Source organism: Nitrobacter sp., from assembly GCF_051535215.1.
In the GTDB taxonomy this organism is placed as follows: domain Bacteria; phylum Pseudomonadota; class Alphaproteobacteria; order Rhizobiales; family Xanthobacteraceae; genus Nitrobacter.
On sequence record NZ_JBPPLY010000016.1, the window covers coordinates 1 to 57,671 of the forward strand.

Consider the following 57,671-nt stretch of genomic DNA (forward strand, 5'->3'; position numbering starts at 1 on the left):
GGGAGGTGCTATTCCTCCCGTCGTTTGTCGCGCGCAGAATTAATCGCGGCGAGTCTGCCCGCTGATTTGCAGGCAAACAGCAATCTACCAACCTGGGTTCGGGTAAACGCTCCCACCGCGATCAGTATCGCGGTAGGAGTCATCAGCCTTGCGGCGGTTTGGGGGACTCTATCCCAGATGATTTTCTAACATAGACTGGCGTTTTTGGTTTTTGCAACGACGCAATCTATGCGCAGCGCGACGACCACCTCTGTCGTAATCGCGATGGTCGCTCGCAATGCAACATCATCAAAGCGCAGTCAGTGATGCCGATACCGACTTCGTAGAGCAAAGGCACTGCGTCGTCTGCGCAATTTTTCCGTCGTACTCTTCGAGCATAAAACGCCCGTTATTGGCTGACTTCTCGCAATGCGCAAAACTTGAAACAGGTGAATGGAGACTTCCTTAACCGTCTGCCGATCGATGACTCCGGACGTTGCGCGACTATGCTCGCACGGCCGATTGAGAGGACGGGGCACAAGATCGGCATCACGCTCTCTCACCGGGGTAAGAGACGGCAACGGTGCAAGCCGAAGCGTAAGACCGTGCGACGCGGCGCTCGCCGCACGGATCGGCAACGACGTGTGTATCGCAACATCGCAAGGGTCTAGGTGCATGTTGCGCGATAGGCCACAAGAAATGGACCATAAGCGAGACCATCGACACGAGCCGCCGCAACGTTTGACCGATCATGCCCACTACCGACGAAATACACACGTCGCACTTTTATTAAGAGATGAATTTCACGGTTGATATGCCGTGATTTCATCATGACCAGACGCGACGCCATGAGTCGTTCCTTCCCTCAACTCCGAACACGATTCCGGACGCGCGGGATTCCGTATCGATATTCGTGGGAATGACGCCGGCGTATTGCATGCGCCTCCGGGCAAGACTCGCGATCGGAGCTTATTGATCGCGCCGCCGTTTCACGCCATCTGAGGGGCAGGGGTACCCGTTCCATGACCGAAACCTTCCTGACATCCCTGCTCGTTCTCACCATTCTTGCCGCATCGGCGGCATTGGCCCGGCGGCTGGTGACGGCGCCCGCCATCGTGTTTCTGGTGGTCGGCATCGTGCTGGCTTTCGTGCCGGGCTTTCCGCCTGTTGAAATGGCGCCCGAAAGCGTGCTGCTGATGGTGCTGCCGCCGCTGATCTATTCCGCCGGTGTCTCCATGAGCTGGCGCGAATTCAGATCCAATCTGAGGCCGATCGCCCTGCTTGCCATCGGCTGCGTCATCTTCACGACCTGCGCGGTCGCAGCCGCCACGCACTGGCTGCTCGGCCTGCCCTGGGGCGTGGGCTTCGTGCTCGGCGCAATCGTCTCGCCGCCCGACGTGGTGGCGCCGCTCGCCATCGCCAAGCGTCTGCATCTGCCGCACCGGATCCTGGTCATCCTCGAGGGCGAAGGCCTCGCCAACGATGCCACCGCGCTGATCCTTTATCGCTTCGCCGTGCTCGCGGTGTCGACCGGCACCTTTTCGCTGCCGACCGCCGCCGGATCGTTCGTTCTCATCCTGCTCGGCGAGATCGCATTCGGCATCATTGTCGGCTGGCTCAGCTTGCGGCTGCGCCAGTGGGCCCATGACGCGCGGGTGGAAATCCTGCTGTCGCTGCTGACGCCCTATCTCGCCTATTGGGTTCCCGAACATCTCGGCGGCTCCGGCGTGATCGCCACCGTCGTCGCCGGACTTTACGTGAGTTGGAACGGCCCGCTGCTGATCTCGGCGGCGACGCGCCTTCAGGGCATCTTCTTCTGGGACCTCGCGATCTGGCTGATCGAGGGCGTGCTGTTCCTGCTGATGGGTTTCGAGGTCCGGGTGCTGATGGAGAAGGCCAAGGCAGTCCCGGTCGACCAGGTGCTGGTGGCGATCGCGTTGACGTCGGCCATCGTGATCGCCGCGCGCTTCATCTGGGTGTTCCCCGGCAGCTACCTGACCCGCATCCTGAGCGCGCGGGTCCGGCGGCGCGATCCGACGCCACCATGGCGCTATATCGTGGTGATCGGCTTCACCGGCATTCGCGGTGTGGTGTCGCTCGCGGTGGCGCTGGCCCTGCCGCTGACGCTGCCGGGCGGTGAGGCGTTTCCCTATCGCGACCTCATCCAGTTGACGAGCTTCGGCGTGATCTTCGTGACGCTGTTCGGCATCGGCATGACGCTGCCGCTCGTCGTCAAGCTGCTCGGCATTTCGAAGCACGGCCACCGCGAGGCGCTGAACGAGCGTGAGGCGGAAATAGCGGCGCGACGAACCATCATCGAGGCTGCGCGCGAAGCGCTCACGACCATTATCGCCGAGCGCAAGCTACCCGAGGGACTCGCCAAATTTCTCGAAGCGCGGCACGAAACCCGGATGCGGGCACTGCCCGATCCGCCGCGGGACGGCGACGAACATTCGCCGGCGACGAGGGGAGCATCCATGGTGCGCGAAATCATCGGCATCGAGCGCACGCATCTGCACCGGCTCTTGCGCGAAGGCAAGATCACCGACGAAACCCGCCGACGAATAGAACGTGATCTCGACCTCGAGGAAGCGGTGGTCGACAACCGGGAAAAGCACACGCCGCTGTAATATTCTGCATGACTAATACTAACGTGAGGTCAAAGGCGCAGCCATTATTTGCCGGCGCGCATTAAAATAACGTCATCCATCATGCACGATGATGCGCTTGTTCGTTACGTCGGAGTGCGGATGCAAATCAAACCAGCGACACGCGGATTTTCTTTATTTGTTATTTTTGTATGCATCCTCGTCATCTGTGGATGCTTGTCCATACTGCTCGTCTTGTTCACGCCCGATCGTCCGACAGACTATGCGACAGTTGCGATTTTCTGTATTCTGGTTGTCGTGACTGGATGGATGGTCAACTGCATTCACATCTGTATACAGATGTACGTGCAATATCCCCATTTTAAGATCGACGTTGAATCGGGCAGGCTGTCGATCACGAATCAAAACGAGATAATCAACATCAAGGCATCGGATGTCGAAGCCTACTATCTGTATAACAACAAGATCAGGCTTGTTCTGCGCGAGAAAGCCGAATTCCGGGACATGCTTCCTTTTGTCAAGCTAAGGAAGGGACGCCTTGAGATTTCGCTCAACAAGCTTGGCGGGCGCATTCCCGCCGCAACCTGGCTTCAGAGATTTGACAGCGACTTCAATGTCAAAAGCAAAATCAATCTTGGAATGATCGCCCAAGTATTCGGCTACGGACTATCTTGAAAGAAACATTAGTCATGGCCGGACCCAAGCCAAGCCATGACGTCAATCCGAGGTTTTCAATACAGTCGCCGTCTCACTCCGCAGCCGTCACCGCTTCGGCCCGCGCCTTGGCGCCGGAGCCATAACGCTGTTCGATGTAATCGATCACCAGCGCCTTGAAGTCCTGCGCGATGGCCGGCCCGCGCAGCGTCTTGAACTTCTTGCCGTCGACGAAGACCGGCGCCGCAGGCGCCTCGCCGGTGCCGGGCAGCGAGATGCCGATATCGGCGTGCTTGGATTCGCCGGGGCCGTTGACGATGCAGCCCATGACCGCGACGTTGAGCTGCTCGACGCCGGGATATTGCGCCTTCCAGTTCGGCATCTCGTCGCGGATGAAGTCTTGAATCGATCGCGCCAACTCCTGGAACGTGGTCGACGTCGTGCGTCCGCAGCCGGGACATGCCGCGACCAGCGGCACGAAGGTGCGGAAGCCCATGGTCTGCAGCAGTTCCTGCGCGACCTGCACTTCCAGCGTGCGGTCGCCGCCGGGCTCCGGCGTCAGCGAAATGCGGATGGTGTCGCCGATGCCCTGCTGCAAGAGGATTCCGAGCGCGGCGCTTGAGGCGACGATGCCCTTCGAGCCCATGCCGGCCTCGGTGAGACCGAGATGGATGGCGTAGTCCGAACGCGACGCCAGCGTCTGGTAGACGGCGATCAGATCCTGCACCGCAGAGACCTTGGCCGACAGGATCATCTTGTTTTTCGGCAAGCCGATCTCCTCGGCGCGCCTGGCCGACAAGAGCGCCGACTGCACCATCGCCTCGCGCGTCACCGCACGGGCATCCAGCGGCGCGGCCGATTTGGCGTTCTCTTCCATCAGGTGCGTCAGCAGTTCCTGATCGAGCGAGCCCCAGTTGGCGCCGATCCGCACCGCCTTGCCGTATTTGATCGCGGTCTCGACGATATCGGTGAACTGCTTGTCGCGCTTGTCCTTGAAGCCGACATTGCCCGGATTGATCCGGTACTTGTCGAGCGCTTCGGCGCAGGCCGGATGATCGGCCAGGAGCTTGTGGCCGATGTAATGGAAATCGCCGATCAGCGGCGTGGTGATGCCACGCTTGCGCAAACCGTCGCGGATACGCGGCACGGCGGCGGCGGCCTCGTCGCGATCCACCGTCATGCGGACCATTTCCGAACCGGCGCGCGACAGTGCCGCGACCTGCGCGATGGTGCCCTCGATGTCGGCGGTGTCGGTATTGGTCATCGACTGCACCACGATCGGCGCGCCGCCGCCGACGGCGACGCTGCCGACCATGACTTGCGTGGTTTCGTGCCGCGGACTCGGGCCTGCGACGTCGATTTGCGACGGGTTTTCAAGCTTGTTCATGGGTCTCAAATATCAGGTTTTCGTCGGATTCAGCAACGGATCAATGGCTGGCGGGCGGTATCCCGAATTCGAAGTTCGCTCAACCTTACAGCTACCCCTTTTGCGAACTTCGAATTCAAAGGGATACCGCTAAATTTCTAATTCTAGTGCGGTTTAGGTTCAGGAGTTTCCTCCAAAACATGCGGCGAAGGGAGAGGAAACTCCTGAACCACCGCACTAAGCCGGTTCACGAGGTAAAGACCGGCAGCCACCAACAGCGCCGCAAATCCGAAAGCCGGCGTCAGCGGGTCATGCATGATCACATAGCCAGCCGCGACGCCAAACAAAGGGGTGATGAAGGTAAAAGCCGACAATTTGCTGGCCGAATAAGTCTTAACCATTGAAAACCATATCAAAAATGTCAAGCCCACCACCCAGACGGCCTGATAGGCCATCAGCGACAGCGCCAGCGGCCCCGGAATCCGCTCCAGCGTCTCACCGGCGGCCAAGGCCGCGACGCCGAGAATCGGAATCGATACTGCGACCTGATAGATCAAGGTTTTTTCCGGCGGCGCCGAGATCAGTGAACTCGCCTTCACCAGGAGCGTGGTGGCGGCCCACAGCGCGCCACCGCCGACGATCATGACGTCGCCGAGCAGCACGCGGCTATCGACATCCGGCTGCGGCACACCGATCGCGCAGGCGACGCCGGCGAAGCAGAGCGCGAGGCCGCTCCATTGTGACGCCCGCAGTCTTTCCCCGAGAATACGGGAGGAGCCGAGCGCGACAAAGAACGGCGCGGTATAGAGAAACACCACCGCGCGCGACGCCGTGGTCAGCAGCAGCCCGTGGTAGATCAGTACGAATTCGAATCCGAACAGCACGCCGGCGGCCAGACCAGGGCCAAGCGTGCCGTCGCGCTCGAACAACGCCACGCCCCGCAGTCGCGCAATCACCAGCAGCACGACGAGGGCGCCGCAGGAGCGGATGAAAGCTTGCAGAAACGGCGGAATGTCGGGCAGGACAAGTTTCACCGCGACCTGATTGAAGCCCCAGCTCAGGCAGAGCATCAGCATCAGGGCGATCGCACCGGCGCTCAGCGGGCGGCTCGCGGATGTCAGGGCTGGATCGCTTGTTGACATAATCCCCGGTGAGCCAAATCGCTGCCGTATCATAATAGATGGAGCACCGGATGGTTGGCGCTAGGCCGCGTTCTGGCAATGCGCGCAGGTGCCGGTGATTTCGACCACCGACAGCTTCGGCGTGAAGCCGGTGGAGCGCACCGCGTCGCTGAGACTCTGCGCCACGCGGCTTGCCGGAATCTCGCCGACAGACCCGCAACGCTCGCAAATGAGAAAAGCCACCAGCGCACTCGCATCATGGTCGTGCCCGCAAGCCAGAAACGCGTTACGGCTTTCGATGCGGTGAACGAGGCCGTTCTCCATCAGAAAGTCGAGCGCGCGATAGACCGTGATCGGAGCCGGACGCGGCATCGATTTGGCCAGTTCCTCGATCACTTCATAGGCGCCAAGCGGACGATGGCTCGACAGCAGTGCCTGCAGCACCTGGCGGCGGATCGGCGTGAACTTCTGCGCACGCTGGGCACAGACCTTCTCCGCATGGCTGATCGCCTCCGAGGCGCAGCGGTCGTGATCGTGCCCGGGCACGGGAAATGTCGGTCTGGTCGCTGTCATCTGATGTTTATTTAAACCGTTTGAGCGGATTTCGCCGCTCCGATTTCAGTTCAGCAGCCATATTCGCTGAATACCTGCATATTGCATTGCAGCATAGCCGTCCACCCGAAGGTATTATGTGCAGGCAAGAAATTCGGACGGGAACGGGGTTCCCAGCCAAAAAGTCAGCCATGACCTGCACGCAGGTCAGCTTTTCCATAGCGGAGGTAATGCTTTTCATAAGCTTGCTTATTATAACGAGTGTTAGGAGTTCCATATGCCGGACCGTTCAATCGAAAGCGACTTTTTGTTTACCCTGTTCGAGGTGCAGCGCCTGCTTCGGCTCTTCGCCGACAAACAGGCATCGCGCTACGGTCTGAACCGGGCGCAGTGGGCCGTGCTCGCCAAACTGGAACGCACCGAGGGCCTGAAGCAGGCAGATGTCGCCGAGATGATGGAAATGCAGCCGATCACGCTGACACGGCTGATCGACAAACTCTGCAAGGCCGGCCTGATCGAGCGCCGCGGCGACGAAACAGATCGCCGCATCAATCGTCTTTACCTGACCAAGGCCGCGCGGCCCCTGCTGGCCCAGCTCGCCGTGTTGCGCGGCGAAATCACGCGAGCGGCGCTCGCCGATATCAGCCTCTCCGACGCGCACCGTCTGATCGCGCAGCTCGAAACCGTCAAGGACAACGTTCGTAACGCGCTGCAAGGCAACGCGCCCACAAACAGCGAGAAAACGAAAGAGCGGCACTATGGCTGAGCCCGCCCTCAAATTTCCGCCCGACCAGAAGGGCACGCCGCCGGAGCCACCTCTACCGACGGCCACCGATGCAAAGCCCCGCCGGCAGTTGCTGGCTTCGCTGCGCCGCTACCGCCGGCCGCTGCTCCTGGTCGTGCTGCCCCTGATCGCGCTGATCGCCGGGCTGACGTTCTATCTGTCGGGCGGCCGCTACGTGACCACCGACGACGCCTATGTCGGCGCGCAGAAGGTTCTGATCACGCCCGAGGTCTCCGGCAAGATCGACAGCGTGACCGTGAAGGAGGGACAACACGTCAAGGCGGGCGATTTGCTGTTCGAAATCGATCCCGTGCCGTTCCGCCTGGCTGTCCAGCAGGCGGAAGCGAAGCTGAACGAAGCGACGATCGAGTACAATACGCTGAAATCGAACCTCGCCAATTACGCCCAGTCCGAGGCGCTTGCTCAGGAAAGCATCGACGTCAAGCAACGCGACGTCGATCGCAAGACAACGCTTGTGAAAAGCAACTCCGGATCGCGCCTCGATCTCGACAACGCGCTCAGCGCGCTGGTGCAGGCGCAGGGCGTGAACCAGATTCTGGAGCAGCAGATTTCGAACACCCGCAACAAACTGCTCGGCAATCCAGAACTGCCGCTGGAGAAATTTCCGGCCTACGCGCAGGCCAAGGCCGCGCTGGCCGACGCGCAGCGTAACCTTGCGAATACGGAGCTGCGCGCGCCGATCGAGGGCGTCGCGACGCAGGTCGACAACATCCAGCTCGGCCGCTTCGTGACAGCGGGAACGCCGGTGTTCAGCGTCGTCGATCTCGATCACCCGTGGGTCGACGCGAATCCCAAGGAATCCGATTTCACCTACGTGGCCGTCGGACAGCCCGTCAATCTCTCCATCGATTCGTTCCCCGATCATGTCTTCAAGGGCACGGTCGGGTCGCTCAGCCCCGGCACCGGCGCAACATTCGCGATCCTGCCGCCGCAGAACGCCACCGGCAACTTCGTCAAGATCGTGCAGCGCATTCCTGTGCGGATCTATTTCGACAAAAACGATGCACAGGTCAGCAAACTGAAATCAGGCATGAGCGTCTACGTCTCGATCGACACCAATCACCGCCGCTCGCTCGCAGGCCTGTTCGGCCTGTCCCGCGCGAAGCAGGATTAGAGCGATGCCGGCGGCCGCAGTACAATCGGTCGCGGTTCCGGGACTGCGCCGGAACATGGTGACGATCTGCGCCATGACCGCGACCATCATGCAGGCGCTCGACGCCACGATCGCCAACGTTGCACTTCCCTATATGCAGGGGTCGCTGTCGGCGTCACAGGACCAGATCAACTGGGTGCTGACGTCCTACATCGTCGCGGCGGCCATCATGACCGCGCCGGTCGGCTGGATCGCCAACCGCTTCGGCCGCAAACGTATTTTCATCCTCTGCTCGGCCGGCTTCACGCTCGCATCCGTCTTGTGCGGGCTGGCGCAGGATATCACCCAGATGGTGCTGTGCCGCTTGCTGCAGGGCATGTTCGGCGCAGCGCTGGTGCCGCTGTCGCAGGCGGTGATGCTCGACAGCTACGCGCTGCACGAACGCGCCAAGGCGATGGCGATCTGGGGCATGGGGGTGATGCTGGGGCCGATCATGGGACCCTCGCTCGGCGCCTGGCTCACCGAAACCTATAGCTGGCACTGGGTGTTCTTCGTCAACCTGCCGTTCGGCCTGATCACGGTCATCGGCCTCATGATCTTCATGGACGAGACCCGATTAAACACCGAGCTGCAATTCGACTGGTTCGGCTTCGGCGCGCTCGCCGTGGGCATCGGCGCGCTGCAGCTTGCGCTTGATCGCGGCGAGCAGCTCGACTGGCTGGAGTCCTGGGAGATCACGCTGGAGTTCATCGTCTCGGCCGTCGGCTTCTATTATTTCTTCGTGCACTCGCTGACCACCAGGCGTCCGTTCGTCCAGTTCGCGATCTTCAAGGACCGCAATTTCGCGACCGCCCTCATCTTCATGGCGGTGATCGGCGTGGTGCTGTTCTCGACCATGGCGCTGGCCTCGCCGCTATTCCAGAACGCCTACGGCTATCCGATCCTGACCGCCGGGCTTCTGCTCGCGACGCGCGGTGGCGGAACGTTCGTGGCCATGATGATGGTCAGCCGTCTCATGACGTACTTCGAAGCCCGGACCCTGATCGCCGTCGGCCTTTCGCTGATCGCGATCACGCTCTACGACATGACCGGCTGGACCGCCGATGTTTCGGTGCAAACCATCGTCATCAACAGCGTCCTCCAGGGTTACGGTATTGGCCTTGTCTTCGTGCCGATGACGACCGCGGCCTTCATGACGCTGCCCAACCATCTGCGCACCGACGGCACGTCGATGCTGACGCTGGTGCGCAACGTCGCGAGTTCGATCGGCATTTCCATCGTCATCGCGCAACTGACGAGCGGCACCACGCGCGCCCATGCGGTGCTGGCGGAGCACATCACCCCCTTCAATAACGCACTGCAAATGCCGAACGTGACCGGTACCATCAACCTGAATACGGATATCGGCCGTGCGATGATGGATCTGATCGTCAGCGCGCAGGCGCAGATCATCGCGTTCTCGCGGGATTTCGAGCTTGTCGCGCTGGTGACGGTCTGCGCGATTCCGCTGGCGCTGATCCTGAAATCGACCAAGGCGGCGATGCGCGCGCCCTCCGCGGACCATGCTGCAGTGATCGAATGACGAACGGCAGGGCTCCCGCCCCCGGCGCAATGAATGCCGATGACGTGGAAAACGGGCAGGACCGCGGCAATGCCATAGGAAGCGGCGCCGAAACTTTGTAGTTTCGCCGCCATGACGATCCAGCGCGCCATCCTGACATCGCCGAGCCCTGCCGCCACTGCCGAGGCGTCGCGGGTTACGCCGATGATGGAACAGTACCTTGAAATCAAGGCGGCCAATCCCGGCCTGCTGCTGTTCTATAGGATGGGTGATTTCTACGAACTGTTCTTCGAGGATGCCGAAATCGCCTCCCGCGCGCTCGGCATCACGCTCACCAAACGCGGCAAGCATCAGGGCGCGGACATTCCGATGTGCGGCGTCCCCGTGGAACGCTCGGACGACTACTTGCATCGGCTGATCGCGCTCGGCCACCGCGTCGCGGTTTGCGAGCAGACCGAGGATCCGGCCGCAGCGCGCAAGCGCGGCAACAAGAGCGTGGTTCGCCGCGATGTGGCCCGCCTCGTCACCCCGGGAACGCTGACCGAAGACACGCTGCTCGACGCCAGGGCCAACAATTATCTGCTGGCGCTGGCGCGGGCGCGCGCCTCTTCCGGAAGCGACCGCATCGCGCTGGCCTGGATCGACATCTCCACGGCGGAGTTCATGGTTACCGAATGCGGCACCGGCGAACTGGCCGCCACGCTCGCGCGCATCAACCCCAATGAAGTGATCGTGTCCGATGCGCTCCATGGCGATCCGGACATGGCAGCGCTGTTGCGGGAGTTGCCGTCGGTGACGCCGCTGACCCGCGACGTGTTCGACAGCGCGACCGCAGAGCGGCGGCTGTGCGATTATTTCGCGGTCGCCACCATGGACGGTCTCAGCGCGATGTCGAGGCTCGAGGCGACCGCGGCCGCGGCCGCCGTCACCTATGTCGACCGCACCCAGATCGGCAAGCGACCGCCGCTGTCGCCGCCATCGCGTGAAGCTTCGGGCAGCACCATGGCGATCGATCCCGCCACCCGCGCCAATCTCGAACTGACGCGCACGCTTGCGGGCGAACGGCGCGGCTCGCTGCTCGACGCCATTGACCGCACGGTGACGGCGGCAGGGTCGCGGCTTCTGGCGCAGCGGCTAGCGGCGCCGCTGACGGACAACGCCGCCATCGCGCGGCGGCTTGATGCCATCGCCGCATTCGTATCCGACAACCCGGCATGCGAGGACATCCGCACCGTGTTGCGTGCGGCACCCGATATGTCGCGCGCGCTGGCGCGGCTCTCGGTCGGACGCGGCGGTCCGCGTGATCTCGCAGGCCTGCGCGACGGCGTCGTTGCCGCCGATCAGGCTTTGGCGCGGCTATCCGCGCTTTCCGATCCGCCGAAAGATATCACCGCAGCGATGCAGGCGCTGCAGCGTCCCTCCCGCGATCTCGCGCGTGAACTCGGCCGGGCGCTTGCAGACGACCTGCCGCTGACGAAGCGCGACGGCGGTTTCGTCCGCGAGGGCTACGAGGGCGCGCTCGACGAGGCGCGAAAACTGCGCGACGATTCCCGCCTCGTGGTAGCGGCGATGCAGGCGCGCTACGCCGAGGAGACCGGCATCAAGACGCTCAAGATCCGCCACAACAACGTCCTCGGCTATTTCGTCGAAGTGACCGCGCAGCATGGCGACAGGCTCATGAGCGCGCCGCTCAACGCCACCTTCATCCATCGCCAGACGCTGGCCGGCCAGGTGCGTTTCACCACATCGGAGCTCGGCGAGATCGAGGCCAGAATCGCCAATGCCGGCGACCGCGCGCTCGGCCTCGAGCTGGAGATTTTCGACCGGCTTGCCGCGATGGTGGTCGAGGCCGACGACGACCTGCGCAACGCGGCGCACGCCTTCGCGCAACTGGACGTCGAGGCGTCGCTCGCAAAACTTGCGACCGACGAGAATTATATCCGGCCGGAGGTCGATGCCTCGCTCGACTTCGCCATCGAGGGCGGCCGGCATCCGGTGGTCGAGCAGGCGCTGAAGCGCGCCGGACAGCCGTTCATCGCCAACGCCTGCGATCTGTCGCCAGGCCCGGGCCAGACGTCGGGACAAATCTGGCTGCTCACCGGCCCCAACATGGCAGGCAAATCGACGTTCCTGCGTCAGAACGCGCTGATCGCGCTGATGGCCCAGATCGGCAGCTTCGTGCCGGCGACGCGCGCGCGTATCGGCATGATCGACCGGCTGTTCTCGCGGGTCGGCGCTGCCGACGACCTGGCGCGGGGCCGTTCGACCTTCATGGTCGAGATGGTGGAAACCGCCGTCATCCTCAATCAGGCATCGGAGCGTGCGCTGGTCATCCTCGACGAGATCGGACGCGGCACCGCGACCTTCGACGGCCTGTCAATCGCATGGGCCGCGATCGAGCACCTCCATGAAACCATCCGCTGCCGCGCGCTGTTCGCCACCCACTATCACGAGCTCACCGCGCTGTCGTCAAAGCTGCCGCGGCTGTTCAACGCCACCGTGCGCGTCAAGGAATGGCACGGCGAGGTGGTGTTCCTGCACGAGGTCCTGCCCGGCGCGGCCGACCGCTCCTATGGCATCCAGGTGGCGAAGCTCGCGGGCCTGCCGCCGCCGGTCGTCGCGCGCGCCAAATCGGTGCTGGCGAAACTGGAGGCTCAGGACCGCGGATCGACCGTGCGCGCGCTGGTCGATGATCTGCCGCTGTTCGCGGTACCGTCGCGCACAGTCGACGAATCCGCATCGCCGAGTGAAACCGCTCAACTGATCGAGGCGTTGAAAGCCCTGCATCCCGACGAGATGTCGCCGCGCGAGGCGCTGGATGCGCTCTATGCGCTCAAGGCAAAACTGCCGAAACAGTAATCAGCGTGTCGCGATGTCGCGAAATCTTCCCTCCACTGTCGATGTCGCCATCATCGGCGCCGGCGCCGCCGGACTCGGCGCAGCCGACGCGCTAAAGGATTCCGGCCTCTCCATCATCGTGCTGGAAGCCCGTGGCCGCGTCGGCGGACGCGCCCATACCATCGTCCCCGCCCCCGGCATCGTCTTCGATCTCGGCTGCGGCTGGCTGCATTCGGCCGACAAAAATTCCTTTGTTGCCATCGCGGACCGGCTCGGCTTCGAGATCGACAGGACGCGGCCGCCGTGGCGCGATCAGAGCTTTGACGCCGGATTCCCGGCGACCGAGCGCCAGGACTTTTTTGCCGCGCTCGATGCATTCCATGAGCGTATCGAGAAAGCGGCGGAGAACGATGTCGACACCCCTGCCGCCCGCTATCTCGAACAGGGCAATCGCTGGAATCCGATGATCGATGCGATCTCCGGCTATGTGAACGGCTGCGAACTCGATTCCGTTTCTGTCCATGATCTCGACGCCTATGAAGACACCGGCATCAACTGGCGCGTGCGGCGCGGTTACGGCGCGCTGATCGAAGCCTATGGCCGGCCCTGCCCGGTCGCGCTGAACACGCGCGTCTGGCGCATCGATCATTCGGGGCGCAGCCTGCGCATCGAAACATCGAAAGGCACGCTGTCGGCGGCTCAGGCGATCGTGACGGTGCCGACCAGTCTGATCGCGAACGAAACGATTCGCTTCCACCCCGGCCTGCCGGAGAAAGTAAGCGCTGCAGCAGGTCTTCCCCTTGGCATCGACGACAAGGTGATACTGGCGCTCGACGATCCCGACAACACGCTGCCAAACGACGGCAACCTGCGCGGCGCCACCATGCAGACAAAAATGGGCACCTTTCACCTGCGCCCGTTCGGCCAGCCTTGCATCGAGGGATTTTTCGGCGGCAGCTTCGCGCGCGAACTCGAGGACGCCGGCGAGGGCGCATTCGCGGCGCAGGCGATCGACGAGATCGTGGCGTTGCTCGGCTCGGATTTTCGACGCAAGCTCAAGCCACTCGCCGAATCGCGCTGGGCCCGCGATCCCTTCGCGCAAGGCGCCTATTCCCACGCCCTGCCCGGCCATGCCGCTGATCGTGCGGTGCTCGCCGCGCCGGTGGATAACCGGCTGTTCTTTGCGGGCGAGGCCACCTCACCGAACTTCTTCTCCACGGCTCACGGCGCGCGCGACAGCGGCGAACGGGCGGCGCGGGAGGTGATGGCGGCAAGCCAGTGTTGATCGCTCCCCAGCGCATGATGCCGAAGGCCGCGCGAGGCAAAGTGGAGAACGGTTTCGGACAAGAACATACTCGATCAAAACAAAAAGAAGGAGACGGTTGCAGCCGGCGCGCGACGCAGAAAGATCTGCTGTTCACCCGGCCATCTTTGACAGCACTTTGCAGCGATCCGTTTCTACGATGATGCGTATTGCAATTCGTGGGAGACAATCGATGCAAGCATCTCGACGGGACATTATCGCCGGCGCGGCCGGCATTGCCGCAGTTTCCGCGCTCGGCGCGAGCGCGGCGCAGGCGGCGACCGGCGACGAACTGAAGGCGATTCCCGAACTCGCTCCGCACTGGAAGAAGCTGGACCTCGCGGCGATCCTGCGCAAGCCGGCGGCGTTCGCATCGGTAAGCCAGAACAATTCACTGTATCAGCCATGGGGCGCGCAGGCCGGCGAGAAGCACTGGGAGCGCGGCAGTCTCGCGGCCACGATCAAGGTGGTGAACGCGGCGCGCAAGGCCTCCAATTTCAAATCGTTCAACTGGATCGGCTATGAGGTCTTCCGCGAAAACTATCCGCAGTCCGAATTCGACAAGGTGCAGTATGAAAGCTGGACCGGCGCGCTAAATTTCTCGCCGGAGAAAAAGAAGGCCGACAACGAACTCGTTCCCGAACTGCGCGCGCTGGTGCGGCCCGGCGATCTCGAGTTCAATGAACTGGCTTTGCAGACGGCGTTCGCCGGCACGCAACTGCCGCTCGAATTGTCGCGCAAGCGGATCGAGGTGCTGGTCCTGACCGGAATCCATACCGATTGGTGCATCGAGGGCAACGCCCGCGCCGCGCGCGACAACGGATACCTTCCCATTGTGATCGGAGACGCGACCGGGACGCAGAAGCCGGAGCAGCTTGCGGGTGCGCTGCAGCGCATCAACAACTTCTTCGCGCCGGTGATTTCCTCCGATACCTTCGTGCGGCTGCTGGGGCAGTCGAGCTAAACCGTCCTTCCCTAAGGACATCGCGACGCCGCGGGCCGGCTTGGCAATGCCGGCCCCCGAGCGTCGCCCCGAACTGTCCCCTTTCGGTACAAAATGTCGCATTGGTGGTGCCGGGAATCCACATTTTAACCTTTAATTAACGATGGACCTTGAAGACGGCGCGCCGACTTGCTTTGATCGGGACATGAGCACGACCCTGATCGAACTCCGGCCGGCCAAGGTCGCGGATGCATCCGCGGTCGCCGCCACCCATGACGAAGCCTGGCGTTCGGCCTATCAGGGCATCATTCCCGGCGCGGAACTGGAAAAGCTGATCAACCGCCGTGGCCCGCACTGGTGGGACAGCGCGATCCGCAAGGGTAGCCGCATCAGCGTGCTGGTCTTCGGCGACAAGGTTGCCGGCTACGCCAACTACGGTCACAACCGCGCCCGCAGCCTGCAATATGAGGGCGAAATCTACGAGCTTTACCTGCGCCCGGAATTCCAGGGCCTGGGGTTCGGCCGACGGCTGTTCACCGCTGCCCGGCGCGACCTGCTGCAGAGCGGGCTGAAAAGCATGGTGACCTGGGCGCTGTCCGACAACGAACCGGCGACGGAGTTCTACCGTGCGCTCGGCGGCCGCATGGTCGCCCGCTCCTCCGAGAGGTTCGGGCCGAAGTCGCTCGACAAGGTGGCCTTCGCCTGGACCGGTTATTGAAGGGGACTTGAAAGTCGCTTTCATCGTCATTCCGAACGCCGCAAAAGCGGCGATCCGGAATCCGGAAATGCGAGAGCCCGTTTCAACTGCGTTGAACCAGACTCGTCGCTTATCTTTTTTTGAGCATGATCTGTTCCGAAAACCGGTTTCCGCTTTTCGGGATCATGCTCTAAAGACAACCGGCCAGTTTAGATTCCGGGTTCGCGCTTCCGGTGTTTCCCGGATGACTATAAGTTTTTCAGCGCCCAGGTTGCCATTGAAGCCGGGCCGCCGCCCGGCCATAGTCGTTTTTCAGATTCACATCCCAGACCTAATGCGAGGCGGCCGATGCGTATCGATGCGATCTCGACCGGATCAAATCCGCCACACGAGGTGAATGTCATCATCGAAGTGCCGGTCGGCGGCGAGCCGATCAAGTACGAGATGGACAAGAACGCCGGCACGCTGGTGGTCGACCGTTTTCTCTACACGGCAATGCGCTATCCCGGAAATTACGGCTTCATCCCGCATACGCTGTCGCAGGACGGCGACCCCTGCGATGTGCTGGTCGCCAACACGCGCGGCATCGTCCCCGGCGCGGTGATAAGCGTCCGGCCGGTCGGCGTGCTGTTGATGGAGGACGAGGCGGGCGGCGACGAGAAAATCATCGCAGTCCCGACCTCGAAACTGACCCAGCGCTACGACAAGGTGAAAAATTACAGCGACCTGCCTGACATCACGCTGCAGCAGATCCAGCACTTCTTCGAGCACTACAAGGATCTGGAACCCGGCAAATGGGTCAAGGTGTTGCGCTGGGGCGGCGCGGAGGACGCGCACAGGCTGATACTGGAAGCCATCGCACGGGCGAAGGGGAAGTAGCTGCGCTACACCCCCGGCGCAGCCAATCCTTCGATCGCGCAGGCAGCGCGCAGGGTGTTGACCAGAAGGCACGCCACCGTCATCTGGCCGACGCCGCCGGGCACCGGCGTCACCGCGCCCGCGACCTTCATGGCCTCGTCGAACGCAACGTCGCCGACGAGGCGGGTCCTGCCTTCGGCCGCAGGCAGGCGGGTGATGCCGACATCGATCACGGTCGCGCCTGGCTTGAGCCAGTCGCCGCGCACCATCTCGGCCTTGCCGACCGCCGCATAGACCAGATCGGCTCGGCGGCAGAGTTCGGGCAGGTTGCGGGAACGTGAATGCGCGATGGTCACCGTTGCGTTTTCGTTGAGCAGCAACTGCACCAGCGGCCGTCCCACCAGGTTGGAGCGGCCGATCACGATGGCATCCATGCCTTCGAGCGAGGAATGCACGCTTTTGGTCAGGATGATGCAGCCGAGCGGCGTGCACGGCGACAATGCGGGCAAACCGCCGGCGAGACGACCGGCGTTATGCGGATGCAGGCCGTCGACATCCTTCGCCGGATCGATGGCTGCCACGATCGCTCCGGTATCGAGCCCCTTCGGCAGCGGCAGTTGGACCAGAATGCCATGCACGGCGGGATCGGCGTTCAGTCTCGCGACCAGCGCCAGCAGGTCCGCCTGCGCCACATCGGCCGGCAGGACGTGCTCGAACGAGGCCATGCCGGCGGCCTGGGTCTGCTTGTGCTTGTTGCGGACATAGACTTCGCTCGCGGGATCGTTGCCGACCAGCACGACGGCGAGGCCGGGCGTCAGCCCGTGATCGCGCTTCACCCGCGCCACCTCATCGGCAACCTTCGCGCGCAAGTCTGCCGCGATGCGTTTTCCATCGATGATTTCGGCCGTCATGCTGATCCCTGGCTTGCTATAGCGTTTCGAGCAAAGTGGATCCCGGTTCGCGTGAAGACAACGCGTCGAATCAAAATCTTGGAGTTCGCTTCTGATTCCAGCAGAGGCGAAAGGCTCTAGTCCGGTTGAGCCGCGGTCAAGGCGCGAAGGGCATTGCCGAGCCTGACGGGATCGCCGCCAACGACGACCTGCTTCAGCCGCGACGTCGCTCCCGCACGTATCAGGACATCGGTTTTGCGCACCCCAAGCGCCTTCGCCAGCACCTCGACGACGGCGCGATTGGCCTCGCCGCCTTCGGCGACGGCGCGCACGCGAACCTTCACCACCGGGCGTCCGTCGGCCAACGTCTCAATGCCATCGATCCCGTCGCGGCCGCCGCGCGGCGTCACCCGGAGCGCGATGCTGAGACCCTCCGGAGAATACCGCCACGGCTCCATCAAACCGCCGGTCAGAACACGGCGGGATAGATGTAATAGGTGATGACCCGCTGCATGAACAGGATGATCAGGATCAGGATGATCGGAGAGATGTCGAGACCGCCGAGATTGGGCAGCATCCGGCGGATCGGCGCCAGCAGCGGCTCGGTGATCCGTTCCAGAAACTCGGCCACCGCGGCCACGAACTGATTGCGGGTATTCACCACATTGAAGGCAATCAGCCATGACAGGATCGCCGAGGCAATCAGCAGCCAGACATAGAGGTCGAGGATGATGAGAACGATATCCAGTATGGCTCGCATGAGGAATTGGCTCGCGGGTTTGGTCGTGGATTCGACCGGTGGAGAGAATTTGACATTCGCGACCCCACCTGGCCGCGCGTCCCGGACGCGAATATTAGAATCGGACCACTCGTGCAGGGTTCAGCCGTTCTCTTCACCTTTGGCCAAAGGGCCGTCAAGAGAACTTCTGAACCGAACTACACCAGGGCTATCGTTCACTCGCCTCTCCCGGAATTCGAAGTTCGCCGTGGTGTGACAACGCGAGGGCGGCGAACGTCGCATCCGGTCGATGCGAGCCCGCTAAAATATCGTTTCGGTTCCCGCCAAACAAGGGAAGTCCGGGAAAATGAAGCCTGAAATGCCGGTTTCAGCCGTTCTTGACTTGCCATTGGCGAGGATTGTAAATGGCGGCGTTTCCGGTCGCTGCACGATCGCCGACCGTGGACGGGGCCATAGCTCAGCTGGGAGAGCGCGTCGTTCGCAATGACGAGGTCGGCGGTTCGATCCCGCCTGGCTCCACCAGTGATTCCCGAGAGGCGGTCGTCGGTGTCCGCTGCCGTCGATCACAATGCGCTCGCTTGAACTAACGCGCTCGCTTGAACTCCTGAACCGCTCGATCGTCGAAGTGAAGCTCGACAGCGACCAGGCACGACCCAGGTCCGAATTCGTCCTGAAGCATACTCCCGTCCTGAAGCATCCTGTGGTCCCACCCGCCCCTCGGCTATCCGGCGACGGTCGGACAATGGTCCGCAACTCAGCGTTGTGCTCGGAGTATGCAAGGCGTCGGCGGCATAGCTGGGAGTGCTGCATCGCAGGGCACTGCCAAATGCGTTCCAACTGCAACACCGCGGCCGAATCAAAACCTGCTGGCAAGAGTGGCGGCATGTCCGATCAGATGGCAGGTAAGATAATATTAGCCATAAGGTAAGATAATATCAGTTACGCGATTCGGTCACGGCTTTGCTGGCGACCTCCAGCAGGCAGCCGGAGGAACGGGGCATGGGCAGGCTGTCAATGGACAAGTCGGGCTTGGTGGCATGGCTCGCTTTGGCGTTGACGTGGGCGGCGCCAGGGGCAGCGCAGGATGCCAGTTGGCTCGCTGCTCCGCCCGGCGGCGATTTTAATGACACGGCGAACTGGACTCCGGCTACCGTGCCGACCGGCATCGCATCGTTCGGAACATCGACCGGCACGACCATTACGTTCGCGAATGACACCACCCTGGGCGGGTGGACCTTCAACACCGGCGCTCCAAATTATTCCTTCACTAACGACCATTTTCTGATCTTCACCGGCGGGGGGATAGCCGTCCACGGCGGCAACGTCAGCATCTCCAACAATGATTTGCTGCAATTCTCCCATGGCAGCACGGCCGGCAGCGCCACTATCACTGATACAAATAACGGAGTGCTGCAGTTCATCGACACCAGCACAGCCGGCACCGCCAGCATCACGAATAATGGCAGCGTGGAATTCTATGACGCCACCAGAGCCGGCAGCGCCAACATCACCAATAACAGAAGCCTATACTTCTTCGGCGGCAGCACGGCCGACAACGCCAGCATCACAAACAACAGTTCTCTGCAATTCGCGACGCTCGGCACGGCCGGCAACGCCAGTATCACGAATAACAGTATCCTGGAGTTCCTGGACAGCAGCAGCGCCGGCAACGCCAGCATCACCAACAACGGTGGGGTGAACTTCTACAACGGCAGCACGGCTGGCGGCGCCAGCATTACCAGCAACAGTTACCTGCAATTCGTCAACGGCAGCACGGCCGGCAGCGCCAGTATCACGAATAACAATCTCCTGCAGTTTTCGGACACAAGCACGGCCGACAGCGCCAGCATTACTAACAACAAATTCCTGCAATTCGCCGGCAGCAGCACGGCCGGCAACGCCAGCATCGCCAATGGGGCCGCCGGTGCGTTGACCGACTTCTCGGGGTCGAGCGGACCGCTCAACAACGGGCAACTTTCCGCCGGTTCGATCTCCGGCAGCGGACAATTCTATCTCGGCGCCAATCAACTCACGGTCGGCGGCAACAATCTGAGCACCACCGTCAGCGGCGTCATCAGCGACTGCGGACCATCAGGCTCGAGTTGTAGTTCATCTGGCGCTATCGGCGGCTCGCTGGTCAAGGCCGGGACGGGGATGCTGACCCTCGCCGGCGCCAACCTCTATACCGGACCGACCACGGTCGATGCCGGCACGCTCACCGTCACCGGCTCGCTGGCAGCGTCGAGCCCGGTCAGCGTTCACACCGGCGCGGTGCTTGCGGGCACCGGCAGCGTCGGCAGCGCCAGCATCAACAGCGGCGGCACGCTGGCGCCGGGTGACGGCACGCCGGGCTCCTCAATGAGTCTCGGCAGCCTGGCACTGCAAGCGGGTGCGGAGTATGTGGTGATGCTCAACCCCGCCACCGCGTCATCCGCCGATGTCACGGGTACAGCGACGCCCGGCGGCGCCACCGTCAAGGCAATCTATGCCAACGGCAGTTACATCTCGAAGCGATATACCATTCTCACGGCGGGCAACGTCGGCGGCACGTTCGGCTCGCTGGCCAACACCAACCTTCCCGCGAACTTCACGACCGGCCTGAGTTATGACCCGACCCATGCCTACCTCAACCTGACGCTGAACTTTGTTCCGCAGCTTGCGAGGGCCGACCTCAGCACGAATCAGCGCAACGTCGCCAATACGCTGATCAATTCCTTCAACACCGCCGGCGGCATTCCGCTGGTGTTCGGTGCGCTGACGCCGGCGGGCCTGACGTATGTCTCGGGTGAAGCGGCGACCGGCTCGCTACAGTCCACCTTCAATGCGATGGACCTGTTCCTGGGGATCCTGAGCGATCCGTTTATCGCTGGCCGCGGCAATGGTGCAACCGCAAACGGTGCGGCGCCGGCCTATCCCGAAGGGCGCTACGCTGTCAGCGCCTATGCGCCGGAAGACACGGCCCGCTACGAGCGTGACGCCCATGCCGCGATCTATCGCAAGGCGCCTGCAACGGCCGATCCCCTCACCCCACGCTGGAGCGTGTGGGCCACGGGCTATGGCGGCTCGCAGACCACCGACGGCAATACATCGCTCGGCTCCAGTACCGCGACTTCCAGTGTCGCCGGTGTCGCGGTCGGCGCCGACTACCGCATTTCGCCATTCACAACCGCCGGCTTCGCCCTGGCGGGCGGCGGCACCAGATTCAATGCCGTCAACGGGCGAGGCAGCGGACAGTCCGACCTGTTCCAGGCAGGCACCTTCCTTCGACACACTGTCGGCGCTGCCTATCTCTCCGGTGCGCTCGCTTACGGCTGGCAGGACGTCACCACCAACCGCATCGTGACGATCAGCAGCGCAGACCGTTTGCAGGCGCGCTTCAGCGCTGATGCATGGTCGGGCCGTATCGAAAACGGCTATCGCGCGGTCAGTCCCGCAACGGGCGGCGTCGGTATCACGCCTTATACCGCCGGCCAGTTCATCACCTTCGAACTTCCGGCTTATGCCGAAAGTGTTCTGTCTGGCGCCAACACCTTCGCGCTGGCTAACCATGCCAAAAGCGTGACGGATATCCGCAGCGAAGTCGGCATCCGCACCGACAAATCCTGCGCGGTGCAGGACGCGATCCTGACGCTGCGCGGACGTCTTGCATGGGCGCACGATTTCAATCCGGATCGCACCGTCGTGGCGACGCTCCAGACCTTGCCTGGCACCAGCTTCGTCGTAAACGGCGCGGCCATGGCCTCCGACGCCGCCCTGCTCACCGGCGGGGCTGAGATGAAGTGGATCGACGACTGGTCGGTGGCCGCCACCTTCGAGAGCGAATTCTCCAACGTCACACGATCCTACGCCGGCAAGGGCACGATCCGCCACGTGTGGTGAGCCGCGGGCCGAGCGTCACGATCGCCTTCGCATCTGGAAGCCGGAGACCCCCCACAGGACGAAGTCGCGCGGAAACAGCCGAAGCAAGAACGGCACGATCTTGATACCAAGACCAGGCAGCACAGCCCTCTTGTTGGCCATCAGCGCGCGGTAGCCATCCGCGGCGACGTCCTTTGCGGACACATTGAGGATCGCGGAATCAAAGCCCGGCTTGAGTCCCGCCCGCGCCTGAAATCCGGACGGCACCGGACCCGGGCAGATCACCGTGACCCGGACGCCGAGCGGTCCCAGTTCGCCGCGCAGTGCCTCGCTGAACGACAGGACGAAGGCTTTGGTTGCGTAATAGACCGCCATGCCGGGGCCCGGCAAAAATCCTCCGATCGATCCGACGTTGAGAATGCCGCCGCGCAGCCGGATCACGTTCGGCACGAAACGTAACGTCAGATCCGTCAGCGCCCGGATGTTGAGGTCGATCATCGCGAGCTGATCGGCGCGGTCCAGTTCCGCAGCCCGGCCGAACAATCCATACCCGGCATTGTTCACCAGATACTTGACCTCGACGCTCTCGGCGGTGAGCGCGGCCGCGATCCGCTCGGCCGCATCCGCCTCGCCGAGATCACAGGGGATCACGATCGGCGACATGCGGCCCGATGCGGTGATTTCAGCGGCAAGCGCATTGAGGCGATCGGCGCGCCGGGCGACCAGAGCCACCCTGTGCCCATGCGCGGAGAAGACCCGCGCGAACTCGGCGCCGATCCCCGAGGACGCGCCTGTTATCAATGTCACCGGGTTGATCACGATCCACGCTCTTGAAATGACTGGGAATAAAATACGGCCGGAGAGCGCCCGTTTCAGCATGGAGCGACGCGGTGTTCAACATGCTGGCGCGAGGTTCGCTTCGAATATTCCGCTTTACATTTGCGACCGGAAACTAAGGACAAGCCGGGCACTCTGGCGGTTCACACCACCGGACAGCTCAATTTGGCTGGCCTGCCGCAGACCGTTTGCCGACGCGGTGCTTGAGCTCGATGCGATCGCGCGAGGAAACCGCCAGCAGATCGGCCGCGCGCCACACCACGTTTTCTTCGAATTCGCTGACGTGACCGTCCGCGTAAACCAGTTCCCACATCATTTCGACGATGCGCAACCGGTCCTCGTCATTCAGCGATCGCATGATCACGCTGGTGAAATGATAGAGGTCGACCGCCTCGCCCTCGACCAGCGTCGCCGCTTCGATCAACTTGTCGGCGGTGCCGGGATCGAGTTCAAAACGGGTTTCGATCAGTTCGTGCAGCTTGCGAAGTTCAACTTCGGAAGGAGCGCCGTCGAGCGAGATGATATGGACGAACAGCGCAGTCGCTGCGAGCTTGCATCCTGTTTCGTCGAACACCCGATGTTCCGGCGTTTCGGATGACACAACGTCGGCGATGAAATGGCGAAGTCTATCGAGCATCGGTCCGTCTGTCGCAATGTTTGGCGTAATGTCTGGAATGTCGCGCGACCGCGTTCATTAGTCCGGAAGTCAACCAAGAAGCTTCCGCCGGAGTTCCCCGCGAAAGGATTACGTTTCGGCAAGCCACCGACCTGGAGCCTACTCGCCGTGCTCGGTCAATGTCCTGGCGCACCTCTTGCTGAGCTTGGCGCGGTGTTCCTTCAAGCACGCCAGAACGACCATATCGCCGTCGTTCATCTTGGATCGGCAATACCGCGCCACATCGCGCGCGCAGTCGGAATGGTGTTTCTCCGCGGCACCTTGCGCCGATGCGACAGCGGTCATTCCGAGCAAAGAAAGAAGTGAGAGAATGGCGGGGAGACGGGTCATCGGCGCTCCATCGGGCGGTGAATCTGTATGCTTCTTGCAAAAAACAGGCGGCGATCCTCTGATGAACGTGGTCGAATCCAGTCTCTAAGACGGAAGCAATTCCTCTCCTGAAATAACCTTCTCTACCGCCGCAATACCGCAATTGGCCAATTGTATTTTGTGCCTGACCCCCGAACGCCGGGCGACGATCATGGCGTGTGCCGCGTCCTGCCGCAGTTCTGCACGCCGGGCCGCGTGTCCCGAGAATGTCAGGTAGCGCATCACGATGTCGAGCGCCTCGCTCAAAACAGCCGGGTCTACGTCCAGGGGCCAAAGGTACGGCAACATCACACGCTCCTCATCACACACGGTGTAGAAAGCATCTACAACCTGAAGGGTTCCAGAAACTAACCGGGACAGGGACTTTTGGCTACGTGAAAGCTTCAGGATTCTCGGTGAGGTATTCAATCCACAGCCGCTCCATCATTCGCTCCACTTCCTGTGGCTCGTATTCTTCTCCGTTCTTCAAGACTTTCCCCATCTCGCCTTTATAGATCGTGCCGGAGTTGGGACGGTTGAAATGCGGCGTGAACGTCGCACCGGTGGGGACATGCGTTATGCCCTCCGTGGTCACAACGAATTGGTCGGGCGTTACAGGTGTGGCCATGTGCATCTCGTCGAGCGCCGTTTCTCCGTGAAGCTCAAGATCAACGTGCGCGCGTCATCTCCTTGCTTTCTGGCCGACTGAGCGGGGAATTCGAACGAGCAAGCCTCATGCGGTAGGCGCGTCTGCTTTTCGCATGGTTTCCCGGTAGTTTCCGCGACGAGAGCGAGGGCTGTCCAATCCCAGCGGGGCTTTACAAATTTAGTCAGCATTTTCAGCGATATGGTTGGTGCCGCTTGCGTGACTCGAACACGCGACCCCATCATTACGAATGATGTGCTCTACCAACTGAGCTAAAGCGGCCTAACCCCTCACATAAGCCATGCTGGACATGAGTCATGCCAGGGTCATTGCGGCGCGGCCGGCAACATTCGGGCGCGCCTCACTCTGATTATCGGGCGCTGTCCCCCTTTGCAAGAACCTGCAGCCGCGCCTTCCGACAAATATCGCCGCTCAACAACCGTCAGGTGCTCCGACGCGACAGGAGGCCGCGCAACCCTCCGGCCTGGCGCGCGGCCGGAGTGTTTTCCTCAGCAAATTCGTTGCTTTGCTGATCTTCATCGACTCCCGGATCGTCGGGAGCGCGAACGATCGGAATCACCGCGGGAATGTCGGATGCGCCGGTCCTGTCCGAGTCCGCTTGGGCACGGAAGCTCGGCGATGGCTCGGCCTCGACTACTGATGGTGATGGTTCGACCGCGACAACCGGCGTGACGCCGTCCTGAGCGGCGGCGCCCGGAGACGCCGGAGGCAACGCTTCGACGCGCGGCGCTTCGCCAGCAATCTGGTCCGGAAGTCCCGCCTCGACCAAAGCGGGCCTGCTCGAGGGCAGAGCCGCCAGCGGGGTCTGCCACTGAAAGGCATCGAGCCGTCCGGTCACCGGCGAGACCGGTCGCCAGTGGTCCGACACGTACCCGTCCGCGGTCCAGACCGGATCGTGCAGGGCACGTACCGCGCGCAGCGTCCAGGCGCGGGCGCGGCCGCTATCGCCGTGTTCGTTGTGCTCGATTTCGGCCATCAACATCGCAACGCGTTGTGTCGGCGCCGCAATCAGCGGCTCCAGCGCAGCGCGGGCGCGCGCGAATTCGCTGGCGTCGATCGCCGCGCGCGCAATGGCCATCGCGCCTTCGGGATGACCCGGCGCTTTTTCCGCCAGCGTCTCGATCCGCGCCAGTCGCTCCCGCGCCGAATCGCCGGGCGTGACGTGAGCATAGGCATCGGCGAGATCAGGGTGCGGCTGCGCCAGCCACGCGGTTTCGATCATCCGCATCGCACGCCGCATCTGGTTCGCTTCGCTCAGATACCGGCTCGCAAGCACCACGGCCGGAACCAGCGTCGGCGCGAATTTCACCGCCTCCATCACGGCATTGCGGGACGCGTCGCGATCCGACTGTTCAAGCTCCAGCGCCCGCGCGGTCAGCAGCACGCCGCGCTGACGGCGATACAGCGCCTTGTCGATCAGTCCCGAGGCGACGCTCTTGTCGAGGATGGCCAGCGCGCCGGTCCAGTCGGCGGCCGCGCAGCGATAGCCGAGCGCAGCTTGCGAGGCCCACGTCGACGACGGCGAGACCTTGAGCGCTTCCTCGGCGATCGCCACGGCGGCCGCGCGATCGTCGGCACGCTGGGCCTCGATGAAAAGCCCGCGCAGGCCCAGCAACCGCGTATCCGCCCGTTCGGCCATGGTGCGGAAGGCGCGCTGCGCCCGGTCCGCATTGCCGTCAAGCTGCGCGGACTGCGCATGCAGCAGCAGCGTCAACGGATCGCGCGACACCAGCCGCCGGGCAACCTTGGCATGAGATCGCGCAGCCGCGGCATCACCCTGACCGATCGCAAGAAGCCCTCGGGTAACCGCCTCCCGGCCACGCGCGTTCCGGCGTTCCCGCCGCGCACGCCGCAGGCGCTTCGGCGCGAGCCACAGGCCCCGCACGATGCTCCACAACAGAACGGAGGCCACGACAAGCACGCCCAGCCCAAGCACGAAAGCCGGTACCGTGGCCTCGATCCGCCAGATGTCCCACGACATCACGATCGTGCCGGTCTGATCGGCAACCCAGGTGGCGCCCAGCGCCGCCAGTGCAATTAGAATGAGGAAAAGGATAATGCGGAACATCTGAAACCTATGGCGCTGGTTTGGTCAGCGCCGCCATCGCATCGGCTGCGAATTGACGCGACGCGGCAAGAGCGGCATCGCGTGCGTCGACCCTGGCGATCCAGGGATCGGCGGCGGTGCGATCAGCCGCAGGAAGTGAATTCAATTCTGCCTTCGCGGCGGCGACGTCGTTTTGCCGCGCCGATGCGGCGATGCGCTCAACGATGGCGCTGGCGGCTTCCGTGTGCGGACCATCGATGCGTTCGATGTGCACCATACGCGCTGCGCCTTGCTGAATCCGGTCCACGATGCTGCCGGTCGTCGCCATGACCGGCGTCGGCGCCGGCGCGATCTTCGGCACGATGGCAAGCAACTCGCGAGACAGCACGTTCGCGCTCGGTACGCCCGAGTCCGCAAACACCTCCAGCGACTTCAACGTGCCGGGATCGGCGATCAGGGCCTTCGAAGCCGTCAGCAGATCGCCATAGGGTTGCCCCTGGCGTACCGCCGCATTGAGCAGCGTCGCGGCCATCGCCCGGCGAAGCGGCACATCGTCGACCGAAGCCGGCTCATGCTTGGACGCTCCGGCGTTCAGGGTTTGCGTGGTCTGTTCGACCTGATGCTCGACCTGGGCAAGCCGCGCGCTGATGGCCGCAAGATCAGACGCGTCATCCGCGGCGTGCGGCGCGGCCTCCCCGTCCGCATCGTGCGGCACCGCCGCGCCCTCCTTCAGCCCCGCGGCCAGCTTGTCGGATTGACCGCGAACGGCATCCAACTCACCGCGTAGGGATGCAACGGATTTTTCCAGTGCGTCGATGCGCGTCATGGCGGCCGGATCGGGCGCCGGGGCAGCCTGTTTGCCGGCTTTGGACTCGACGCTGGCTACCCGGTTCGAAAGATCACCGAATTGCTCCTGACTGACTTGCGGCGCCGAAGCGAAGAACGATAGCGGCAAGTCCGCCAGCCACGCGCCAGCGATCACGAACCCGGCCGCGACCGCGCCGCCGAGCGCGCCAAGTACGGCCGACAAGGCGCGGGAGCGCCGAGGCGCAGCAACCGGTTGTTCGGAAACAGGCTGCTGATCGCCGATCGCGCCGTCCCTATCGGCGGCCTCCGACGTTCGATTGGCTTCGAGGTCTGCGGCAGACGAGTGGTTGTGCCAGCCCTCCTCCTGCGTCGTGTTATCGTGCCTGCTGTCGGCGGCTCCGTCCGAAAGACCTTGATCCACCCCCTTGGCGCTTTCAGTCGTTTCAACGTCCGTAGCAGGCGAGTGCTTCTGCGAGCTCCCTTCCTGCGACGCGTCATCGTGCCTGTCATCTGCCATCGTCACGGTTCCCCATTGCGGCGACACATCAGTATCAGATCAAGACCCCTCTCCCCCTATTACCCCGATTACGGTCGCAACGCACCAACTACCGCGCCGGCGGCCGCACCGCACAATTCACCGCGATGAGGGCTGCAACGCGCCATCGAGCGCCTCCAATACCGCATTTTCGGCCGGGGCGCTCGCCACCACCACATGAGGAGCACCAGCATCGCGCAGAATTGAGGCCACAGCTCCGGAGATACAGCATTGCGGAATCGCCAAAGCCGATATTTCGACTCCACCGACGCGAACGGCATCCAGAAATGCGCGGGCGCTGCGTCGCGAGTAGTGCAGCACCGCCGAAATCTGGTGGGCGGCAAATGCATCGCAGACGTCGCGGGCGAGATTCGGCACCGGCGCCATCCGGTAGCAGATCGCCGTCACCACGGCCAAACCGCGCGTTCCCAGTTCTGCGGCGAGATCGCATGCCCGGTCGGCCGCTGCAAGATAAAGTATTTTGGCCCCCTTCGGCAGGGTTTTGGCGCGAACGCTCTTGATGATGAGTTCGCGCAATGCAATCGCGTCACCGCCCGCCGCGGCCACGTTCTGAAAGCCGGCATCACGCGCCGCTTCCGCGGTATGCCGGCCGACCGCGAACACGGCCAGCCTCTGCAGCGACCCTCTGCCCGGATGGGCGGCGAGCGCGCGCAGCGCGTTGGCGCTGGTCACGATGACGGCATCATAACCTGCGTCCGGATCGATCTCGAACGGGACCGCTTCGAAACGCAGCACCGGCGACAGCAGAACCTCGAGCCCTTTCGCACGGAGTGCCGCGGCCGTGGTCTCGTTGTCCGGTTCAGGCCGTGTGACGAGAACCGCCAACGCCCTATGCTCCGGCGAACAGCGTGAAGAATTTCTCCCCGGCCCGATCACGCAGTTCACGCGCAGCATCCGCCCCGAGCGCGATTGCGTCGGCACGAGCGCCCTCGCGCGTGGTCTCGTAGGACTCCTTGCCGTCGGGAGAAATGATGAGACCGCGGAAGTGAATGCGGTCGCCGTTGACACGACAATGGCCGCCGATCGGCGTGCGGCAGGAGCCGTCGAGCAGCGCCAGGAAGCTCCGCTCGGCGCTAAGCGCAACTTCCGTCTCCGAATCGCCGATCGCCTTGACGAAGGAATTGATGCGGTCATCGTCACGGCGCGACTCGATCGCGATGGCGCCCTGCCCCACCGCGGGCAGGAATTCGTCGACTTCCAGAACCCGCGTCGCCTTGTCCCGCAGCCCGAGGCGATTGAGGCCGGCCAGCGCCAGCAGCGTGGCGTCGGCCTCTCCCGCGGCAATCTTGCGCAAGCGCGTCTCGACATTGCCCCGCAACGAATTGACCTTGAGATCAGGACGCAGCCGCAGCACCATGGCCTGCCGTCGCAGCGATGCGGTCCCGACCGTCGCGCCCGCCGGCAGATCGTTCAATGAACCGGCGTGCGGACTGATGAAGACGTCGCGCACGTCCTCGCGCGGCAGAAACGCCGGCAGCCAGGTGGCGTCAGGCAGAAACGTCGGCACGTCCTTGGACGAATGCACCGCGAAGTCGATGGAGCCAGCCAGCAGGGCTTCCTCGATCTCCTTGGTAAAGAGACCCTTGCCGCCGACATCGAACAGCGGACGATCCTGAATCGCATCGCCCGAGGTACGGATGGTCTTGATGACAATCCGCTCGGGCTCAACCTGATGCGCCCGCGCCAGCCGGTTACGCACCTCGTGGGCCTGCGCCAGCGCCAGCGGGCTGCCGCGAGTACCGATCGTCGCCAATATGTCTGTCTCACCCGAGGATTGCACGCCAGGACCTCATAATGTTCCACCGTCAAGATAAGGGAAACGCTGGTTTTCCGCATAACGCAAGACCAATATCTATAGCGTTTTCGCGCTAAGTGGGTACCGGCTCGCGTCAAGAAACCGCGTCAAAACAAAATCATAGAGCCTCGCTTCTGATTTTATCTAAAGGCGAAAGCTCTCCTGGTCCAAGTCCAGCACCCTCACTTCCTTGCGGCAGAAGCACTTTTAAAGCTGGAATCAGGGGACAGATTCTGAATTTGACATCAGCTTGACGGGTTTGCTGCAAAGTGGGTAGCGAGTGTCAAAGTCACCCCCGCTGGATATGATATACCGATGCTGGTGCTAGGGATCGAGACCACCTGCGACGAAACCGCAGCCGCCGTGGTCGAGCGCCACGCGTACGGAAGCGCGCGGATTCTTTCCAACGTCGTGCGCTCGCAGACCGGAGAACACGCCCCCTATGGCGGCGTGGTTCCGGAGATCGCGGCGCGCGCCCATGTCGATCTGCTCGACGGCATCGCTGCCCAAGCCATGAAGGAGTCCGGGATCGACTTTCCCCAGCTTTCAGGGGTGGCAGCCGCCGCCGGACCGGGGCTGATCGGCGGCGTAATTGTCGGTCTGACCACGGCCAAGGCGATCGCGCTCGTTCACCGGACGCCGCTGATCGCGGTCAACCACCTGGAAGCCCACGCGCTGACGCCGCGGCTGACCGGCCGACTCGAATTTCCCTATTGCCTGTTCCTCGCCTCCGGCGGCCATACCCAGATCGTCGCGGTGCTCGGCGTCGGCAATTACGTACGGCTCGGCACCACGGTCGATGACGCCATGGGCGAAGCTTTCGACAAGGTGGCGAAGATGCTCGGTCTGCCCTATCCCGGCGGCCCGCAGGTCGAGCGCGCCGCGACGGGCGGAGACGCCACGCGATTCAACTTTCCTAGACCGATGCTCGGACGCCCCGACGCCAACTTCTCGCTCTCCGGCCTGAAAACCGCCGTACGCAACGAAGCCGCCCGCATCGACCCGCTGCAGCCGCAGGATATCAGCGATCTCTGCGCCGGATTCCAGGCCGCAGTGCTGGAGGCGACGGCCGACCGGCTCAGCGTCGGCCTCAAATTGTTTGAGGAGCGGTTCGGTGCGCCGCGCGCGCTGGTCGCGGCCGGTGGCGTCGCCGCCAATCAAGCGATCCGACACGCACTCGAGGGCGTTGCGGCCCGCGCGCGGATTCCGCTCATCATCCCTCCGCCGGCCCTGTGCACCGACAACGGCGCCATGATTGCGTGGGCCGGCGCCGAACGGCTGGCGGCTGGCTTGACCGACAGCCTCGAGGCCCCGCCGCGCGCGCGCTGGCTGCTGGATGCCGAGGCGCAAGCGCCTGCCGGCTTCGCCAACACCCGCGCCGGTTTTTGAAGACGGTATCGCGATGGGACCGTTCAACCGCGTTTGCGTGATCGGCGCAGGAGCCTGGGGCACCGCGCTCGCCGGTGTCGCCGCGCGGGCGGGTCGGGAGGTGACACTTTATGCGCGCGATGCTGCGATCGCCGCGGCGATCTCCGCGACGCGGGACAACCCGCGGCTGTCCGGCATTGCGCTCGACCCCGGCATCGCCGTGACCGGCGACATCGCCGCTGCCGGCCGCGCCGACGTCATCGTGGTCGCGGTCCCCGCGCAGAATTCGCGCATGGCAATTGCGGCGCTGGCGCCGCATCTGGCTGCCGGAACGCCCGTCATCGCCAGCGCCAAGGGCATCGAGCATGGCACGCGGCGCTTCATGACCGAGGTGATCGAGGAGGCCGCGCCTCAGGCCGTTCCCGCGATCCTGTCCGGACCAAGTTTTGCCGACGACGTGGCGCGGGGACTGCCGACCGCGGTGACGCTGGCGGCGAAAGACGAAGCCATGGCGGTCGCGCTGGTCCAGGCGCTCGGCTCAAAGACCTTCCGGCCCTATCACACCACCGATATTCGCGGCGTCGAAATCGGCGGCGCGGCTAAGAATGTGCTCGCGATTGCTGCAGGCATCGTCGCGGGCCGGCGGTTGGGAGCTTCGGCGCTGGCGGCGCTGACGACCCGGGCCTTCACTGAGCTGATGCGTCTCGGGCTTGCCTGCGGCGCACGGGCCGAGACCATCTCCGGGCTGGCAGGACTGGGCGATCTGATCCTGAGCTGCTCCAGTCCGCAGTCGCGCAATTTCTCGCTTGGCGTCGCGCTCGGCCGCGGCGAGCCGTTCCCGCGCGAAAAACTCAGCGAAGGCGAATTCACCGCGCCCGTGCTGGCCGAACTGGCGGCGGCCAACGAAATCGACATACCGCTCGCACAGGCGGTCGCGGCCATTCTCGCCGGCCGATTGACGGTCGACGAGGCCATCGACAATCTGCTGACGCGGCCGTTCCGGGCGGAGGGATAGTCATGGCGTACTGGCTGGTGAAATCTGAACCTTCGGCGTGGTCGTGGGAGCAGCAGGTGGCGAAGGGCGCCAAGGGCGAGGCCTGGACCGGCGTGCGCAACTTCACGGCGCGGCAGAACCTCGTCGCCATGAAAAAGGGCGACCTGGCCTTCTTCTATCATTCCAATGAAGGCAGGGAGATCGTCGGCATCGCCGAAATCATCCGCGAGGCCTATCCCGATCCCACTGATGAGACCGGCAAGTTCGTCTGCGTCGACATCAAGGCAGACAAGCCGCTGAAGACGCCGGTCACGATCGCCGCCATCAAGGCCGACAAGCGTCTGGCCGACATGGCGCTGGTGAAATACTCGCGGCTCTCGGTGCAGCCTGTGACGGCGGCGGAATGGAAGCTCGTCTGCAAGATGGGCGGGCTGTAAGCGAGGCTGATGTCGCGCGAGCTGATCCCGCTACCTGCTTGCACGCGCCAACGCCGACCGGAGAGCGCTATCCACTGACAGCGATACCACGCTTTTTCCACCCGGGATCGGTTGCCGCATGGTCCGGCATGGCAGCTATGCAAGCTGTTCGCCATGTGGGTTGGGAAACCGGTCAGGAAGCCCGAAAGCGCAATCCGTCAGATCGCATGGCCCTTCTTGCGCAATTCCTCGATCATCCGCGTTCGTATCTCGCTGGCGACCGATCGGCCAAACTGCTGGCCGACCGCCATAGTCTGCTGGGCCAATAGCGGCGTTTTCTGAAGAAATTTTTGACCGACCGGCGTCTTGTAGAAAACAATCAGCGCGCGCAGATCGTCCGCCGTGAAATTGCTGGCATAAACCTTGACCACCGCGTCGGACAATTCGTCCATGCGGCTTTGGAAGCTCTGCAGCAGCAGAGGTATCATGGCGTCATAATCACGCTCGACATTGGCGCGACCCTGCACGATTGCGGGCTTCAGCGTCGTCATGATCGTCGGCATCAAGCTATTGAATTGTTCGCCGAGCTTGATGGTGGCCACCAGTTCCTTTGCGGCGGCTATGGATTCCGGCGACAGGCTTTCCGCTCGCGCGGGCATCGGCGTGAGCCATATCGCGGCCAAAGCGAGGAGGCACCCGATGCGAGACAGATACTTCCACATCCTTGATTTCCTTCAAAACGCTGCGTGCATCGAGAATATACCCGCAGAATCGTCCTGCTGCGACAAACCGTGCGATCCCGACCAAGGTGGCACGCCCTTGCCCCTTGCCGAGCCCGAGGGCTGCGACGCATAATACCTTCAAGAACTAAAGCAGAACTTGGCGCAAATGCGCGGAGTTTGAGTGGAGGGACAGATGTCCGACAAAATTTATGAGGTAAGCGCGGATTGGGCCAAGCGGGCCTGGATCGACGAAGCCAAATATCGCGAGATGTATGCGCGCTCAATCAAGGATCCGAACGGATTCTGGTCCGAGGCGGCCAGTCGCGTGGACTGGATCAAGCCGTTCACCAAGGTCGAGAACACCTCGTTCGAGCTCGGCAAGGTCTCGATCAAATGGTTCGAGGATGGCGTTCTCAACGCCGCCTACAACTGCATCGACCGGCATCTGGAAAAACGCGGCGACCAGACTGCAATCATCTGGGAGGGCGACGATCCTTCGCAGTCGAGGCACATCACCTATCGCGAACTGCACGACGAAGTCTGCAAGATGGCCAACATCCTGCGGCTGCGCAATGTCAAGAAAGGCGATCGCGTCACCATCTATCTGCCGATGATTCCGGAAGCCGCGTATGCGATCCTCGCCTGCGCCCGGATCGGCGCGATCCATTCGGTGGTGTTCGGCGGCTTCTCGCCGGATTCAATCGCCGGCCGCCTGCGCGATTGCAAATCCCGCGTGGTCATCACCTCCGACGAGGGCCTGCGCGGCGGACGCACCATCGCGATGAAGGCCAACGTCGATGCCGCGATCGAGAAGGTCAACGGCGAGGTCGACTGGGTGATCGTCGTCAAGCGCACCGGCGGCAAAGTCAACATGGATCCGACGCGTGACGTCTGGTATCACGAGGCCGCAGCCGTTGTCGAAGCCGAATGCCCGTGCGAGCCGATGAACGCGGAAGACCCGCTGTTCATTCTCTACACCTCGGGCTCGACCGGACAGCCCAAGGGCGTGCTGCACACCACCGCCGGCTATCTGATCTTCGTGTCGATGACGCATCAATACGTGTTCGATTATCACGACGGCGACATCTACTGGTGCACCGCCGACGTCGGCTGGGTTACCGGCCACAGCTACATTCTCTACGGACCGCTGGCGAACGGCGCGACCACGATAATGTTCGAGGGCGTGCCGAACTATCCGGACAATTCGCGGTTCTGGAGCGTGATCGACAAGCACAAGGTCAACATCTTCTACACCGCGCCGACCGCGATCCGCGCATTGATGCAGGCGGGCGACGAGCCGGTGAAAAAGACCTCCCGCGCGAGCCTGCGCCTGCTCGGCTCGGTCGGCGAGCCGATCAATCCCGAAGCCTGGGAATGGTACCACCGCGTGGTCGGCGACAGCCGCTGCCCGGTGGTCGACACCTGGTGGCAGACCGAGACCGGCGGCATCATGATTTCGGCACTGCCGGGCGCCATCGCGCAGAAGCCGGGCTCGGCGACCAAGCCGTTCTTCGGTATCGTTCCCGAGATCGTCGATGCCGAGGGCAAGGTGCTGGAAGGCGAATGCAGCGGCAACCTGTGCATCGCGAGATCCTGGCCGGGCCAGGTGCGGACGGTCTATGGCGACCACGCTCGTTTTGAGCAGACTTACTTCTCCTCCTACAAGGGCAAGTATTTTTCCGGCGACGGCTGCCGGCGCGACGCCGACGGCTACTACTGGATCACCGGCCGCGTCGACGATGTCATCAACGTCTCCGGCCACCGCATGGGCACGGCGGAAGTCGAAAGCTCGCTGGTCGCGCATGAGAGCGTGTCGGAAGCCGCCGTGGTCGGCTATCCCCACAACATCAAGGGCCAGGGCATCTATGCCTATGTCACGCTGATGGCGGGCGTAGAGCCGAGCGAGACGCTGCGCAAGGAACTGGTCGCCTGGGTACGCAAGGACATCGGCCCGATCGCTTCACCCGACCTGATCCAGTTCGCGCCGGGCCTGCCCAAAACCCGCTCCGGCAAGATCATGCGCCGCATCCTGCGCAAGATCGCCGAGGACGAGCCGTCGAGCCTCGGCGACACCACGACGCTGGCAGATCCCGGTGTCGTCGCCGATCTCGTCAAGAACCGTCAGAACAAGAAGGACGGCGCCGCGGCGTAGCTCGACCGGCATCCGACATACCTCCCCGCGTTCCGCGGGGAGGCGACCGGGATCACTGGCTCGCCCACACGATCCGGGCGATCCATTCCACGTCGGATGCGGCCAGCGTGCGATTGGCGTGGCTCGGATTGAGCGATTGCAGTTCGATCATCTTCGCGGTCCGGCGCTTGAGTTCCTTCACCATCACCTCGCCGTCCCTGGTCTTCACCACCACGCGGTCGCCGCGCCGGATCGGCGTGCCCGGCGAGACCACGATGACGTCGCCGTCGCGGTAGGCAGGCTTCATCGAGTCGCCGGATATCTCCAGCGCATAGGCGTGCTCGTCGTTGACGCAGGGAAGACCCACCTCGTCCCACCCCTTGCCGACAGGAAAGCCGCCATCGTCAAAATAGCCGCCCGCGCCGGCCTCGGCGAAGCCGAGCAGCGGCACCGCCTGCGCGGCGCGTGCCGTGTCCTCGATGAACTGCACGAAGGTGTCGATCGCGGTATCGGTGGCGGCGAGCGCCTTGGCGACCGATTCGGTTGAGGGCCACCGCTCGCGGCCGTCGCTGGTGACGCGCTTGGATTTGTTGAAGGTGGTCGGGTCGAGCCCGGCCTTTCTCGCCAGGCCCGATGGCGACAGGCCGGCGCGTTGCGCAAGACGATCCAACGCCGACCAGATCTGGGCGTGTGTCAGCATGGCCATGTGGCGCGTCCTGATTTCCGCTCCCCGGGAGGGGTGAATTCTGTCTCCAACTAGGAATTATTACCTCAACTGACGCCAAGCCGCAATCCACCCCGAGTAAAAGGCGACCCTTGAAGTGCAAGCGGGCCGCCGATACGGTCACGCATGATCCGCTGCAATTTAAGCGAGCGGAAACAGCATCATGCGCTTTTTCAGTCCCATGGAAGCGCACTGACGGGCTCGGGGAACGCGTGCGCACGATCTACAAAATCTGTCCTGCTGCGGCATGGCGAGAGGCCGAGCGGCATGGCGTTTTTCGCGGCAGCGCCGACGACGTGCGCGACGGCTTTATTCATTTTTCCACCGCTTCCCAACTCGAAGGCACGGCCCGCAAACACTTCGCGGGCCAGACCGGGCTGCTCCTGATCGCGATCGATGCCGATGGGCTGGGCGAGGCGCTGCGCTGGGAAGTTTCGCGCGGCGGTGAGTCGTTTCCGCATCTCTACGGCGAACTCGATCTCCGCCACGTCACGGCGGTACAGGACATGCGCGCACGGCCCGACGGACATCACGAGATTCCGGAGCTAGCGCCGTGATCCGCGCCTTCGACAATTTCTCGCTGCCGCTCCTGCGCTGGTTCGATCCCGAGGACGCCCATCGCATGGCGATGCAGGGATTGCGGCTGCTGCCGCCGATACGCCAGCGCGCCGACGATCCGAAACTCGCGGTTCGTGCCTTCGGTCTGAATTTTCCCAACCCGATCGGCATGGCCCCCGGCTTTGACAAGAACGCCGAGGTTCCCGACGCGCTGCTGAAACTGGGATTCGGCTTCGTCGAGGTCGGTACCGTGACGCCGCGGCCCCAGCCCGGCAATCCGCGCCCGCGCGTGTTCCGGCTCGAACGCGACGAGGGCGTGATCAACCGCATGGGATTCAACAATGACGGCGCCCATGTCGTGCTGCGCCGGCTGGCGGCCCGCGCGCATGCCGGCGGCATCATCGGAGTCAACATCGGCGCCAACAAGGATTCGGCCAATCGCGTCGCCGATTATGTCAGGCTGATCGAAATCTTTGCGCCGGTGGCGAGCTACTTCACCGTCAACGTGTCGTCGCCCAATACGCCGGGCCTGCGCAACTTGCAGCAGGCTGACGCGCTCAACGAGTTGCTGGCGAAGGTGATCGACGCCCGCGAACGGGTCCGTCACAATGCCGGCGACACGCCGGTGCTGCTCAAGATCGCACCCGACCTGACGCTGGCAGAACTCGACGACGTCGTTCAGATCGCGCGCTCGCGCCGTATCGACGGCATGATCGTCGGCAACACCACGCTGGCGCGGCCATCGAGCTTGCGCGATCAATCGCGCGCGAAAGAACAAGGCGGGTTGTCCGGCCGGCCACTGTTCCGGCTATCGACCCGGATGGTGGCGGAAACCTATGTGCGCACCGAAGGCGCGTTCCCGCTGATCGGGGTCGGCGGCATCGACTCAGGGGGCGCCGCGCTGACCAAGATTCGCGCGGGCGCCACCCTGATCCAGCTTTATTCGGCGCTGGTCTACAAGGGACTGGGCCTGGTCGACGACATCAAGCGCGATCTGATGTCGACGCTGCTGCGGACGGGGCGCGACTCGCTGTCGGAAATCGTCGGAGCGGATGCCGCGGCGATCACGGCGGAAGACTGGCCGGCTTAGCCACATTTTTTTGATCGCGCATGATCTATCCGAAAACCGGCTTCCACCCCGGATCAGGTCCGTGGCAGGCTTTTTCGGGTCATGTTCTAACGCCCGCGCGGCGTCCCGAACAGGCGTGACAACAGCCAGATTGGGATCACGACCACGGCGCCGAGCAGAAAGTAGCGCCACAATCCGTTGATCGCATCGAAGCCGAGATTCCAGACGCGTTCGACCAGCAGGCGGATGCTTTGCACGATATTCCAGGGGTCGAAGCCGATCGCAGCGAGCATCACGCCAACCAGCGTCGACAGCAGGACCAGGCGAAACGCGACCCCCAGTGGCGAGCCCCCCAGAAAACGCGACAGGTTGTCGTTGTGGGCCGGAAATTTCCGGGTGTCGTTCGGCATCATGACCCTCCTGCGGAATTCGAGGCCCCGCGTGTCGCAGCCTAGCTCAAAAAACCGCGTGATGCAGATGGGGAACCGCCGTTCCCCCGTCAATGGTCCGTAGCACGATCAGCAGAGTGGACTCCAGCGTGGCGCCCGACAGCGTTCATGCGGATCGATTCGCTGCAGCAGAGGCGAGCATCCGCTCCAGCGTCTCCAGCCGGTCGGCTTCGCGCGGCGGCTTGTCCCAGCGCAGGCGACTGATGCGGGGAAAACGCATCGCCACGCCCGACCTGTGTCGGGCCGACCGCTGCAATCCCTCGAAGGCGACTTCCAGCACCAGCCCCTTATCGGGCTCATGCACGACGTGGCGCACCGGGCCGAAGCTCTCGGTGGTGTTGCGGCGGACGAACCGGTCGATCCGCAGCAATTCCTCATCGGTGAAGCCGAAATAGGCCTTGCCGACCGGCACAAGCTGCTCGTTTCCATCGGCCTCGGTCCAGACTCCGAAGGTATAATCCGAGTAATAGGACGAGCGCTTGCCGTGGCCGCGCTGCGCATACATCAACACCGCATCGATGACATGCGGATCGCGTTTCCATTTCCACCATAGGCCCTTGGGGCGCCCCGGCAGGTACGGCGCATCGCGCCGCTTCAGCATGATGCCTTCGACCGCGTCGGCGTCGGCTCCCGCCGCGGCCGGATCGGCGCGAATCGCCGCGAGTTCGCCCCATGTGACAAAAGGCACCTGCGGCGACAGGTCGATAAGCGGGTCATCAAGCGCAGCAATGAAATCAACCAGCAGCCGCCGCCGGTCGTCAAACGGCAACTCGCGCAGATCGTTGTCGCCATCGTCGAGCAGGTCGTAGGCGCGCAGGTGGATGGGAAATTCCTTCATCAGCCTGGGCGTCACGGTCTTGCGATTCAGCCTCTGCTGCAGAACGTTGAACGATTGCACCCGCCCGTCGCGTACCACCAGCAACTCGCCGTCAACGGCGAATCCCTGACACAAAGCGCGAAGCCGTTTTCGGGGATCATCAGATAAACCTTGCAACTGCAGCGACGGCAAAAGATCGGGAAAGCTTTTGGTGATGTCCTCGCCGGTGCGCGAATAAAGCCGGGTCGCGACGTTGCCATGCTCGTCGCGGCCACCGACCGCCTGCACGCGAATGCCATCCCATTTCCACTCGGCCGTAAAATCGGCGGCATCCAGCCGAGAAAAGTCGGCGTCCTCGATCGCATGCGCCAGCATTACCGGCCGGAACGGCGCGGGAATGCGGTTGACCGGCTTTTCGGCGCGGCCCTCGAGCCATGCGAACAGATCGAGATATGGCGGCGAGAGACCTGGCCAGATCAGTTCGACATCGTGCGTGTCCTTGTCGCCGAGCGCCGCAGCGGCGGTCTTGGCGAGCCGCGCGGACACGCCGATCCGCATCGCGCCGGTGACGAGTTTCAGGAGCGCCCAGCGCCCGATTTCGTCCAACTCGTCGAGCCAGCCGGCAAGCTGCGCCGGCAGTTCGGTCTTGCCGAGCGTGCGCAGCGTCGTGACGACATCGGTGAGCGATGGCGGCGGCTTGTTGTCGTGCTCGCGCGTCGGTGACGAGGGCCACATCAACGCTACCGTCTCGGAGAGGTCGCCGACGTAATCATAAGACAGCGCGAACAGCACCGGATCGGCACGCGCCGCGATAAGACCCCGGACAAGTGCAGGCTTGGCATGCTTGAACGACAGTGCGCCGGTCAGCGCAGCCAGTGCATAGCCACGATCCGGATCCGGCGTCTCACGAAAATACGCCGTGATCAGCCGCAGCTTGTTGTTGCGGCCGGGTTCGTAGGCGAGACGGTCGAGGAGTTCGGCGAAGCGGTTCATAACCCGCTTTCCCCACCCAATGGCGCCGCATCATTCTCCTCGCTATCCTCATCGCCATAACCAACCAGCGCCAGCGGACGCGCGACGAGGCCTTGCGTCGTGCACCAATGCACCAGCGCATCTTCCTGGCCGTGCGTCACCCAGATTTCACCTGCGCCTGTCGCGGCGATGGTGCGGGTCAGGCCGCCCCAATCGGCATGATCGGAAATAACCAGCGGCAGTTCGACGCCGCGCTGTCGTGCCCGCGCGCGAACCCGCATCCAGCCCGACGCAAACGCCGTCACCGGATCGGGAAAGCGCCGGGTCCACAGATCAGAGGTGGCTGAGGGCGGCGCGAGGGTGATAGTGCCGGCAAGGTCCGCTTTCTTCATTCCCTTGACGGGCCGAAGATCGTCAAGCGCGATACCGCGGCTTTGATAGTACTGCGTGACTTTCTCCATCGCGCCATGCAGATAGATCGGCGCGCCGTAGCCGGCTTCGCGGGTCAGCGCGATCACGCGCTGAGCCTTGCCGAGCGAATAGGCGCCGACGAGATGCGCGCGATCCGGAAACAGCGCCACCGAAGCCAGCAGCTTGTCCACTTCGCACGCCGCATCCCCATGACAGAACACCGGCAGGCCGAATGTCGCCTCGGTGATGAAGACATCGCACGGCACCACCTCGAAGGGGGTGCAGGTCGGATCGCGGACGTCCTTGTAGTCGCCCGAGGCGACGATCCGGACACCGCCATGCGTGACCGCGACCTGCGCCGAGCCGAGCACGTGGCCCGCGGGATGGAATTTGATCGAGACGTCGCCGAGCCGGATCTCTTCGCCATAGGAAATCGCCTGCGTGGAACCGGCGAAACCGTCGCCGTAACGCAGCCGCATGATGTCGAGCGTTTCCTGCGTCGCCAGTACCGCGCCATGACCGGGACGGGCGTGATCGGAATGTCCGTGGGTGATGACCGCGCGCTCCACAGGACGCACCGGATCGATATGGAAGCCGCCGGGCTTGCAACACAATCCGGCGGCGACTGGCATCAGAATGTCTTGCGGACGCATAGCGGGCATATAAGCAGCCGCTGCGGTCGGTCGAGTCTGGGCGCTTCGAAGATATCCGGCGTAACGAAAAAGCCCCGGCCTTGGCCGGGGCTTCACGTATCAGGTCCGAAAACCGGACGACCGTTTCAGGATCGCACCTATTCTCGCTGTCCAAGCAACTGCAGCAGCAGCGTGAACAGGTTGATGAAGTTCAGGTAGAGCGACAGCGCACCTGTGATCGCCGCGCGCTCCGCGATCTCGCCGCCCTGCGAGGCGTAGCCGTAGATGTAGTCGTTCTTCAGCCGCTGGGTATCCCAGGCGGTGAGGCCCGCAAACACCAGCACGCCGGCCACCGACACCACGAACTGCAATGCAGAACTCGCGATGAAGAGATTCACCAGGCTCGCGATAATCACGCCGATCAGGCCCATGAACAGGAATGAGCCAAGGCCGGTCATGTTACGCTTGGTGGTGTAGCCGAACAGGCTCAGCGCGCCGAACGAGGCCGCGGTGATGAAGAACACCCGCACGATCGAGGTGTGGGTGTACACCAGGAAGATCGACGACAGCGACACGCCCATCAGCGCCGAGAACGCCCAGAACAGCATCTGTGCGGTCGCGGGCTTCAGCCGGTTGATGCCGAAGGAGATGGCGAAGACCATCGCCAAGGGCGCGAGGATGAACACCCACTTCAGGGGGCTCACGAACATCGCGTAACCAAACGGCGTCAGGTAAGCGCTGCCCATCCGGGCCGCAGCGCCCGACGGATCGCCGGTCACCGCCGCCATATAAACGCCGAGCGCGGCCAGACCGGTGATGGCGAGGCCGATCGACATGTAGTTGTAGATCTTGAGCATATAGGACCGAAGACCGGCATCGACGGCCGCGGTATCAACGCGCCCGGCGGCCCGGCCAAACGGAGAGGTGTAGTTACGGTCTAAGTCCGACATGGTCGAATTCCCGTGGTTGTCTGGCCCCGCAAATGGTTTACGCGCCAGTTCGAATTCTGTCTCGGATACGCCGGTCTGCGAACGTTAATTTTTCGTCATCAGGACAGTGTCCGACCCAAGCTGTATGTGGGAAACTAACACGATCGGCGCAAGCTTCCACGCGCGGCTGAATGTCGCCCTCCGGACTGGCATCGGCCTCTCCCCGCGCCGGACGGATGCGCCAAAAGCATCAAGTCCGCAAGGGGATCGGTGGTCCCCTCCCCGTCGCTGCATGATGGATCCGATCGCCGCGACGCCTGCTACATATTGTCATAAATGACGGAGTACCGTGGCCGGCTTCTGGTTCAGCGCCATCAGCGTGCCAGCTAGCCCCAGCGTCACGGTGACCACAAGCGCGCCGACGACCACCATGGCCGCACTGCCCGCCTGCCACTCGAAGCCGAGCGTCATCAGCCGCGTCACGATCAGCCAGGCGGCGACCGAACCGGCGGCCACGCCGAACACAGCGGTAGCCGCGCCGATCATCAGGTACTCCAGGGTGTAGGCCCCCAGCAGCCGCAACCGGGTGGCTCCGAGGGTCTTGAGGATCACCGCATCGTAGACGCGATGGCGATGGCCCGCCGCCAGCGCGCCGCCGAGGACGAGAATCGCCGAAATCAGGGTGACGGCGCTGGCGCCCCGGATCGCCAGCACCAGGTTGGTGACGACGGTTCCGATGGTTTCCAGCGCTTCGCGGACCCGCACGCTCGTCACCATCGGGAAGGCGCCGGCGACGGCCTTGATAATGGCGGCGTCTTCGACAGCGCCATTATGGGGCTCGGTCAGGGTCGCGATATGAGTGTGCGGCGCGCCGCGAAAGGCGTTGGGCGAGAACACCAATACGAAATTGATGCCGAGGCTCTGCCAATCCACGGTTCGCATGTTGCTGATGGTGGCGGTGACGTCGCGGCCGAGGACATTCACGACGACGGTGTCGCCGAGCTTGAGCCCAAGTCCGTCGGCAAGCTTCTTCTCGAATGATACCAGCGGCGGCCCGTCATAGTCCGGTCCCCACCATTGGCCTTCCACCACCTTCGATCCCTTCGGCACCTCGCCGGTATAGGTCAGGCCGCGATCGCTCTGCAGCACCCATTCGGCTTCATTTGACGGTTTCAACTTGTCGGCGCGGACGCCGCGGGCCGCAACGATGCGTCCGCGCAGCATCGGGACATCTTCCACCGTCGCCTGCGGAACCTGCTGCTTGAGAAACACGGTAAACCGGTCCGATACCGACGAGGGAATGTCGATGAAAAAAAACGTCGGCGCGCGCTCCGGCAAGGCGGCCAGGAACTGGCGTCGCAGATTGCCGTCGATCTGGGTGATCGTGACCAGCACGGCAAGGCCGAGGCCGAGCGAAAGCACCACCGAAGGCGTCAGCGTTCCCGGACGATGGAGGTTGGCGACCGCAAGCCGCACCATGGTGATTCGGGACCGCGGCAACCGGCGCGCCACTGCCATCAGGGCAAAGGCGATGCCGCGCAACAATGCGAACACCATCGCCGAAGCCGCCACGAACACCAGAGCTATGCGCTTGTCATAGGCAAGGCCGACCGCGATCCCGATCAGGAGCGCGATCATGAGCGCCATCCAGACCAGATAACGGGCCTGCGGCCGGCGCCCCATATTGGTCACCGTGTCCCGAAACAGCGCAGCGACCGGAACGTCATGAACCCGCGCCAGCGGCCACATGCCGAAGGCCAGCGCCGTCAACAGGCCGTACACGGCCGATAACGCCAATGCGCCGGGATGCAATGCCGGGACCACCGGCAGCGGCAGAAGATGACCGAAGGCGCCGACGATGAGGAAGGGTAGCGCCGCGCCGACGGTCAGACCGGCAAACGATCCGAGAGCGGCCAGCACCATGACCTGCGTCAGATAGATCGCGAACACATCGCGTCCGGTCGCGCCCAGTGCCTTGAAAGCCGCGATGACATCGCGGCGGCGATCGACGTGGCTCTTGACCGCATTTCCGACGCCAACGCCCCCGACCAGCAAGGCGGCGAGCCCGACCAGGGCCAGATACTGCGTGAATCGCGAGATGGTCCGCTCAAGCTGCGGCGACGCATTGTTGCGGCTGCGGATGTCCCAGCCCGCCTCCGGCAATGCCGCCCGCGCATCGTCGACCAGCGTCGACGCGGCTCTTTCGTCCGTACCACCGCCGGCGAGCCGCACCCGGTAAATCCAGCGCACCAGACTCCCTGGCTGCAGCAAGGCGGTGGCGCGCAGGCCGTCGATGCTGGTGAGAAAGCGCGGCCCGAGCCCGACACCTCCCACCAGCTTGTCCGGTTCGGCGTCCACCGCGCTGCGGATTTCAAAGGTGGCGCTGCCGACCGTAACACGATCGCCGATCTTGAGATCAAGCCGCGCCAGCAGCGTCGGATCGACGACCGCGCCGAACACGCCGTCTCGCTCGGCGAGCAGATTGGCCATCGGGAGGTTCGGCGCCAACCTCAGCGCGCCAAGCATGGGATAGGCGCGGTCAACCGCCTTGAGTTCAACAAGCGCCAGCTCGCCGTCCGGCGCGCGCGCCATCGCACGCAACGTCCCCGCCACCGAGACATCTCCTCTGGCGCGCAGGAATGCGATCTCCTCCGGCGTCGCCTCGCGCTGGATCAGCGAAAACGCGACGTCGCCGCCAAGCAGCGTGCGCCCCTCGCGCGCCAGGCCATCAGACAGGCTCGACGCCACCGAGCCGACGCCGGCGATCGCCATGACGCCGAGCGCGATGCAGGCGATGAAAACATAGAAGCCGCGCAAGCCGCTGCGCAATTCGCGCAGCGCCAGACGGAGTGGCAGGAACGGGGCGCGGGTCATCTATATCCACTCGTCATTCGAGATCGCGCACGAAGTTCGCGAAGCGGGAATGACGGATGATCTGCGATCCGGAACAACGGATGATGTGTCATTGCGCTGATCCGTCGATGCGGCCCGAGCGCAACCGCACCACGCGGTCGCAGCGTTGGGCGAGCGCGTTGTCGTGGGTGACCAGCACCAGCGTCATGCCGCGCTCGGCATGTTTGGCGAAGAGCAGATCGACGATCTGCTGACCTGTCGCCTCGTCCAGATTGCCGGTCGGCTCGTCGGCGACGAGTATAGCCGGATCGGGCGCGAACGCCCGCGCCAGCGCCACGCGTTGCTGCTCGCCGCCGGACAACTGCGCCGGATAATGATGCTGCCGCTCGCCGAGACCCACGGCCTCCAATTCTCGCGCCGCGCGAGCCGATGCGTCCGGCGCGCCCGCAAGTTCGAGCGGCACCGCGACGTTCTCGAGCGCCGTCATGGTCGGGATCAGGTGGAACGACTGGAACACGATGCCGACGTGACGGCCGCGAAATCGCGCGAGGGCGTCCTCGTCGAGAGCATTGAATCGAGTGCCGTCGACCACCACCTCTCCGCTGTCAGGACGTTCAAGCCCGGCCATCACCATGAGGAGCGTGGATTTGCCCGACCCGGAGGGGCCGATCAGACCGACAGCTTCGGCGCGGCCAATGCGGAGATTGATGTCCTTAAGAATATGGACCCGCGCCGCCCCGCTGCCGAGCGTGAGATTGACATTGGCGATGGCGATGGCGTCCGGAACTTCGGAATAACCCGCCGGTGACGAGCGTTCGATGAGACTGTCCATGCGAAAGTCATATGGGACTTCCTTTCCAGCAGTCGAGTGGTTGAAGCGCACGTTTGTGTGGCTGGCGCTGGGCGGCGCGCTGTTCGCGACATCCGCATTCGCCCAGGCCCCGCCTGGCAGTCCGGTCAAGCTCGTGGTGCTCGGCGACTCCCTAAGCGCCGGGCTCGGCCTTCCAGCCGCCGCCGCATTCCCCGCGCAACTGGAAAAGGCCTTGCAAAACAAAGGGCTGAATGTCGCGATCGACAATGCAGGCGTTTCCGGCGACACCGCCTCCGGTGGCCTCGAGCGGCTCGACTGGTCGGTGCCTCCCGGCACTCAGGGTGTGATTCTCGAACTGGGCGCGAACGATGCGCTCCGTGGCCTCGATCCCAAGGTGACGCGCGCGGCGCTGGAAGATATCCTGAAGCGCCTGAAGGCGCGCGGGGTCGCGGTCCTGTTGTGCGGGATGCTCGCGCCGCCGAATTTCGGCACCGAATACGCTACACAGTTCAACGCGATCTTTCCCGATCTCGCCAGGGAATACGGCGTGCCGCTTTATCCGTTTTTCCTCGACGGCGTCGCGGCCAACACAAAGCTCAATCAGGCCGACGGCATGCATCCGACCGCCGACGGCATAGCTGTGATCGTGAAGAAAATCATGCCGATGGTTGAGCCCTTCGTCCGCGGAATCTCTGCACAGAAGAAGTGAAAAACCGCGTGCTTCGCACCGTCACAGAACTACGATAAAAGCGGATACGGTGATTCGCCGCCGAATTGGTTTCGAACCCCGGTTTTCGCCGCGTGACTTTCGGAACCAAGGTCTCAGCATCGAGGGTATTTGCGATGCCGCGTTTGTTCACCGGGCTGGAGATACCGCCCGACGTCTGCCGCATACTGTCCGATCTGCGCGGCGGTCTGCCCGGCGCCCGCTGGATCGACCCCGAAAACTATCATCTCACGCTGCGCTTCATCGGCGATATCGACGGCGCCTCCGCCAACGAGATCGCGTCGGTGCTGCTGCGGGTGAACCGCAAGCCATTCGAGGTGACGCTGCGGGGACTGTCCAGTTTCGGCGGCAAAAAACCCCGCGCCGTCGTTGCCTCTGTGGAACCGAGCGGGCCGCTGGTCGATTTGCAGGCCGAACTCGAACGGCTGATGCAACGCTGCGGGCTCGATCCCGAGAGCCGCAAGTTCACGCCTCACGTGACGCTCGCACGGCTGCGCGACGCATCCAACCATGACGTCGCGAACTATCTGTCCGTGCGGGGCTATTTTCCGTCCAAAGTATTCACCGCGGAGCGTTTCGTACTGTTCTCCTCGCGCGCCTCGGTCGGCGGTGGACCCTATGTGGTGGAGGATTCCTACGCGCTCAGCCCGTAACCGTCCGACCTGCGAGGCTCTTCAACCAATTCACGACTTGCATTTCGGCTGATATGGAGACGTAAGCTGTCCGATGCTTTCGACCTCGCCCACGCTGTTTCGCGATCACTATCAGGATCTCGTCGCATCGGGCGCGATCGAGGCGGACCCCGCGCAGGCGCGGGTGGCGGAAGCTCTCGCCGCGCTGGACGAGCGGCTCATGGCCTACAAGCCGGCGACAAGGTCAGGCTTTCTCGACAAGCTCTTTCATCCCGACCACGCGCCTCCTCCGAAAGGACTTTATATCTACGGCGACGTCGGGCGCGGCAAGTCCATGCTGATGGACCTGTTCTTCCATGAGAGCGCGGTCCCGCACAAACGCCGCGTTCATTTTCATGAGTTCATGGCCAACGTCCACGAACGCATCTTCGCCTTCCGGCAGAGCATCGCGCGGGGCGAGATCGCCGATACCGACGTCATTCAACTCACCGCGGCCTCGATCTTCGAGGAAGCGTGGCTTTTGTGCTTCGACGAATTCCACGTCACCGATATCGCCGATGCCATGATCCTCGGCCGCCTGTTCGCACGCCTGTTCGAACTCGGCACGGTGGTGGTGGCGACATCCAACGTCCCGCCCGAGGACCTTTATGAGGGCGGCCTCAACCGCGTGCTGTTCTTGCCGTTCATCGAACAGATCGAGGAGCGCATGGAGGTGCTGCGCCTCGATGCGCGCACCGACTTCCGCATGGAAAAGCTGACAGGCGTCACGATGTGGCTGACGCCCGCCGACGCTAGGGCCGAAGCGGCCCTCGACAAGGGTTGGGCGCTCATGACAGGCGGCGCGCCGTGCAGGCCTCGCGACATCGCGATCAAGGGCCATACCTTGCGCGTGCCGTGTTCGTCCCACGGCGTTGCCCGGTTTTCCTTCGCCGACCTCTGTGAGCAGCCGCTTGGCGCTTCCGACTATCTGAGGCTTGCGCGGGACTATCATACCCTCATCATCGATCGCATTCCGGTCATGAACGAGGCCGACCGCAACGCCGCCAAGCGATTCATCGCGCTGATCGACGCGCTGTATGACAACGGCGTGAAACTGATGGCCTCGAGCGACACCGATCCGCTGTCGCTCTATCGCGCAAGCGAGGGTTTTGAGGCGAACGAATTCAAGCGGACTTCCTCGCGCCTGATCGAGATGGGCTCGGACTCCTACCTGGCCCAGGCCCACGGCCGCAGCGATTCCGCCGCCGGCGGCTCCAGCACCGGACTGGTGGAGACATAAAATCGGTCCCGCCATTGCTGGTCATCGGAGTCGAACCTCAGGCAGACAGGACGACTTGAACGGGCGGGACGAAAGGTCTAACCACGCTGTTGTCGAGATTTTCCCATCCCGCCTCTTTGCCATCAAAGGATAAATTCCCATGGCGCGCGACAAGATCGCCCTGATCGGCTCCGGCCAGATCGGAGGAACGCTCGCTCACCTCATCGGGCTGAAAGAACTCGGCGACGTCGTGATGTTCGATATCGCCGAAGGCATTCCGCAAGGAAAATCCCTCGATATCGCACAGTCTTCGCCGGTGGAGGGATTCGACGCCAGGCTGACCGGCGCCAACTCCTACGAAGCGCTTGATGGCGCGAAGGTCTGCATCGTCACTGCCGGCATTCCGCGCAAGCCGGGCATGAGCCGCGACGATCTCCTTAGCATCAATCTCAAGGTGATGGAGCAGGTCGGCGCGGGCATCAGGAAATATGCGCACGACGCCTTCGTCATCTGCATCACCAATCCGCTCGACGCCATGGTCTGGGCGCTTCAGAAGGCTTCCGGCCTGCCGGCGAAGAAGGTGGTCGGTATGGCAGGCGTGCTGGACTCGTCACGCTTCCGTTATTTCCTTGCCGACGAATTCGACGTGTCGGTGGAAGACGTCACAGCCTTCGTGCTCGGCGGCCACGGCGACAGCATGGTGCCGCTGGTGAAGTACTCGACCGTGGCCGGCATTCCGCTGCCGGATCTCGTCAAAATGGGCTGGACCTCGCAGGCGCGCATCGACGAGATCGTCGAGCGGACCCGCAACGGCGGCGCGGAGATCGTCAACCTGCTGAAGACCGGTTCGGCTTTCTATGCGCCCGCGACGTCGGCGATCGCGATGGCGGAAAGCTATCTGCGCGACAAGAAGCGCGTGCTGCCATGCGCTGCCTATCTCAACGGCGAATACGGCGTGAAGGACATGTATGTCGGCGTACCCGTGGTGATTGGCGCCAGGGGCGTCGAGCGCGTCGTCGAAATCGAACTTGGAGGCAAGGATCGCGAAGCCTTCGACAAATCGGTCGGCGCGGTTCAGGGGCTCATTGATGCCTGCAAGAAGATCGCGCCCGATCTGCTGGACCGCTAATCGGCCGCGAGGCAACTGTCCGCCTGTCCTCGGCTGGAGCGGAATGGGGAAAAGTGATGCAGCGGTTTCCGCCGGCATCCCGCTTTGGAATATTGGTATCGACCACGTTGATGATTTTGGATCAATTCGAGCCAAGATCGTCTGATCTAGTGTATCGCCGGTCAGTCTGTGACAGACGAAGACAGGTGAAGTCGAACATTTCGTGCCAATTGTCACTGCCACGCGTCGGAGACCATCACGATGAACATCCACGAGTATCAGGCCAAGGCGTTGCTGCGCGAATTCGGCGTGCCGGTCTCTCGCGGGATTCCGGTGCTGAAAGCATCGGAAGCCGAAGCGGCGGCGAACACGCTGGGCGGCCCGGTCTGGGTGGTGAAAAGTCAGATCCATGCAGGTGGCCGCGGCAAGGGCAAATTCAAGGAAGCCTCCGCCGGCGATAAAGGCGGTGTCCGTCTCGCCAAATCGGTCGCCGAGGTCAGCGAGTTCGCCAAACAGATGCTCGGGGCCACGCTGGTCACGGTGCAGACCGGCCCCGCCGGCAAGCGGGTCAATCGGCTCTACATCGAGGAAGGCTCCGACATCGACAAGGAGTTCTATCTATCTGCGCTGGTCGACCGTGAGACCTCGCGGGTCGCGTTCGTCGTTTCCACCGAGGGTGGCGTGAACATCGAGGACGTCGCCCACAAAACGCCTGAGAAAATCGTGACCTTCTCGGTCGATCCCGCCACCGGCATCATGGCTCATCACGGCCGCACCGTCGCCAAGGCGCTGGGTCTTTCCGGCGACCTCGCCAAGCAGGCGGACAGGCTGGTCACGCAGCTTTACACCGCCTTCATCGCCAAGGACATCGCGCTCCTGGAGATCAACCCGCTGGTCGTAACCAGGCAGGGTCAGTTGTGCGTGCTCGACGCCAAGGTGTCTTTCGATAGCAATGCGATGTTCCGCCATTCCGACGTGCTGGCGCTGCGCGACGAGACGGAGGAAGATCCCAAGGAAATCGAGGCGTCGCGTTTCGACCTGAGCTATGTTGCGCTCGACGGACAGATCGGTTGCATGGTCAACGGCGCCGGCCTTGCGATGGCGACCATGGACATCATCAAGCTCTACGGCATGGCGCCTGCGAACTTCCTCGACGTCGGCGGCGGCGCGACAAAGGACAAGGTCGCGGCCGCCTTCAAGATCATCACCGCCGATCCGAACGTGAAGGGCATCCTGGTCAATATCTTCGGCGGCATCATGAAATGCGACGTCATTGCCGACGGCGTCGTCGCCGCGGTGAAGCAGGTCGGCCTCAATGTCCCGCTGGTAGTTCGCCTCGAAGGCACCAACGTCGACGCCGGCAAAAAGATCATCCGCGAGTCCGGTCTCAACGTGCTGCCCGCCGACGATCTCGACGATGCCGCGCAGAAGATCGTCAAGGCCGTGAAAGGGGTCGGGTAAATGTCCGTTCTGATCGACAGGAACACAAAGGTCATCTGCCAGGGCTTCACCGGCAAGAACGGCACGTTCCATTCCGAGGCCGCGATCGCTTACGGCACCAAAATGGTCGGCGGCACCTCGCCGGGCAAAGGCGGCAGCAAGCACCTCGACCTGCCGGTGTTCGACACCGTGCGTGAAGCGCGCGAGGCCACCGGCGCCGATGCCAGCGTGATCTATGTCCCGCCGCAGGGCGCGGCCGATGCGATATGCGAGGCGATCGACGCCGAGACCCCGCTGATCGTCTGCATCACCGAGGGCATTCCGGTGCTCGACATGGTGCGGGTCAAGCGGTCGCTGTCGGGATCGAAGTCGCGGCTGATCGGGCCGAATTGTCCGGGGGTCGTCACCGCCGGCGAATGCAAGATCGGCATCATGCCGGCCAACATCTTCAAGCCGGGCAATGTCGGCATCGTCTCCCGCTCGGGCACGCTGACCTACGAAGCGGTATTTCAGACCAGCCAGGAAGGTCTGGGACAAACAACCGCGGTCGGCATCGGCGGCGACCCGGTCAAGGGCACCGAATTCATCGACGTGCTGGAAATGTTTCTCGCCGATCCCAAGACCACATCGATCGTGATGATCGGCGAGATCGGCGGCTCGGCCGAGGAAGACGCCGCCCAGTTTTTGATCGACGAAGCCAGACGCGGCCGCAGCAAGCCGACAGTCGGCTTCATCGCCGGCGTCACCGCGCCGCCCGGCCGCCGCATGGGCCATGCTGGCGCCATCATCTCCGGCGGCAAGGGCGACGCCGCGTCCAAGACCGCCGCCATGGAAGCTGCCGGCATCATTGTCTCGCCGTCTCCGGCGCGGCTCGGAAAGACTCTTGTCGAAAAGTTGAGATCGTGATTCAAACTTTGGTTCTTTTCGGCGCGAAGTTCCACCCTAAATAAGGTAAATATTCAAATTCACGCTGATTCCGACCCGGAACAGCACACGCGTTGTCTTTTTCGCAAGACTAGAAATCGTCAGGACGCGATATGTCTCGCCAGAACGCGAATGCAGCATTTGCCCTTTCCTCGTTCCTGCATGGCCCCAACGCCTCCTACATCGACGGTCTTTACGCCCGCTACGAAAACGATCCAGCCTCGGTCGATGCCGAGTGGCAGGAGTTTTTCAAAAGCCTGACGGACGCTCCCGAGGACGTCCGGAAGAACGCGGAAGGGCCGTCCTGGGAGAAGGCGAATTGGCTGCCCGCGCCGCAGGACGACCTCACCTCCGCGCTCGACGGCAACTGGGCTCAGGTCGAACAGTCCGTCGGCGCCAAGGTGCAGGCAAGGATACAGGCGAACGATTCGGCGCTGGCCGGCGTCGAGGTCCACCAGGCCACCCGCGATTCGGTTCGCGCACTGATGCTGATCCGGGCCTATCGCATGCGCGGTCATTTCCATGCCCGGCTCGATCCGCTCGGTCTCGATCCTGCGCGGGACCACGAAGAACTCGATCCCCGCGTCTACGGCTTCACCGACGCCGACATGGATCGCAAGATCTTTCTCGACCATGTCCTCGGCCTCGAATACGGCACGCTGCGCGAGATCGTGGCGATCTGCGAGCGTACCTATTGCCAGACGCTCGGCGTCGAGTTCATGCACATTTCGAACGGCGCGCAGAAAGGCTGGATCCAGGAGCGCATCGAGGGACCGGACAAGGAAATCAGCTTCACGCCGGAAGGACGCCGCGCGATCCTCAAGAAGCTCGTCGAGGCGGAGGGCTTCGAGAAGTTCTGCGACGTCAAGTTCACCGGCACCAAACGTTTCGGCCTCGACGGCGCCGAATCGCTGATTCCGGCGCTGGAGCAGATCATCAAGCGAGGCGGCAATCTCGGCGTCAAGGAAATCGTGATCGGCATGCCGCACCGCGGACGGCTGAACGTGCTGACGCAAGTGATGGGCAAGCCGCACCGCGCGCTGTTCCATGAATTCAAGGGCGGCTCGGTCAATCCCGACGCCGTGGAAGGCTCGGGCGACGTCAAGTATCACCTCGGCGCCTCAAGCGACCGCGAGTTCGACAACAACCGGATTCACCTGTCGCTGACCGCCAACCCCTCGCACCTCGAGATCGTCGATCCGGTGGTGCTGGGCAAGGTGCGCGCCAAGCAGGACCAGCACGGCGATCCACCCGACCAGCGCAACTCGGTCCTGCCGCTCCTGATGCACGGCGACGCCGCCTTCGCCGGGCAAGGTGTCGTGGCGGAATGCTTTGCGCTGTCGGACCTCAAGGGCTACCGCACTGGCGGGTCGATCCACTTCATCGTCAATAACCAGATCGGCTTCACCACCTATCCGCGCTACTCGCGCTCATCGCCCTATCCGTCCGACGTCGCGAAGATGATCGAAGCGCCGATCTTCCACGTCAACGGCGACGATCCGGAAGCCGTGGTGTTCGCCGCCAAGGTTGCGACCGAATTCCGGCAGAAATTCCACAAGCCGGTCGTGATCGACATGTTCTGCTATCGCCGGCACGGCCACAACGAAGGCGACGAGCCGTCGTTCACCAACCCAACGATGTACCAGAAGATCGCCGCGCATCCCTCCACGCTGGAACTGTACGCGAAGCGGCTGACCGCTGACGGCATCATCACCGAGGGCGAGGTCGAGAAGCTGAAAGCCGACTGGCGAGCGCGGCTCGACGCCGAATTCGAGGGCGGCGCCGGCTACAAGCCGAACAAGGCCGACTGGCTCGACGGCAAGTGGGCCGGCCTCAAGCTCGCCGACCAGGACGAAGAGCCGCGCCGCGGCGTCACTGGCGTCGACGTCACGACGCTGAAGGAGATCGGCCGCAGCATCACCCGCGTGCCGGACGGTTTCCGCGTGCATCGCACCGTGCAGCGCTTTCTCGAAAACCGCGCCAAGGCGATCGAGGGCGGCACCGGCATCGACTGGGCGACGGCGGAGGCGCTGGCGTTCTGTTCGCTGATGCTGGAGGGTCATAACGTCCGTCTGTCCGGTCAGGACAGCGAGCGCGGCACCTTCTCGCAACGGCATTCCGTGCTGTTCGATCAGCAGGACGAAAGCCGCTACACGCCGTTCAACCATCTCGGCAAGGACCAGGGCCGCTACGAGGTCATCAATTCGCTGCTGTCCGAAGAAGCCGTGCTCGGCTTCGAATACGGCTATTCGCTCGCCGAGCCCAATGCTCTCACCATGTGGGAGGCGCAGTTCGGCGACTTCGCCAACGGCGCGCAGGTGGTGTTCGACCAGTTCATCTCCGCCGGAGAGCGCAAGTGGCTGCGTATGTCGGGTCTCGTCTGCATGCTGCCCCACGGCTATGAAGGCCAGGGGCCGGAGCATTCGTCTGCACGGCTGGAGCGTTTTCTGCAGATGTGCGCCGAAGACAACATGCAGGTGGTTAATCTCACGACGCCCGCCAACCATTTCCACGCGCTGCGCCGGCAGTTGAAACGCCAGATCCGCAAGCCGCTGATCATGATGACGCCAAAGTCGCTGCTGCGTCACAAGCGGGCGGTATCGCGTCTCGACGAACTCGGCGCCGATACCGCTTTCCACCGCATTTTGTACGACGATGCGGCGATGCTGCCCGACCAGAAAATCAAACTGGTGGACGACGACAATATCCGCCGCGTCGTGCTGTGTTCCGGCAAGGTCTACTACGACCTCTACGAGGAACGTGAGAAGCGCAACATCGACGACGTCTACCTGTTGCGGATCGAACAGTTGTATCCAGTGCCGCTGAAGGCCTTGGTGCAGGTCCTCGGCAGCTTCAAGAACGCCGAAATCGTCTGGTGCCAGGAGGAGCCGCGCAACATGGGCGCGTGGCACTTCATCGAACCCTACCTCGAATGGATTCTCAACCAGATCGGCGCACCCAACAGGCGCCCGCGTTATGCCGGCCGCGCCGCGTCCGCTGCCACCGCAACTGGATTAATGTCGAAGCATCTTGCGCAACTCAAGGCACTTCTCGAAGAAGCACTTGGATAATTAATTGCGTTGTCATGCCCGGTGCGCCATCAAGCTTGCGCAGATTGCGTCGGCCTGTCTGCGATGCCGGGTGTCCAAGGTTCTGCATCGCACTCCAGACGCGGGTATCGAGACAGGCGAGCGAAGCGACGCCGTGCTTCGGACGGATATGGCCCGCCGAGACCGGCGGAGGATTTAAGAAGGGCTGCTCACATGACTGAGATACGCGTTCCGACGCTCGGCGAATCGGTAACCGAGGCCACCATCGGCAAATGGTTCAAGAAGACCGGTGACGCCGTGGCTGTCGACGAACCGCTCGTCGAACTCGAGACCGACAAGGTGACCATCGAAGTGCCTGCGCCCTCAGCCGGCACGCTCGGCGAGATCGTCGCCAAGGACGGCGAGACGGTCGCCGTCGGCGCGTTGCTCGGGCAGATCTCCGAAGGCGCCGCGCCGGCAAAACCCCCGGCGGCCAAGGCTTCGGCGGGCGTCGCACCTGAAAGCACAACCGGACGTCCGGACCTCAAATCCGATACGACGAAACCGATCAACGCCGGCCCGGAAGAGCCGCGACCCAGGCCGGAAACCTCGGCGACCTCCGACGCGCCGCTCGCGCCCTCGGTCCGCAAGCTCTCCGCCGAAAGCGGTATCGATGCTTCCACGGTGCCGGGTTCGGGCAAGGACGGCCGCGTCACCAAGGACGATATGCTGGCCGCGATCGAGAAAGCGGCGTCGGCACCGACGCCGGTCAACCAGCCGGCCGCCGCAGTTCAGCTCCGTGCCCCCTCCCCTCCCGACGACGCCGCCCGCGAGGAGCGCGTGAAGATGACTCGGCTGCGCCAGACAATCGCGCGTCGTCTCAAGGAGGTGCAGAATACCGCCGCGATGCTGACGACCTTCAACGAGGTCGACATGACCAGCGTCATGGCGCTGCGCGCGCACTACAAAGAGGTGTTCGAGAAGAAACACGGCTCCAAGCTTGGCTTCATGGGCTTTTTCACCAAGGCCTGCGTTCAGGCGCTGAAGGACATCCCCGCCGTCAACGCCGAGATCGACGGCACCGATCTGATCTACAAGAACTACTATCACATCGGCGTCGCGGTCGGCACCGACAAGGGTCTGGTCGTGCCTGTGGTGCGGGACTGCGACCGCAAGTCGATCGCCGAGATCGAGAAGAGCATCGCCGATTACGGCCGCCGCGCTCGCGACGGCCAGCTCAAGATCGAGGAGATGCAGGGCGGCACATTTACTATCACCAACGGCGGCATCTACGGCTCGCTGATGTCGACGCCGATCCTGAACGCGCCGCAGGCCGGCATCCTCGGCATGCACAAGATTCAGGAACGCCCGATGGCGATCGGCGGCAAGGTCGAAATCCGCCCGATGATGTATCTCGCGCTCTCCTATGATCACCGCGTCATCGACGGCAAGGAAGCCGTCACCTTCCTTGTGCGCGTCAAGGAATCGCTCGAAGATCCGGCCCGGCTGGTGCTGGACTTATAGTGCAGGCTGAAGCCTTCCCGCTTCTGATTAAATCAGAAGCGGGATTCCATGATTTTGATTTGACGCGTTTTCTTCACGCGAACCGGTATCCACTTCGCTCGAAAACGCTCCAGGAAGAAACCACATGACGCAAATCTTGCTGAAGTCCGATACCAAGACCACCGAGTTCGGTCATTTGACCTCGATTGATCTGGAGTTGAATGCGGTCATTTTAGAACTGGTTTACCTCGCCTGTTTGAGCTTCGAGCACGGGGCATCCGCCGCACATATTTATGTCTCCGAATACGGCGGCGAAGTTAGAAGCCTTGCCGGTGAAAATCCCTTCAATGCTCTGGGATCTTTCGAAAACGTCTCGAAAAAGTCAGCGGACTGGGTGTTGTCGCGAGCGCTGTTCTACCATGACAACCAGAGGCGACGGGCGAAGGCCGATCAGGAAAACGCGAAAGCTGAAGACAAGCATCAACCCGCGATCGAGAAAAAGCTCGGCAACCTCGACAAGGCGCACGCTTTGAGACGAAAGCTGATCACCGACGGAGCCGATCCCGACGAGGTCAACCGACTGGTCGGCGGATTGCTCTTCGACCAGCGCGCAAAATTGCTCACCGTACCGGACCCAACGGATTGAGAAGCACAATTCGCGCTTCGTATCCGCCGCGGCTCGGCGGCAGCGCCGACAAAACCGCCAACGCGTCGCCTGACTGTTGTTCGACGAAGTCTCCCATGCCCCGGCGGACAATGCGGATACAAGGTGCGTCACAAGGATTGAAACGACAGGATCGAGACCATGGCGACTTACGACCTCGTTATTATCGGCACCGGCCCCGGAGGTTACGTCTGCGCCATCCGCGCGGCGCAGCTCGGCATGAAGGTCGCCGTTGTCGAGAAGAATCCAACGCTCGGCGGTACCTGTCTCAATGTCGGCTGCATGCCGTCGAAGGCGCTGCTGTACGCCTCCGAAACTTTCGAGGAAGCCGGGCACTCGTTCGCGAAAATGGGCATCGGCGTCGATGCGCCGAAACTCGATTTGCCCGCGATGATGACCTTCAAGCAGCAGGGCATCGACGGCAACGTCAAGGGCGTCGAATTCCTGATGAAGAAAAACAAGATCGACGTCATCGGCGGCACCGGCAAGATCCTCGGCACCGGCAAGGTCGAGGTGACCGGCTCCGACGGCACGACCCACACCGTCGAAACCAAGAACATCGTCATCGCCACCGGCTCCGGCGTCGCGAAGCTCAAGGGCATCGAGATCGACGAGAAACGCATCGTGTCGTCCACCGGCGCATTGTCTCTTGAGAAAGTGCCGGGAAAACTTCTGGTGATCGGCGCCGGCGTGATCGGCCTCGAACTCGGCTCGGTGTGGCGCCGCCTGGGCGCGCAGGTGACGGTGGTGGAATTCCTCGACCGCATCCTGCCCGGCATGGACGGTGAGATCGCCAGGCAATTCCAGCGCATTCTCGAAAAGCAGGGCGTTGCGTTCAAGCTCGGCGCCAAGGTCACGGGCGTCGACTCGTCAGGCAAGACACTGGCGGCGCATGTCGAACCCGCCGCAGGCGGCGCGGCCGAGACGGTCG

50 protein-coding genes, 2 tRNA genes and 1 riboswitch (1 of these 53 running past the window's edge) are annotated in these 57,671 nt (G+C 63.1%); of the genes, 28 read left to right on the plus strand and 24 right to left on the minus strand.

All coding sequences use genetic code 11. The annotated features are described in order from the left end of the window. Positions 1–126: 126 nt before the first annotated feature. A riboswitch (Fluoride riboswitch) is annotated at positions 127–185 on the minus strand. A gap of 816 nt (positions 186–1,001) precedes the next feature. Both ACS3WB_RS13490 and ACS3WB_RS13495 read left to right on the plus strand, forming a co-directional pair. Then, positions 1,002–2,609 carry a Na+/H+ antiporter gene (locus tag ACS3WB_RS13490; protein WP_438276008.1) on the plus strand — a complete coding sequence of 536 codons (1,608 nt, stop codon included), beginning with the start codon at positions 1,002–1,004 and terminating at the stop codon, positions 2,607–2,609. Between the two features lie 120 nt (positions 2,610–2,729). Further along, a complete protein-coding gene (locus tag ACS3WB_RS13495) occupies positions 2,730–3,263 on the plus strand; it encodes a hypothetical protein (RefSeq protein ID WP_438276009.1) in 534 nt (177 codons plus the stop codon). A gap of 73 nt (positions 3,264–3,336) precedes the next feature. On the opposite strand, the gene ispG is transcribed toward ACS3WB_RS13495, so the two are convergent. The 3 genes from ispG to ACS3WB_RS13510 form a co-directional block, all read right to left on the minus strand. After that, the gene (ispG, locus tag ACS3WB_RS13500; protein ID WP_438276010.1) at positions 3,337–4,629 is read right to left on the minus strand and encodes a flavodoxin-dependent (E)-4-hydroxy-3-methylbut-2-enyl-diphosphate synthase; all 1,293 of its coding nucleotides are present in this window, start codon (positions 4,627–4,629) and stop codon (positions 3,337–3,339) included. A gap of 143 nt (positions 4,630–4,772) precedes the next feature. Continuing rightward, positions 4,773–5,750, minus strand: a complete 978-nt coding sequence (locus ACS3WB_RS13505; protein WP_438276011.1) for a DMT family transporter — start codon at positions 5,748–5,750, stop codon at positions 4,773–4,775. Positions 5,751–5,810: 60 nt separating this feature from the next. Then, positions 5,811–6,302, minus strand: a complete 492-nt coding sequence (locus ACS3WB_RS13510) for a Fur family transcriptional regulator (protein WP_438276012.1) — start codon at positions 6,300–6,302, stop codon at positions 5,811–5,813. Between the two features lie 256 nt (positions 6,303–6,558). Between ACS3WB_RS13510 and ACS3WB_RS13515 the strand changes: the two genes are divergently transcribed. The 8 genes from ACS3WB_RS13515 to ppa all read left to right on the plus strand — a co-directional run bounded on the left by ACS3WB_RS13515 (position 6,559) and on the right by ppa (position 16,400). Beyond that, positions 6,559–7,047 (plus strand): MarR family winged helix-turn-helix transcriptional regulator, encoded by a 489-nt coding sequence (locus ACS3WB_RS13515; protein WP_438276013.1) that lies wholly within the window; start codon positions 6,559–6,561, stop codon positions 7,045–7,047. Further along, positions 7,040–8,200 (plus strand): HlyD family secretion protein, encoded by a 1,161-nt coding sequence (locus tag ACS3WB_RS13520; protein WP_438276014.1) that lies wholly within the window; start codon positions 7,040–7,042, stop codon positions 8,198–8,200. The genes ACS3WB_RS13515 and ACS3WB_RS13520 overlap by 8 nt, the downstream gene beginning before the upstream one ends. 4 nt (positions 8,201–8,204) lie before the next feature. Then, the gene (locus tag ACS3WB_RS13525; protein ID WP_438276015.1) at positions 8,205–9,761 is read left to right on the plus strand and encodes an MDR family MFS transporter; all 1,557 of its coding nucleotides are present in this window, start codon (positions 8,205–8,207) and stop codon (positions 9,759–9,761) included. Positions 9,762–9,872: 111 nt separating this feature from the next. Continuing rightward, positions 9,873–12,599 carry a DNA mismatch repair protein MutS gene (gene mutS / locus ACS3WB_RS13530; RefSeq protein WP_438276016.1) on the plus strand — a complete coding sequence of 909 codons (2,727 nt, stop codon included), beginning with the start codon at positions 9,873–9,875 and terminating at the stop codon, positions 12,597–12,599. A 13-nt stretch (positions 12,600–12,612) separates the two neighbouring features. Continuing rightward, positions 12,613–13,863 carry a flavin monoamine oxidase family protein gene (locus tag ACS3WB_RS13535; RefSeq protein WP_438276017.1) on the plus strand — a complete coding sequence of 417 codons (1,251 nt, stop codon included), beginning with the start codon at positions 12,613–12,615 and terminating at the stop codon, positions 13,861–13,863. A gap of 211 nt (positions 13,864–14,074) precedes the next feature. After that, positions 14,075–14,845, plus strand: a complete 771-nt coding sequence (locus ACS3WB_RS13540) for a cysteine hydrolase (protein WP_438276018.1) — start codon at positions 14,075–14,077, stop codon at positions 14,843–14,845. Between the two features lie 184 nt (positions 14,846–15,029). Continuing rightward, positions 15,030–15,542 carry an N-acetyltransferase family protein gene (locus ACS3WB_RS13545; RefSeq protein WP_438276019.1) on the plus strand — a complete coding sequence of 171 codons (513 nt, stop codon included), beginning with the start codon at positions 15,030–15,032 and terminating at the stop codon, positions 15,540–15,542. A gap of 327 nt (positions 15,543–15,869) precedes the next feature. Further along, positions 15,870–16,400 (plus strand): inorganic diphosphatase, encoded by a 531-nt coding sequence (gene ppa / locus ACS3WB_RS13550; protein WP_438276020.1) that lies wholly within the window; start codon positions 15,870–15,872, stop codon positions 16,398–16,400. 5 nt (positions 16,401–16,405) lie between these two features. Here the strand turns inward: ppa and folD are convergent, their stop codons facing one another. From folD to ACS3WB_RS13565, 3 genes are all read right to left on the minus strand, one after another. After that, positions 16,406–17,290, minus strand: coding sequence for a bifunctional methylenetetrahydrofolate dehydrogenase/methenyltetrahydrofolate cyclohydrolase FolD (gene folD, locus ACS3WB_RS13555; protein WP_438276021.1), 885 nt, complete (start codon positions 17,288–17,290; stop codon positions 16,406–16,408). A gap of 116 nt (positions 17,291–17,406) precedes the next feature. Then, positions 17,407–17,727 carry a DUF167 family protein gene (locus tag ACS3WB_RS13560; protein WP_438276022.1) on the minus strand — a complete coding sequence of 107 codons (321 nt, stop codon included), beginning with the start codon at positions 17,725–17,727 and terminating at the stop codon, positions 17,407–17,409. Between the two features lie 11 nt (positions 17,728–17,738). Continuing rightward, entirely contained in the window at positions 17,739–18,029 is a 291-nt protein-coding gene (locus ACS3WB_RS13565; protein WP_040674890.1) for a YggT family protein, read from the minus strand. Between the two features lie 425 nt (positions 18,030–18,454). Here ACS3WB_RS13565 and ACS3WB_RS13570 point away from each other — a divergent pair. Both ACS3WB_RS13570 and ACS3WB_RS13575 read left to right on the plus strand, forming a co-directional pair. Continuing rightward, positions 18,455–18,530: transfer RNA gene (locus ACS3WB_RS13570), tRNA-Ala, on the plus strand. Between the two features lie 477 nt (positions 18,531–19,007). Further along, positions 19,008–21,887 carry an autotransporter outer membrane beta-barrel domain-containing protein gene (locus ACS3WB_RS13575; protein ID WP_438276023.1) on the plus strand — a complete coding sequence of 960 codons (2,880 nt, stop codon included), beginning with the start codon at positions 19,008–19,010 and terminating at the stop codon, positions 21,885–21,887. 15 nt (positions 21,888–21,902) lie between these two features. Here ACS3WB_RS13575 and ACS3WB_RS13580 read toward each other — a convergent pair whose 3' ends face one another. The 10 genes from ACS3WB_RS13580 to hemC form a co-directional block, all read right to left on the minus strand. Then, a complete protein-coding gene (locus ACS3WB_RS13580) occupies positions 21,903–22,685 on the minus strand; it encodes an SDR family NAD(P)-dependent oxidoreductase (RefSeq protein WP_438276024.1) in 783 nt (260 codons plus the stop codon). Between the two features lie 178 nt (positions 22,686–22,863). Next, positions 22,864–23,340 (minus strand): TerB family tellurite resistance protein, encoded by a 477-nt coding sequence (locus tag ACS3WB_RS13585; protein ID WP_438276025.1) that lies wholly within the window; start codon positions 23,338–23,340, stop codon positions 22,864–22,866. 138 nt (positions 23,341–23,478) lie between these two features. Next, complete coding sequence (locus ACS3WB_RS13590; protein ID WP_438276026.1) at positions 23,479–23,709, minus strand: hypothetical protein; 231 nt, start codon at positions 23,707–23,709, stop codon at positions 23,479–23,481. Positions 23,710–23,793: 84 nt separating this feature from the next. Further along, the gene (locus ACS3WB_RS13595; protein ID WP_438276027.1) at positions 23,794–24,036 is read right to left on the minus strand and encodes a hypothetical protein; all 243 of its coding nucleotides are present in this window, start codon (positions 24,034–24,036) and stop codon (positions 23,794–23,796) included. An 82-nt stretch (positions 24,037–24,118) separates the two neighbouring features. Beyond that, entirely contained in the window at positions 24,119–24,355 is a 237-nt protein-coding gene (locus ACS3WB_RS13600; protein WP_438276028.1) for a hypothetical protein, read from the minus strand. Positions 24,356–24,579: 224 nt separating this feature from the next. Next, a tRNA-Thr gene (locus ACS3WB_RS13605) sits at positions 24,580–24,655 on the minus strand. Positions 24,656–24,815: 160 nt separating this feature from the next. Continuing rightward, entirely contained in the window at positions 24,816–26,462 is a 1,647-nt protein-coding gene (locus ACS3WB_RS13610; protein ID WP_438276029.1) for a heme biosynthesis protein HemY, read from the minus strand. Positions 26,463–26,469: 7 nt separating this feature from the next. After that, the gene (locus ACS3WB_RS13615; RefSeq protein ID WP_438276030.1) at positions 26,470–27,765 is read right to left on the minus strand and encodes a COG4223 family protein; all 1,296 of its coding nucleotides are present in this window, start codon (positions 27,763–27,765) and stop codon (positions 26,470–26,472) included. A gap of 117 nt (positions 27,766–27,882) precedes the next feature. Continuing rightward, positions 27,883–28,629, minus strand: a complete 747-nt coding sequence (locus ACS3WB_RS13620) for a uroporphyrinogen-III synthase (protein WP_438276031.1) — start codon at positions 28,627–28,629, stop codon at positions 27,883–27,885. 4 nt (positions 28,630–28,633) lie between these two features. Continuing rightward, entirely contained in the window at positions 28,634–29,584 is a 951-nt protein-coding gene (gene hemC, locus ACS3WB_RS13625) for a hydroxymethylbilane synthase (RefSeq protein WP_438276032.1), read from the minus strand. A gap of 330 nt (positions 29,585–29,914) precedes the next feature. On the opposite strand from hemC, the gene tsaD reads away from it, so the two are divergent. Genes tsaD through ACS3WB_RS13640 form a run of 3 tightly spaced genes read left to right on the plus strand, consistent with a single transcriptional unit; the run spans position 29,915 to position 32,398 of the window. Further along, complete coding sequence (tsaD, locus tag ACS3WB_RS13630) at positions 29,915–30,988, plus strand: tRNA (adenosine(37)-N6)-threonylcarbamoyltransferase complex transferase subunit TsaD (protein WP_438276033.1); 1,074 nt, start codon at positions 29,915–29,917, stop codon at positions 30,986–30,988. A gap of 13 nt (positions 30,989–31,001) precedes the next feature. Next, positions 31,002–31,982 carry an NAD(P)H-dependent glycerol-3-phosphate dehydrogenase gene (locus tag ACS3WB_RS13635; RefSeq protein ID WP_438276034.1) on the plus strand — a complete coding sequence of 327 codons (981 nt, stop codon included), beginning with the start codon at positions 31,002–31,004 and terminating at the stop codon, positions 31,980–31,982. A gap of 2 nt (positions 31,983–31,984) precedes the next feature. After that, entirely contained in the window at positions 31,985–32,398 is a 414-nt protein-coding gene (locus tag ACS3WB_RS13640; protein ID WP_438276035.1) for an EVE domain-containing protein, read from the plus strand. Positions 32,399–32,595: 197 nt separating this feature from the next. Here the strand turns inward: ACS3WB_RS13640 and ACS3WB_RS13645 are convergent, their stop codons facing one another. Continuing rightward, positions 32,596–33,099 (minus strand): DUF2059 domain-containing protein, encoded by a 504-nt coding sequence (locus ACS3WB_RS13645; RefSeq protein ID WP_438276036.1) that lies wholly within the window; start codon positions 33,097–33,099, stop codon positions 32,596–32,598. 193 nt (positions 33,100–33,292) lie between these two features. Between ACS3WB_RS13645 and acs the strand changes: the two genes are divergently transcribed. Further along, on the plus strand, positions 33,293–35,251 hold the full coding sequence (gene acs / locus ACS3WB_RS13650) for an acetate--CoA ligase (protein ID WP_438276037.1): 1,959 nt from the start codon (positions 33,293–33,295) through the stop codon (positions 35,249–35,251). Between the two features lie 52 nt (positions 35,252–35,303). Here acs and ACS3WB_RS13655 read toward each other — a convergent pair whose 3' ends face one another. Further along, complete coding sequence (locus ACS3WB_RS13655) at positions 35,304–35,930, minus strand: S24 family peptidase (protein ID WP_438276063.1); 627 nt, start codon at positions 35,928–35,930, stop codon at positions 35,304–35,306. A 236-nt stretch (positions 35,931–36,166) separates the two neighbouring features. Here ACS3WB_RS13655 and ACS3WB_RS13660 point away from each other — a divergent pair, with 236 nt between their 5' ends. Together ACS3WB_RS13660 and ACS3WB_RS13665 are read left to right on the plus strand one after the other, a co-directional pair. Further along, positions 36,167–36,511: a DUF952 domain-containing protein gene (locus ACS3WB_RS13660; protein ID WP_438276038.1), complete on the plus strand. Its 345-nt coding sequence runs from the start codon at positions 36,167–36,169 to the stop codon at positions 36,509–36,511. Further along, complete coding sequence (locus ACS3WB_RS13665; RefSeq protein WP_438276039.1) at positions 36,508–37,602, plus strand: quinone-dependent dihydroorotate dehydrogenase; 1,095 nt, start codon at positions 36,508–36,510, stop codon at positions 37,600–37,602. Before ACS3WB_RS13660 ends, ACS3WB_RS13665 begins: the two co-directional genes overlap by 4 nt. 86 nt (positions 37,603–37,688) lie before the next feature. Here the strand turns inward: ACS3WB_RS13665 and ACS3WB_RS13670 are convergent, their stop codons facing one another. From ACS3WB_RS13670 to ACS3WB_RS13695, 6 genes are all read right to left on the minus strand, one after another. Next, positions 37,689–37,991 carry a DUF6460 domain-containing protein gene (locus ACS3WB_RS13670; protein WP_438276040.1) on the minus strand — a complete coding sequence of 101 codons (303 nt, stop codon included), beginning with the start codon at positions 37,989–37,991 and terminating at the stop codon, positions 37,689–37,691. 145 nt (positions 37,992–38,136) lie between these two features. Continuing rightward, complete coding sequence (locus ACS3WB_RS13675; protein ID WP_438276041.1) at positions 38,137–39,840, minus strand: cisplatin damage response ATP-dependent DNA ligase; 1,704 nt, start codon at positions 39,838–39,840, stop codon at positions 38,137–38,139. Then, on the minus strand, positions 39,837–40,892 hold the full coding sequence (locus ACS3WB_RS13680; protein WP_438276042.1) for a ligase-associated DNA damage response exonuclease: 1,056 nt from the start codon (positions 40,890–40,892) through the stop codon (positions 39,837–39,839). Before ACS3WB_RS13680 ends, ACS3WB_RS13675 begins: the two co-directional genes overlap by 4 nt. A gap of 128 nt (positions 40,893–41,020) precedes the next feature. Continuing rightward, the gene (locus ACS3WB_RS13685) at positions 41,021–41,812 is read right to left on the minus strand and encodes a Bax inhibitor-1/YccA family protein (protein WP_438276043.1); all 792 of its coding nucleotides are present in this window, start codon (positions 41,810–41,812) and stop codon (positions 41,021–41,023) included. A 309-nt stretch (positions 41,813–42,121) separates the two neighbouring features. Further along, positions 42,122–44,665, minus strand: a complete 2,544-nt coding sequence (locus ACS3WB_RS13690; RefSeq protein ID WP_438276044.1) for an ABC transporter permease — start codon at positions 44,663–44,665, stop codon at positions 42,122–42,124. Between the two features lie 88 nt (positions 44,666–44,753). Beyond that, positions 44,754–45,476, minus strand: a complete 723-nt coding sequence (locus ACS3WB_RS13695) for an ABC transporter ATP-binding protein (protein WP_438276045.1) — start codon at positions 45,474–45,476, stop codon at positions 44,754–44,756. Between ACS3WB_RS13695 and ACS3WB_RS13700 the strand changes: the two genes are divergently transcribed. The 10 genes from ACS3WB_RS13700 to lpdA all read left to right on the plus strand — a co-directional run. Next, complete coding sequence (locus tag ACS3WB_RS13700; RefSeq protein ID WP_438276046.1) at positions 45,475–46,164, plus strand: arylesterase; 690 nt, start codon at positions 45,475–45,477, stop codon at positions 46,162–46,164. The genes ACS3WB_RS13695 and ACS3WB_RS13700 overlap by 2 nt on opposite strands. Positions 46,165–46,298: 134 nt before the next feature. Continuing rightward, positions 46,299–46,835 (plus strand): RNA 2',3'-cyclic phosphodiesterase, encoded by a 537-nt coding sequence (gene thpR / locus ACS3WB_RS13705; RefSeq protein WP_438276047.1) that lies wholly within the window; start codon positions 46,299–46,301, stop codon positions 46,833–46,835. A gap of 73 nt (positions 46,836–46,908) precedes the next feature. Next, positions 46,909–48,093, plus strand: coding sequence for a cell division protein ZapE (zapE, locus tag ACS3WB_RS13710; RefSeq protein ID WP_438276048.1), 1,185 nt, complete (start codon positions 46,909–46,911; stop codon positions 48,091–48,093). 139 nt (positions 48,094–48,232) lie between these two features. Further along, positions 48,233–49,201, plus strand: coding sequence for a malate dehydrogenase (gene mdh, locus ACS3WB_RS13715; RefSeq protein WP_438276049.1), 969 nt, complete (start codon positions 48,233–48,235; stop codon positions 49,199–49,201). Positions 49,202–49,441: 240 nt separating this feature from the next. After that, positions 49,442–50,641 carry an ADP-forming succinate--CoA ligase subunit beta gene (gene sucC, locus ACS3WB_RS13720; RefSeq protein WP_438276050.1) on the plus strand — a complete coding sequence of 400 codons (1,200 nt, stop codon included), beginning with the start codon at positions 49,442–49,444 and terminating at the stop codon, positions 50,639–50,641. Beyond that, a complete protein-coding gene (gene sucD / locus ACS3WB_RS13725; RefSeq protein WP_438276051.1) occupies positions 50,642–51,526 on the plus strand; it encodes a succinate--CoA ligase subunit alpha in 885 nt (294 codons plus the stop codon). Positions 51,527–51,657: 131 nt separating this feature from the next. Then, positions 51,658–54,615 carry a 2-oxoglutarate dehydrogenase E1 component gene (locus tag ACS3WB_RS13730; protein ID WP_438276052.1) on the plus strand — a complete coding sequence of 986 codons (2,958 nt, stop codon included), beginning with the start codon at positions 51,658–51,660 and terminating at the stop codon, positions 54,613–54,615. A gap of 192 nt (positions 54,616–54,807) precedes the next feature. After that, on the plus strand, positions 54,808–56,097 hold the full coding sequence (gene odhB / locus ACS3WB_RS13735) for a 2-oxoglutarate dehydrogenase complex dihydrolipoyllysine-residue succinyltransferase (RefSeq protein WP_438276053.1): 1,290 nt from the start codon (positions 54,808–54,810) through the stop codon (positions 56,095–56,097). 175 nt (positions 56,098–56,272) lie between these two features. After that, on the plus strand, positions 56,273–56,722 hold the full coding sequence (locus ACS3WB_RS13740) for a hypothetical protein (RefSeq protein ID WP_438276054.1): 450 nt from the start codon (positions 56,273–56,275) through the stop codon (positions 56,720–56,722). A gap of 159 nt (positions 56,723–56,881) precedes the next feature. Continuing rightward, positions 56,882–57,671 carry the 5' portion of a dihydrolipoyl dehydrogenase gene (gene lpdA, locus ACS3WB_RS13745; protein ID WP_438276055.1) on the plus strand. It continues 614 nt past the right edge of the window, so the window shows 790 of its 1,404 coding nt (coding positions 1–790); its start codon is at positions 56,882–56,884; its stop codon lies off the right edge, out of view.

Excerpts from the sequence above, each read along its gene's own strand:
- ACS3WB_RS13490 (WP_438276008.1), top strand. The coding sequence starts at position 1,002 with ATGACCGAAACCTTCCTGACATCCCTGCTCGTTCTCACCATTCTTGCC.
- ACS3WB_RS13495 (WP_438276009.1), top strand. The coding sequence starts at position 2,730 with ATGCAAATCAAACCAGCGACACGCGGATTTTCTTTATTTGTTATTTTT.
- ispG (WP_438276010.1), bottom strand. The coding sequence starts at position 4,629 with ATGAACAAGCTTGAAAACCCGTCGCAAATCGACGTCGCAGGCCCGAGT.
- ACS3WB_RS13505 (WP_438276011.1), bottom strand. The coding sequence starts at position 5,750 with ATGTCAACAAGCGATCCAGCCCTGACATCCGCGAGCCGCCCGCTGAGC.
- ACS3WB_RS13510 (WP_438276012.1), bottom strand. The coding sequence starts at position 6,302 with ATGACAGCGACCAGACCGACATTTCCCGTGCCCGGGCACGATCACGAC.
- ACS3WB_RS13515 (WP_438276013.1), top strand. The coding sequence starts at position 6,559 with ATGCCGGACCGTTCAATCGAAAGCGACTTTTTGTTTACCCTGTTCGAG.
- ACS3WB_RS13520 (WP_438276014.1), top strand. The coding sequence starts at position 7,040 with ATGGCTGAGCCCGCCCTCAAATTTCCGCCCGACCAGAAGGGCACGCCG.
- ACS3WB_RS13525 (WP_438276015.1), top strand. The coding sequence starts at position 8,205 with ATGCCGGCGGCCGCAGTACAATCGGTCGCGGTTCCGGGACTGCGCCGG.
- mutS (WP_438276016.1), top strand. The coding sequence starts at position 9,873 with ATGACGATCCAGCGCGCCATCCTGACATCGCCGAGCCCTGCCGCCACT.
- ACS3WB_RS13535 (WP_438276017.1), top strand. The coding sequence starts at position 12,613 with ATGTCGCGAAATCTTCCCTCCACTGTCGATGTCGCCATCATCGGCGCC.
- ACS3WB_RS13540 (WP_438276018.1), top strand. The coding sequence starts at position 14,075 with ATGCAAGCATCTCGACGGGACATTATCGCCGGCGCGGCCGGCATTGCC.
- ACS3WB_RS13545 (WP_438276019.1), top strand. The coding sequence starts at position 15,030 with ATGAGCACGACCCTGATCGAACTCCGGCCGGCCAAGGTCGCGGATGCA.
- ppa (WP_438276020.1), top strand. The coding sequence starts at position 15,870 with ATGCGTATCGATGCGATCTCGACCGGATCAAATCCGCCACACGAGGTG.
- folD (WP_438276021.1), bottom strand. The coding sequence starts at position 17,290 with ATGACGGCCGAAATCATCGATGGAAAACGCATCGCGGCAGACTTGCGC.
- ACS3WB_RS13560 (WP_438276022.1), bottom strand. The coding sequence starts at position 17,727 with ATGGAGCCGTGGCGGTATTCTCCGGAGGGTCTCAGCATCGCGCTCCGG.
- ACS3WB_RS13565 (WP_040674890.1), bottom strand. The coding sequence starts at position 18,029 with ATGCGAGCCATACTGGATATCGTTCTCATCATCCTCGACCTCTATGTC.
- ACS3WB_RS13575 (WP_438276023.1), top strand. The coding sequence starts at position 19,008 with ATGGGCAGGCTGTCAATGGACAAGTCGGGCTTGGTGGCATGGCTCGCT.
- ACS3WB_RS13585 (WP_438276025.1), bottom strand. The coding sequence starts at position 23,340 with ATGCTCGATAGACTTCGCCATTTCATCGCCGACGTTGTGTCATCCGAA.
- ACS3WB_RS13590 (WP_438276026.1), bottom strand. The coding sequence starts at position 23,709 with ATGACCCGTCTCCCCGCCATTCTCTCACTTCTTTCTTTGCTCGGAATG.
- ACS3WB_RS13595 (WP_438276027.1), bottom strand. The coding sequence starts at position 24,036 with ATGTTGCCGTACCTTTGGCCCCTGGACGTAGACCCGGCTGTTTTGAGC.
- ACS3WB_RS13600 (WP_438276028.1), bottom strand. The coding sequence starts at position 24,355 with ATGGCCACACCTGTAACGCCCGACCAATTCGTTGTGACCACGGAGGGC.
- ACS3WB_RS13610 (WP_438276029.1), bottom strand. The coding sequence starts at position 26,462 with ATGTTCCGCATTATCCTTTTCCTCATTCTAATTGCACTGGCGGCGCTG.
- ACS3WB_RS13615 (WP_438276030.1), bottom strand. The coding sequence starts at position 27,765 with ATGGCAGATGACAGGCACGATGACGCGTCGCAGGAAGGGAGCTCGCAG.
- tsaD (WP_438276033.1), top strand. The coding sequence starts at position 29,915 with ATGCTGGTGCTAGGGATCGAGACCACCTGCGACGAAACCGCAGCCGCC.
- ACS3WB_RS13635 (WP_438276034.1), top strand. The coding sequence starts at position 31,002 with ATGGGACCGTTCAACCGCGTTTGCGTGATCGGCGCAGGAGCCTGGGGC.
- ACS3WB_RS13640 (WP_438276035.1), top strand. The coding sequence starts at position 31,985 with ATGGCGTACTGGCTGGTGAAATCTGAACCTTCGGCGTGGTCGTGGGAG.
- ACS3WB_RS13645 (WP_438276036.1), bottom strand. The coding sequence starts at position 33,099 with ATGTGGAAGTATCTGTCTCGCATCGGGTGCCTCCTCGCTTTGGCCGCG.
- acs (WP_438276037.1), top strand. The coding sequence starts at position 33,293 with ATGTCCGACAAAATTTATGAGGTAAGCGCGGATTGGGCCAAGCGGGCC.
- ACS3WB_RS13655 (WP_438276063.1), bottom strand. The coding sequence starts at position 35,930 with ATGCTGACACACGCCCAGATCTGGTCGGCGTTGGATCGTCTTGCGCAA.
- ACS3WB_RS13670 (WP_438276040.1), bottom strand. The coding sequence starts at position 37,991 with ATGCCGAACGACACCCGGAAATTTCCGGCCCACAACGACAACCTGTCG.
- ACS3WB_RS13675 (WP_438276041.1), bottom strand. The coding sequence starts at position 39,840 with ATGAACCGCTTCGCCGAACTCCTCGACCGTCTCGCCTACGAACCCGGC.
- ACS3WB_RS13680 (WP_438276042.1), bottom strand. The coding sequence starts at position 40,892 with ATGCCCGCTATGCGTCCGCAAGACATTCTGATGCCAGTCGCCGCCGGA.
- ACS3WB_RS13685 (WP_438276043.1), bottom strand. The coding sequence starts at position 41,812 with ATGTCGGACTTAGACCGTAACTACACCTCTCCGTTTGGCCGGGCCGCC.
- ACS3WB_RS13690 (WP_438276044.1), bottom strand. The coding sequence starts at position 44,665 with ATGACCCGCGCCCCGTTCCTGCCACTCCGTCTGGCGCTGCGCGAATTG.
- ACS3WB_RS13700 (WP_438276046.1), top strand. The coding sequence starts at position 45,475 with ATGCGAAAGTCATATGGGACTTCCTTTCCAGCAGTCGAGTGGTTGAAG.
- ACS3WB_RS13695 (WP_438276045.1), bottom strand. The coding sequence starts at position 45,476 with ATGGACAGTCTCATCGAACGCTCGTCACCGGCGGGTTATTCCGAAGTT.
- thpR (WP_438276047.1), top strand. The coding sequence starts at position 46,299 with ATGCCGCGTTTGTTCACCGGGCTGGAGATACCGCCCGACGTCTGCCGC.
- zapE (WP_438276048.1), top strand. The coding sequence starts at position 46,909 with ATGCTTTCGACCTCGCCCACGCTGTTTCGCGATCACTATCAGGATCTC.
- mdh (WP_438276049.1), top strand. The coding sequence starts at position 48,233 with ATGGCGCGCGACAAGATCGCCCTGATCGGCTCCGGCCAGATCGGAGGA.
- sucC (WP_438276050.1), top strand. The coding sequence starts at position 49,442 with ATGAACATCCACGAGTATCAGGCCAAGGCGTTGCTGCGCGAATTCGGC.
- sucD (WP_438276051.1), top strand. The coding sequence starts at position 50,642 with ATGTCCGTTCTGATCGACAGGAACACAAAGGTCATCTGCCAGGGCTTC.
- ACS3WB_RS13730 (WP_438276052.1), top strand. The coding sequence starts at position 51,658 with ATGTCTCGCCAGAACGCGAATGCAGCATTTGCCCTTTCCTCGTTCCTG.
- odhB (WP_438276053.1), top strand. The coding sequence starts at position 54,808 with ATGACTGAGATACGCGTTCCGACGCTCGGCGAATCGGTAACCGAGGCC.